The sequence below is a fragment of the Arthrobacter ulcerisalmonis genome (genome assembly GCF_900609065.1).
GTDB classification, from domain to species: domain Bacteria; phylum Actinomycetota; class Actinomycetes; order Actinomycetales; family Micrococcaceae; genus Arthrobacter; species Arthrobacter ulcerisalmonis.
Window position 1 is genome coordinate 225180 of record NZ_UXAU01000009.1, and the last position, 57671, is coordinate 282850.

Below are 57671 nucleotides of genomic sequence, written 5' to 3' on the forward strand. Positions count from 1 at the left end.
CCGTTGCCACCGCTACGCTGACGAAAGTCCTGCACGCTTTGGGCGTCCAGGCGCAGACCGACGAGCAAATCCGGCTGGCACTGGCCGACGCCGAACTGGCGCCGTGGCGGCGGATGCTGCCGCCCGCCGTCGTGCTTCAGGAAGGCCAGCCCGGACAGGTGCCGGTGCACGTGCGGGACGGCTCCGCTGTCACCGTTGAGATCACCCTGGAGTCCGACGGCGGCAGCCTCGCCGCAGGTCAACTCGATGCGTGGGTGCAGCCCCGGCACGTCGACGGGATACTGACAGGGCGGGCGACCTTCGGCATCCCGGCGGACCTGCCCCTGGGGTGGCATACGCTGCGCGCACGCTCCGCCGACGCCACGGCAACCGCAACCCTGGTGGTGGTGCCCGCCCGGCTGGACACCGACAGGATGCTGACCGAACGCCGCGGCTGGGGCCTGGCCACGCAACTGTATTCGGCACGGTCCAGGCGCTCGTGGGGGATCGGCGATTTCGCGGACCTGGCGGATTTGGCCGCACTGAGCGGCGCCCGGGGTGCCGATTACGTGCTGGTGAACCCGCTGCACGCGGCAGAGCCCGTGCCGCCGGTGCAGCCCTCGCCCTACTCGCCGTCCACCCGGCGGTTCTTCAACCCGCTGTACATCCGGGTGGAGGCCGTTCCGGAGTTGGCGTACCTGGAGCCGCGTAAACGGGCCATGGTGGACCGGCTCCGCGAAAGTGTGGCGGGCCTGAACGCCGAGGGCCAGCATTTGGACCGGGACGCCGTGTATACGGCCAAGCTGCAGGCGCTCGAACTGCTGTACGACGCGCCGCGACCACCGGCCAGGCAATCTGCCTTCGATGCGTTTCTGGCGCTGTCCGGGGCTGGGCTCGACGACTTTGCCCTGTGGTCGGCCATCCGTGAGGATGTGGCCCCTGACGACCAGTTCTGGACTGATGCCTCGTCCGAGCTGGGTTCGGCGCAGGCTGAGGCGCTCAAGGTGCAGCTGGCGGGCCGGATTGGCTTCCACCGTTGGCTGCAGTGGATCTGCGATGAGCAACTTGAGGCTGCGCAGCACAGTGCCGTCAAGGCTGGGATGCGGATGGGCGTGGTGCACGACCTCGCCGTGGGCGTGGACCTGGAAAGCGCCGACGCCTGGACCTTGCGGGAGGTGCTGGCGCCAGCTACGAGCGTGGGCGCTCCACCGGACATGTACAACCAGCAGGGCCAGGATTGGGGCCAGCCGCCGTGGCATCCTGGCCGGCTTGCCGAGACGGGGTACGCCCCTTTCCGGAACATGCTGGCCACCATCCTGCGGCACGCTGGCGGGATCCGGGTGGACCACATCCTTGGCCTGTTCCGGCTCTGGTGGGTCCCGGCCGGCAATTCGCCGGGGGACGGCGCCTACGTCCGCTACGACCATGAGGCCCTCATTGGCATCCTCGCCCTGGAAGCGCACCGCGCCAATGCCGTGGTGATCGGCGAGGACCTGGGCACGTTCGAGCCATGGGTCCGGGACTACCTCGCGGCCCGCGGCATCCTGGGCACCTCGATTTTGTGGTTTGAGTACGACGGCGATTTGCCCCTTGCGCCCGAAAAGTATCGGGAGCAGGCGCTTGCCAGCGTCAACACCCACGATCTGCCGCCCACCGCAGGGTACTTGGCCGGCATCCACGTGGCGTTGCGCAGCAAGCTGGGGCTGCTGGAGCGGTCCGAGGCCGAGGAACGGGCTGACCACGAGGCGTCGCTGGGCAAGATGTTCGCCGTGCTCCGCGATCGCGGCCTGCTCTCGGCTGAGGATGCGGCCATGAAAACGCCCGACCCCGAGGCCCGGGTCATTGAGGCGCTGCACGTGCTGCTGTGCCAGGCTCCCTCGGTACTGATGGGCGTCGCCCTGGTGGATGCGGTGGGGGAGCGCCGGGTCCAGAACCAGCCCGGCACCACCGAGGCGCTGTATCCGAACTGGCAGATTCCGTTGGGCGGCCCGGACGGTGCGCCGGTCCTGCTCGATGACCTGCCTGCCAACGCCCGCTTCAACTCGCTGTTGCGTGCGGTGGATCGGGCCCTGCGCTAGGTCACGGGACCGGGATGCAGCAGCTACGGCCGGACGTCGGGGCGCAGATTGTGCTCCGGCTCCGTGCTGCCGGCTGCGTTTTCGCCGAGGACGAGGCCCAACTTCTCGTCGCGGAGTCCGCCGGACCGGAAGAACTGGAAAGCAACGTTCGACGCCGCGTGGCTGGCACTCCGCTGGAGTACATCCTGGGCTGGGCTGCTTTCGCCGGCCAACGCATCGCGGTAGCGCCCGGTGTGTTCGTGCCCCGGCTGCGGACCGAACTGGTGGTGGACTTGGCCGCGGCGGCGCTGACGCGGAAGGCGGCGGTGCCCGGCGTTCTTGAGCCGGGGCCCCGTACGGTGGTGGTGGATCTCTGCTGCGGGTCAGGGGCTGTGGGGGCGGCTTTGGCCCTGCGCTTTACGGGGATCGAGCTCCATGCCGCGGATATCGACCCCGCTGCTGTGGCGTGCGCCCGGCAAAACCTCGGACCCGTGGGCGGACTGGTTCACCAGGGCAATCTGTTCGAGGCGCTACCCCACGAGCTTCGCGGCCGGGTACGCGTCCTTGCAGTCAACGCACCCTACGTCCCCACGGCGGCCATCGAAACCATGCCGCCGGAAGCCAGGCTCCATGAAGCGCGCGCCTGCCTTGACGGCGGCGCCGACGGCCTCGACTTCCACCGGCTGGTGGCCCGCGGCGCCAAGGAATGGCTGGCGCCGGGCGGCCAGGTCATCATCGAAACCAGTGTCAGACAAGCACCCGCCACGGCAGCTATTCTTGCCAGCGCCGGGTTGGCAGTGCAGACCGTGAGGTCCGAGGAGCTCGACGGGACGGCTGTGGTGGGAACGGCCGGGTTGGAAGTGTAGGGGCGGGAACCGGGGCAGTCGGCAGGTGGCCCGTCCGGATCCACCTCCACCGTGATCAGTCCGGGTGGACAGCGATCACCAGCTTGCCAACCGCCAGGTGCTCCTCGAGACGATGCATGGCGGCTGGGGTGTCGGAGAGCGCGAAGGTGGAGTCGATGATTGGCCGCAACGTGCCAGCCTCCACCATGGCCTTCAGGTCCAGCAGGTCGGCTTCCTTGGTAACGGAAATCAGGCCGCGGAATTTCTGCTTGCTGAAGAGTCCTGCCAGCGGAGCCAGGAGGGACCGCTCGAATCCACCGAGGACGCGACCGCCGCCCTCGCCGCCAACAATCACCAGGGTGCCGGTGGGCGTCAGGGCCCGCCGCAGCTGCCGCACAGGCCGCCTGCCACCCATGTCCACAATGACGTCGTAGCGCTCGCTGCCGATCACCCGGTCCACCCGATAGTCAAGAACCTGGTCGGCGCCCAAGGAACGCACCAGATCCCGCTTCGGCTCGCTGCACACGCCCGTGACGTGGGCGCGGAGGGCCTTGGCGATCTGCACGGCGAAAATACCCACGCCGCCTGCCGCCCCCAGCACCAGGACGCGCTGACCTGCCTGGACCTTACCGGCGTCGCGGACTGCGTGCAGTGCTGTGGTGGCTGAGGTGGGAAGGGCAGCGGCCCGCTCTGCGGTGGTTTCGGCCGGCAGCGGGACCACCGCATCCGCCTGCGCCACCGCGAATTCCGCAAAGGCTCCGTTGGCTGTCCCAAAGACGTAGTCGCCCACCAGGTGGCTGGTGACGTTGGCGCCCACCGCGGTGATGCGGCCAGCCACGTCCATGCCCCGCACCCGTTGTTTGGGCGCCCGAATTCCCAGCGCCAGCCGGGCCAGCAGGGGCAGCCCCGTCATCAGGTGCCAGTCACCGATGTGGATCGACGCCGCGCTGACCTGGAGCAATACTTGGCCGGCGGTCGGAACTGGGGTGTCGACGTCGGCGATCCGGAGCGTGGCGGAGGTCCCGTACCTGTCCTGAAGCACTGCTTTCATGGCTTTTCTCCTGCGTAGTGAAAGACCCTGTCGAGCGGGATGTTGAAGACGTGGGCGATCTGGAAGGCAACCTCCAGGGAGGGGGAGTACTTGCCTTGTTCGATGGCGTTGATGGTCTGCCGGGTGACGCCGACCCGGTCCGCGAGCTCGGCCTGGGTCATCTCGCCGTGGCCGAAGCGGAGAGTGCGGATGTCATTGGTGACCCGGGTTGGCTTCACCATCCGACAAACCCGCGGCGGTAAGCGACGATCTTGGACACGGACTCCAGCAGCGCCGACAGCACGAAGCCGAGGTAGATGACGTTGGCGATGTATGCGTGCGGGGCCTCGAGCATGGCAAGGATGAGGGCGCTGATGGCACCCAGCACCACGAACGACTGGCCGATGTATTCGCCGGACCGATTGATTTCCTTGTCCCGCTGGTCCGTTGCCATTGCTGATCGGGGGGCGCCAATGAGAATGGCGAGGTTGAGCACGATTGCCGCAATGATCGCGCCGCCGATGCTCCACAACAGTGGACCGACGTAGTCCATGGTGGCGAGGGAGGTGGCTGCGGCGCGCGGCAGGACCGTTGCCAGGTAGAGGCAATACGCCACCAGCGCCACCGCTCCCATGATCCAGGTGCGTTTCTCTTCGATCGACATGGTCCCGCGCCTTTGTGTAAAGAATTATTGACACGGCCAATGTAAGGCGAAGCAGACATGGTGTCAATGACTTTTGACATCTTCTCACTGCTGTCTAAGTGCTTCGTTTAACGGGAAAAGCACCGACCAGAACGTGAGTTCCAGTCGGTGCTTTTCAGCGTCAGCTCCTCCACCGCGCCTGAGCGCGGGGAGGTGGCGTCTAATTAGCTGTTGACGCTGCGGCGGGTGATCATGCCGTAGACAAGCAGGACGATCAGCGAACCGCCGATAGCCAGCAGCCAGGTGGAGATCGAGAAGAAATCGTTGATTCCGGTCCCGAAGATCATACCGCCAAGCCAGCCGCCGAGCATGGCGCCAACAACACCCAGAATCAGGGTGATGACCCAGCCGCCACCCTGCTTTCCGGGGAGAATGGCCTTGGCGATCGCGCCGGCGATGAGGCCAAGAATTAGAAATGCGATGAATCCCATTTGATGTTCCTCTTCCTTCTGTTAGGAGGCTCCCGGATTCCGAAAGCTCTTATCCTTCGGCCCCAATAGTAAACATACTTACTATTTTACGCCACTTTTCGCTGAAATGCCGGGTTGAACGCCTACGGTCACGAGTGGTGGCGAGGCGGGGAGTGGGCGCGAAACCCAGTGGTTTCACACTCCGGCGACGGGGGAACGCTACTGGTCGTCCAGGCGGAAACCGATCTTGATGGTGACCTGCCAGTCGGCGATCTCGCCGTCGCTGATGTGCCCCCGGATCTCCTTGACCTCGAACCAGTCCAAGTTGCGAAGGGTCTTGGCCGCCTGGGCTACCCCATTGCGAACGGCGTCATCCACGCCCGCATTGGAGGTGCCGACAATTTCAGAAATGCTGTACGTGTGATTGGCCAAGGTGCGCTCCTCGTGATCATCGTTGGTCCCGGTTGAAGGGGGTCCTTGAAGACTAGTGCGACTTCTCGGGGCTGGCCAGAGCCCCGAGAATGAGTTCCTTGAGGTCATTCATGGTCTGTTGCATGTGGTCATCCATGGTTTGGCGCGCGCGGACGGCATCGCCGGATTGCAGGGCCTCGGCAATGTTCTGGTGGTGCCGGATGGCGTGCTGCTGGATGGCAGGAATGGCGGACGTTTCCGCGCGTCGAACTTCAAGCAGACGGCGCAGGGGATCGAAGAGGACGGCCACGAAAATGTTGCCGGAGGCGTGCAGGATGACGTCGTGAAAGGCGAGATCGGCTTCCACGAAAGCGCCGACGTCGTTGATTGCCGAGGCTGCGCGCATCGCCGAGAGGTGCGCAAAAAGGGAGTCCACATCGCCTTTGGAAATCCGGGTCGCCGCCAGTTCGCAGGCGCCCGTCTCCAACATCCGGCGCAGCTCAATCAGGTGCAGTGCCGCTTCCCCAGACGTGGACTCAACAGATGCGGCGCGCAGGACAGCTTCCAACGAGGCCCATAGCTTGAGGGGGTTGACGAACGTCCCCCTGCCGCGTTCAACGCTGAGGATGCGCTGGGCTTCAAGGGTCTTGATGGCTTCCCGGACGGTCATGCGGCTGACGTCGTGCAACGCGCTGAGCTCCAGCTCGCCGGGTACGGCAGAACCGGGCGGGAATTCGCCCTTGATGATCCGGTCCAACAGCTCGTCCGCCACCACGCCAACCAGTGACTTCCTGGCCACACTGCCCCCGCTCGAGTTGTGGGCCCTGTGCCCATCGATTGATCAGCCAAGTCTACTTGCGCGCCTGTATGACGTATGCAACACTAGCACTCGAACGTAAGATGTCAGACATCTTATGGATCGAACGAAAATTAGGATCCGGGTTCCGGATCGATACACAACGGAGTGCATTGTGACGCTTGCAGCAGATGTCCTCGCCGCGTACCCGGCTGAGGTCCAGATCCCCGCAGCGCTGGTGGCCAGCGCTGTTTCCCAGCCCGGCCAGGACCGTCCTCGCGTTCTGGTGGTGCTCGACGACGACCCCACAGGCACGCAGTCCGTGGCAGACCTGCCCGTGCTCACCCGCTGGGACGAGGCCGACTTCGCCTGGGCGTTCGCCCACATCGCGGAGAGCAACTGCGGCCCGGCCGTGTACGTCCTCACGAACACGCGCAGCCTTGACCCGGCAGAGGCTGCCGCCCGGAACGAGGCAGTGGTCCGGAATGCCTTGGCCGCCGCGGCTCAGCACGGCAAGAACGGTGCACCCCTGGAGCTCGGGTTTGTGAGCCGCAGCGACTCCACCCTCCGCGGTCACTACCCGCTGGAACCTGACGTCATCGCGGCCACCGTGAAGACGGTCAGCGGCGAAACCACCGACGGTGTGGTGCTGGTTCCGGCGTTTCCCGACGCTGGCCGCGTCACCATCGGCGGCATCCACTTCATGCGCGACGCAGCCGGCACCCTGACGCCCGTCTCCGAGACAGAATTCGCCCAGGACGCCAGCTTCGGCTTCAGCACCTCGGTGATGAAGGACTACGTCGCCGAAAAATCCTCCGGCCGCTTCCCCGCCAGCTCCGTGATCGTCCTGGACCTCACCATCATCCGCGCCGGCGCAGTTGAGGGTGGCAACGACCCCGCAGCCTCCGCGAAGGCCATCGCGGACGCGATCGACGCCGCCGCCAACTCAACCCCCATCGTGGCGGACATCGTCACCGAAAACGACCTCCGCGCTCTCGCCCTGGGCCTTGAGGAAGCCGAGCGGCGCGGCAAGAAACTGCTGTACCGCGTGGGCCCGCCGTTCGTCAGGGCCCGCCTCGGCCAAGAGATCCGCACCGAACTCAGCGGCGCCGAAGCGTACGCCGGGCACGCACCCTCCCCAGCAGGCGGGCTGATCGTGGTGGGCTCCCACGTTGGCGTCACCACCCGCCAACTCAAAGCCCTCACCGAACAGCACAGCGCCGCCCGGATCGTGGAAATCGACGTCGAAAAGCTCCTGGCCGACCCCGCAGCAGCCGAAACCTACCTCGAAACGGTGGTGACCGACGTCGTCACCGCCCTGCACGACGGTGACGTCATCGTCCACACGAGCCGCCTCCTCATCAAAACGGACGACGCCGCCGCAAGCCTCCGCATTGCCCGCACCGTCTCCGCCGCAGTCGTCGCCGTGGTCAACCGGACGCTGAAAACCTTCCCGCCGCGCTTCGTGATCGCCAAGGGCGGCATCACCTCCTCCGACGTTGCCGCCCACGGCCTGGAAATCCGGCATGCCATTGTCCGTGGCCCCATGCTGCCGGGCATCGTCTCGCTCTGGGAACCAGTCGACGGTCCGGCCCAAGGCATCCCCTACATCGTCTTCGCCGGCAACGTGGGCGACGACGAATCCCTCGCCCAGGTCACCCGCAAACTCAGCAACACCTTTTAGTCCCCGCTGGCTCCCAACCCTCGCAAGCTCGGGCCCAGCCACCGCTCCCAACCGCCCCCCCAATTCGATGGAGAACATCATGACCAGCACTTACACCGTCACCGTCCTGGGCCTGGGCGCCATGGGCCTGCCCATGGCCACCCGCCTCGCCAGCCAGCTCACCGTCCACGGGTTCGACATCGCCGAACCGCGCCTGCAACTTGCCGCTGACGCCGGCATTGCCACGTTCGGCACCGCCCGCGAGGCCGCAAAAGGCGCCGACGCCGTCCTGCTCGCCGTCCGTAACGGCGAACAGCTCAATGACGTCTTGTTCGGCGATCAGGGCGTCGCGGCGGTCCTGGAGCCGGGCGCCGTCGTGATCCTGGGCAGCACGGTGGGAACCGATGCCATCCCCGCCACGGTCGAAAAGCTGGCCGCGTTCGGTGTTGACCTCGTCGATGCGCCGCTCTCCGGCGGACCGAAGCGCGCCGGCGAAGGCGACCTCCTGATCGTGGTGGGCGCCTCGCCCGAGGCCCGCGCCAAGGCCGCCCCCGCGCTGGAACTGCTTGCCTCCACCCTGACGGTGGTGGGTGACAAGCCCGGTGACGGGCAGGCCCTGAAGACGGTAAACCAGCTCCTGTGCGGCGTGCACATCGCCGCCGCCGCCGAGGCATTGGCACTGGCAGACGCACTCGGCCTGGACCAGGCCAAGACCCTGGCAGCGCTCGAAGCCGGCGCTGCAGGATCGTTCATGCTGTCCAACCGCGGCCCGCGCATCCTTGAGGCCTACGACCAGGACGGCGCCGAGGTGCTGTCCCGGCTGGACATCTTCGTCAAGGACATGGGAATCGTGGGCAAGGCGACCCGGGCCGCCGGCCTGGCCGCACCCGTGGCGGCTGCCGCGGAACAGCTCTACCTGCTCGGCCAGGCCCAAGGCCTCGCCGCCTCAGATGACTCAGCTGTCATCAAGGTCGTGGCACCCACCAAACGCACGAAGTAGCCAGCCGCCCGCACTACCTACGACGACGGCGTACCCCCGTTCCGCCGTCGTCGTACCCCAGCAGTACCCCAGCAGTGCCCGAAAATAGCAAACACCTTCTGGAAGACTGGCTGGTCATAGGAGACCCCTCGTGAATGAATTGATGAATCCGCTGATCCTGCGGGCGGCCGACGCCCCCGCCATCAAGCCGGCGGTGGAGCTTGGTACGCCGCTGCTGCTGACCATCGCCGCGCTGGGCATCATTGTTCTGCTGGTGATGATCATCCGCTTCAAGATCCAGGCCTTCGTGGCCCTGCTGACGGTCAGCATCATGGTAGCCATCGCCGCCCAGATCCCGCTCAAGGACGTGTTCACCGTGGTGGCCAACGGTGTGGGCAGCACCATGGGCAAGGTGGCGCTGCTGATTGCCCTCGGTGCCATCCTGGGCCGGATGATCGAAGTGTCGGGCGGCGTGCAGTCACTCGCTGCGCACTTCACCGACAAGCTTGGCGCCAAGCGCGTAGCCGTGGCGCTCACCGCCGTTGGCTTCCTGGTGGCCATTCCGGTGTTCTTCGAGGTGGGCGTGATCGTTCTGGTGCCCATCGTGTACGCCTTCGCCAAGATCGCCAACGTCCACCCGGTCAAGTTCGGCCTGCCCATGGCGGGCATCATGCTGGCCATCCACGTGGCTGTCCCGCCGCACCCCGGAATTGTTGCCGGTGCCGGCGTTTTCGGCGCCGACATTGGCCTGATCACGCTCATCTCACTCATCATCTGCGTCCCGCTCGGTTTCCTGTCCTACTGGGTTGCCAGCATCATGAACCGCAAGGAATACGAACTGCTCCCAGGCGTGAAGGCCCAGGTCGACGAATTTGGCTCGGACACGCTTGCTGACGTTTCCGGGGGTTCCGCTCTCCGCACCCAGACCATCGCCCCGCCGCGGCCCGGCCTGATTATCTTCCTGATCGCCGCCCCCATTGTGCAGATCCTGATTGGCACCGTAGGCACGCTCACCATCCCCAAGGACAACTCCTGGTACGGCCTGGCCGCGTTCATTGGCAACCCCTTCTTCGCGCTCCCGGTTGCTGTGGCGCTCTCCTTCTTCCTGCTGGCGGTCCGCCGCAACTGGTCGCTGAAAGAAACGGGCGAAGTTTTCGAAGGCGCACTGCCTCCCATCGCCTCAATCCTCATGGTGGTTGCTGCAGGTGGCGTGTTTGGTGAAGTCCTCCGCACCTCAGGAATCGGCGCCGCCCTCTCGCAGACCCTTGATCACTTGGGCCTGCCGGTCATTGCGCTCGGCTTCGTCATTTCGTTGGCGTTGCGGGCAGCCCAGGGCTCGGCCACAGTGGCAATCGTGACCACCACCGGCCTGCTTACCTCCGCCGTCATGGAAGGCGGCTACACCCCGGCCCAGATCGCGGTAATCGTGATCGCCATTGGCTTCGGCGCACTCGGCCTCTCCCATGTGACCGACGCCGGCTTCTGGACTGTGGTGCGGTACTACGGCCTCACCGTCTCCGACGGCCTGCGGACCTGGACCGTCCTCACCACCATCCTGGGCCTGGCCGGGTTCGCCCTGACCTTCGTGGCCTGGATCATCGTCGGAGGCCTGAGCGTCTGATGCGCACCCGACTCGACCACCTGGTCACCTCAGCACTGCAGCAACGCTCCGCCGTCCCGGCGTTCACCTGCTACGACTTCACCACCGCGCTCGCCGTGGTGGGCGCAGCCGAGGACGCTGGCCGCGGCGTCATCCTGCTGGTGGCACCCAAAACCGCCGCCACGCCTAACGGCCTCCGGCTCATCGCGGCGCTGCGCACCCTGGCGGACGCGGCCGCTGTGCCCGTGGCTGTGCAACTTGATCACGCAAGCAACCTTGCCGTGATGTCCGACGCCGTCACCGCGGGGGCGGATTCGGTCCTCGCCGACGGTTCGTCCCTGCCGTACGCCGACAACATCGCCTTGGTGGTGGCGGCCCGCGAGCTGTTGGGGCCGGACGTGGTCCTCGAAGCGGAGCTGGGCGGTTTGGCTGGCGATGAGGACCGGGCCTTCGGTGCTTCTGGTGCTGGTGCTGGTGCTGGTGTCGACGTTGCGGGGCTCACGGACTCCGCCCAGGTGGAAGACTTCGTCTCCCGCACGGGCGCGCAACTCCTGGCAGTGGCTGTGGGTAACGTGCATGGCAAGTACAAGGGCGAGCCGCAGCTGCGGTGGGACGTGTTGCAGGACATTGCGGTGCGCACCCACATCCCCCTGGTCCTCCACGGCGCATCCGGGATCCCGGCCGCTGAGCTGGTGAAGGCCGCCGCCATGAACGTGGGCAAGGTCAATTTCAACACCGAGCTCCGGACTGGCGTCTTGGCCACCCTCCAGGAGCATCTCCCGTCCCGCCGGCTCGACGGCGAAAACCTGCAAGCCCTTTTGGTGGACTGGAACCGCTCGGCCGGGACGTTCGCCGCCAGCGCGCTGGGGATGCTGACGCGCTGAGGTGCTTTGGGAGACTAGGATCAAGCCATGATCCTGGTCTCCCTCATCTTTGTCTTCCTCGCCGCGGCGTTGCACGTCTTCATCTTCACCTTGGAGTCAGTCAACTGGACCCAGCCCGCCACCTGGAAACTGTTCGGACTTTCCTCGCAGGCTGAAGCAGAAACCACCAAGTCGTTGGCCTACAACCAGGGGTTCTATAACCTCTTCCTCGCGGTCGGCGCGTTTATCGGCCTGGGGCTGGTGGCTTTTGGTACTTCTGGTTCCGCCCAGCACGTTGCCGGCTGGACCCTGATCTTCACCTGCTGCGGATCCATGCTGCTGGCGGCCCTGGTCTTGGCCTTGAGTGGGCGGAAGAATCTCCGGCCCGCCGTGACGCAGGGCGTTACCCCGCTGATCGCCGTCGTACTCGGCCTGATTGCCGTAGCCGCCTAAGTACTTTCCCTGCGGGGGCCGCGCCGGTTGCCTGCCCTGATCCGTTTCGGTTGAGCATTGCCACCGGCGCCGAGTAGTGCCAGTGTCGAAGCATGACCGAGAACACCATGTCCACAGAAGACACGTACGCGCCGGACGTTACGCTGGGCAGGAACGACGCTGAGCACTGCTACGAACTCCACGTGGGCGACCAGCTTGCCGTCCAGGCCGTCTTCGAGGACCAGCCCGGCCATGTGGATTTTGTCAGGACCGAGACCACGCCCGGTTTCGAGGGTCGCGGCTTAGGGAAGGTGTTGGCGCACTTCGCGCTGGACGATGTGGTGGCCATGGGCAAACGCATCGTGCCGCATTGCCCGTTCATTGCGGGGTACGTCCGCAAACACGAGCTCTACACGCAGTTCGTGGACTGGCCCGAGGCGTAGCTGGGGCGGCTCCTGGTGCCATCTGTATGGAGCAGTTAGCCTTCGTCCACTTCGGTCAAAAACGACCCTTACTGACTTGCACCGAAGCCCACCGATGTCATTTTCCATACTCGCCTGCACTGCGGGCCGCCTGTTTTCGCGGTTGTGCAGGCGAGTATTGAGCACTGGTTTTTCCGTACTCCTCTGCACTAATGTCGTTGTTGCTTACTACTCCTCTGCACACCAAGGGAGGTAGCGGAGTGGATGCAGAATCTACGCACATTCGTGAGCCCGGCACGTTGACCATGTCAGATGCTCTCTGGGGCCGGACGAAGTCAATTTCGGCGGTGATCACGCCCTTGGCAACGCACGCGGTCGTCGGCAGGGCGGCAGTTGATGCGGCCGCCTTGGGGTTGGGCATATCGCGCCGCCAGGTCTACGTGCTGATCAAACGCCATCGCGACGGGTCTGGGTTGCTGACGGATTTGGCCCCGGGCCGCTCCTCCGGAGGGAAAGGAACCGCGCGTCTGTTAGACGATGTCGAGGACCTCGTCCGCGAGATCGTGCGGAAGCAGTTCCTGACCCGGCAGAAGCGGACCTTGGCGGCGGTGTATCGCGACATCGCTGCAGCGTGCCGCGCACGACAGCTCCCGGTCCCGGCCCGAAACACGGTGGAGCGGCGAATCCGGGCGCTGAATCCAGTTGAGGTAGGCCGGCGCAGGGGTGGCCCCAATGCGGTGCGGCCGTTGCAGTCTGCCGGCGACGAGGTGCCGGCGATCAGCACAATTTTGGAACAGGTGCAGATCGATCACACGGTCATCGACGTCATTGTCGTGGACGAACGGGAGCGCCAACCGATCGGCCGCCCGTATCTGACTGTAGCGATCGATGTCTACAGCCGATGCATTATTGGCATGGTCGTGACCCTGGAGGCGCCCTCGGCAGTGTCGGTCGGGCTGTGCCTGGCGCATGCCGGCACTGACAAAAGGCCATGGCTTGAAAGTTTGGGTATTGAGGCGCAGTGGCCCATGAGCGGGAAGCCGAGACAGCTGCACCTGGATGACGCCAGCGAATTCAAGAGCGAGGCGCTCCGGCGAGGATGCGAGCAACATGGTATCAAGCTTGCCTACCGCCCGCCGGGCCGGCCTCACTATGGCGGGATCGTGGAACGGGTGATCGGCACCGCAATGCAGCAAATCCACGAACTTCCCGGAACCACCTTTTCCAATCCCGTCGAACGGGGCCGGTATGACTCGGACCGGAAGTCGGCGCTTACGCTGCGCGAGCTGGAGAAATGGATGGCCCTGGCCGTGACCAGCTACCACGGCACCGTCCACAGCACCTTGGGGCAGACGCCCACCGGTCGGTGGGCAGAAGGAGTGGCGGCCACGGGGCTGCCGGCGGTTGCCTCGAACCCGACAGCGTTCCTGGTCGACTTCCTTCCCGTCGTGCGGCGTACCCTGACGAGGACGGGCTTCGTCATCGACCATGTCCACTACTTCTCCAATGCGCTGAAACCTTGGATCAGCCGGCGCGGAACGCTTGGGCCGTTCCTCATCCGTCGGGACCCCAGGGACATCAGCAGAATCTGGGTGTTGGAACCAAAGGGGGCTCACTATGTAGAGGTCCCTTACCGGACGATGGCTAACCCCTCTGTGAGCCTGTGGGAGCACCGGCACGCCCTGGCGCGACTACACGAGCGCGGCGTAGCGCAAGTGGATGAGGTGGCGTTGTTCCGTACCATCGAGCAAATGCGGGAGATCGCAAACACTGCCTCGAGGACTACCAAGCGCATGCGCCGCGACGCCGAGCGCCGCAATGCAGTGACGACGCGGCATTCGAAGACACCATCCCCATTACTCCCGCCGGAAGCCCCTGCTGAGCAGGCACCGGACACAGCCGCGGATGCGGCCGCGGTGCCGCTATTCGATCAGATTGAGCAGTGGTGACCTTGCCTGAGTACGAGGCAGCGGAGTTGTCCCACCTGCACCCGAGTGTGCGGGACACGGCACGGTTGCCTGCAAACGAGCGGGTTGAATTGATCCGGGCCGACCGGTGGATCGGCTACCCGCGCGCGGTGGAAGCGGTGGCCCGTCTGGAGTCCCTGCTGTGCTGGCCGGACAAACAGCGCATGCCGAACCTGTTGCTGATCGGGCCGACGAACAACGGCAAGTCGATGATCGTGGAAAAGTTCCGCCGGGGACACCCGGCCGTGGCCGAGCCAGAGCGGGAACGCATTCCAGTATTGTGCGTGCAGATGCCGTCGGAGCCTTCCGTGCTGCGTTTCTACATCGCGCTCCTGGCGGCGCTTGGGGCACCTCTTCAACCACGCCGGCGTCTGGCTGACGTGGAGCAGATCTCGCTGAAACTGCTGCGTTTAACGGGAGTGCGCATGCTGGTCATCGACGAGCTGCACAATGTCCTCGCCGGGCAGGGCAATAGCCGTCGGGAGTTCCTCAATCTTCTGCGGTTCCTGGGCAACGAGCTGCGCATCCCGATCGTCGGCGTCGGAACACGGGAGGCGTATCTTGCGGTCAGATCCGATGATCAGTTGGAGAACCGGTTCGAACCGATCGTCCTTCCCTTGTGGATTACGGGTGCGGACACCCTGTCGTTGTTGGCCAGCTTCGCCGCTGCTCTGCCGCTGCAGCGCCCCTCGGAGATCGCTACTCCCGATATGGCGCAGTATTTGCTCGCCCGGAGCGAGGGAACGATTGGCGAACTCGCCCGGCTCTTGACGACCGCGGCGATCGCCGCCGTGGAAAGCGGTGAAGAGTGCATTAATCGCCGCACCCTGGTCATGGCCGACTACGCAGGACCCGCGGAACGGCGGCGCTTGTTCGAACGCGAACTGATGTGAGACCGCCTGAACGCTGGCCCCTGCACCCGGCGCCGGTAGAAACGGAGTCGTTGTCCTCCTGGCTGCGGCGGACGGCCGCCAGCTACGACATGTACTCCTATGAGCTGCTCGAACACGGGCTCGGTCACCGGGAACTCAACGACGCGGAGCTGGATCTGAACCCGCCGCCTCACCTGCTCGACGAGCTCGCCAAACGCACCGGTCTCGACCACCACCACGTACATACCATGACCATGACCGGATGGGTGCCATGGCTCTTCGACAGCCTCGCACCCGCCCCCGACAATTACGAAACCTATGTGCACCAACTCTCGGTGCTCCTGCCACCGAAGCGGCGCCAAATCTACACACCGGGGAAGTGGTTGCCGTGGCTCCCGGAAGCCGGGGCAAAGCGGGCATGCCGCGAATGCCTGGAGTCCGGCCCGAAGATACTGCTGTTCTGGCAATTGCCGCTCATGGCCAGCTGCCCGGTACACGGGCGCCGGCTGGAGTCCTATGAAGGACACCCGGCGGACTACATCCTGTGGGCAACTCCCGCCGATGACCAGCGGGAGCTCCCCAAGTCATCGACCCTGATGGACCGGCGCACCTGGCAGGCGATAACAACAGGATCCGTGGACCTTCCCCGGCGCTCGGTTCATGCCGGGGTCTGGTTCCGGCTGCTGCGGACCCTGCTGGACGAGCTCAGCACGGCCCGGGGGAGATACGGCCGGCAACTGGAGGACGTGCGCCGGGTCTGGGACCGCTGCGGCCATCCGTTCCGTGCAGGCCTGCATTCATGGCAACCGTTCGAGACCCTCGACTGGACCAGACAGCAGCAACTGCTCGAAGCCGCTGCCGCCGCGATGGAAATGATCGAGGACGGCTCGCTGACCGCCCTGGGTACCTCTGCGCACCTTCTGCGTCCCGAACCGAATGCCCCGATCAGCGACGGAACCCCGCCCGGATCCTTGACAGGCACCGCCGGCGCGCAGAAGCAGCCGACACTGGACGAGCTCTGGAACCAGGTGACGGCTACCTTGGACTTATGCATCGCAGCAGCCAAAAAGGATCCCGTGGTCGCGAAGCACCTCTTCGACTTCGCACGCTACGGGTGCCGCAATGAAGAATCTGTGCGCGGTCTTAGGGACACCTTCGCCGAGCTTCAGATACCCCTCGACTTTCTGTCACAAACACAAGGAGATAGACCCTTTGCCTGACGTAGAATAAGTAACGGGATAAGTGACATATTCCGATTTCGAACCGGACTGAAATCCCGATGTCACTTAAACGAACGTATAAATGACAGAGGAGAACTGCCGTGCTCGTCGGATACATGCGTGTCTCCAAAGCCGACGGATCCCAGACCACTAACCTGCAGCGCGACGCACTCCTGGCTGCCGGCGTTGGTACGGAGTCCTTCTATGAGGACAGGGCATCCGGGAAGAAGGACGACCGGCCCCAGCTGGCCGCGTGCCTGAAAGCTCTGCGTCACGGCGATACCTTGGTCGTCTGGAAACTTGACCGACTCGGCCGGGACCTGCGGCACCTGGTCAACATCGTCCACGACCTGACCGAACGCGGCATCGGATTGAAGGTCCTCACCGGCCAGGGCGCCGCCATCGACACCACCACTGCCTCCGGCAAGCTGGTTTTCGGCATCTTCGCTGCCCTCGCCGAGTTCGAACGCGAACTCATCTCAGAACGCACCCTCGCGGGCCTGGCCGCCGCCCGCGCCCGGCCGCAAGGGGGGACGCCCCTACAAAATGACAGCAGCCAAGGTCCGTCTCGCCATGGCATCGATGGGCAAGCCCGGCACTAAAGTCAGCGAACTCTGTGCCGAACTTGGTATCACCCGCCAGACCCTGTATCGGCACGTATCACCCACAGGTGAGCTTCGTCCTGACGGAGAGAGGCTTCTTTCTTCCTAACTGTCTTTTTCAGTTCACTGGCTTGGTGGCAGTGTGCCCAGGGCTCGTCTTAGGTTGGCCACAGCCACGGTCATGTGATCTTTCATGGCCTGTCGTGCTGCGGGTTGGTCCTGAGCTTTGATGGCCTCGAGTATGGGCAAGTGAAGAGCGAGGGAGTCGCAGAGGTTTACATCGCTGCTGAGCACTTTGTCCGTCCATGACTGCATGAGGCTTCGAATGTTCAGGATGACACCTTCGAGTACGGGATTACCGCTTGCTTTGGCGATTGAGAGGTGAAAGGCGATGTCGGCCGCTGCGTACCGGGCGGAGTCGCCTCTTGCGGCCGCGTCTTGCATGAAGGCATAGTGCTGCTCTATCCGAATGAGATCTTCCGGGGTTGCCGTTCCTGCCGCCATTTCAACGAGTGTTGTTTCCAAAACAGAGCGGGCTTCGATCAGGGCCTCAATCGAGTGATCGCCCAGGAATAGACCCCATTCAACGATCTTTGGTAGCAGGTTGGATGTTTTGTTGGTCAGGAAGGTTCCATCGCCTTGTCGGATTTCGAGGAATCCAAGGATATTCAAGAGTTTCAGAGCTTCGCGCAGGACGTTGCGTCCAACTCCAAGTTGCTCTGCGAGTTGGCGTTCTCCGGGTAGTCGTTGGCCAGGCAGGATATCGCTGTGAGCCAGGAATGCCAGCAGTTTTTGGGTCAGGTCGATGCTGGTTCCGCTGCGGCTGGGAGGTTCCGGTTCGACTTCCTGTGACGTGATACGCAGGTGGTTGTAGCTTGATGGGGCGAGCCGGCGGGTCTTGGCGGTCGAGTTAGCCATTTAGTACCCCCCTCCTGTCTGTGTTGTGGCCGCGCTGCTGAGACGGGTGGTTTCTATCCTGTCCTGCGCGGCGTTTCTTAGGAAGGAAACATCGTTTCCCGGCGTGACCAGGTCAAATCCTGCATCAGCTAATTTACGTGCCTCGGTTCCGTTACCGCAAAAGATCCCGGCTGCCAGTCCGTGGTGGTGGGCGCGTTCTGCCACGGTGCAGGCAATGTCGAAGATCTCAGCTGAGATGGGCCCGCCTGCGTGAAGGCCGAGGTCCAGGGCAAGATCGTTGGGTCCCACGTATACCCCGTACAGGCCCTCGGTGGAAAGTATTGCGTCCAGGTTCTTCAGTGCTTGGGAGGACTCGATCATCGCCCACGGCATGATCGTCTCCATAGAGGCTGTCAAGTAGTCCTGGCCTCCATAGAGCAGGCCTCGGGAAGGGCCGAATGACCGGCGGCCGAACGGAGGGTAGAAGCAGGCTGCTACAAGTTCCTGGGCCAGTTCTGCGGTATCCGTTGACGGAGCGATAATGCCGTAAGCGCCGGCGTCAAGGAGCCAGCCGATTTCCGGCGAGTTCAAAGATGAGGGACGGACCATTGGTGTTGCCGGGCCAGCGGAGACTGCCTGGAGCATTTGCACGATGCCTTCGCGTCCCAGCATCCCGTGTTGAGCGTCGATGGTGACGCTGTCGAAGCCAGCATGGGATAGCACCTCGGCTGCGTAGGTGCTATTCAGAGACATCCATGCGTTGACTGCGGTGTTACCGGCGCTGATGTGCTCGCGAAGGGCGTTTTTTCTCATTTTGTGTCTCTTCTGTGGCGGTACAGGGAAGGGGTCCGGCGGCGGCTTACGCGCCGCCGGACCTTGGGGTTGGTTTAGTCGTCCTCTGTCATCATGGCGAGGAGGAATGTTGGTGCTATGTAGCCGTCAGCGTCGCGGGAGAGGCCTTTGTCCTTGACGTCGCGCCATACTTCTTCTGACCAGTGCAGTCGGACTCTGGCGTCACCACCGTTGACGACGACGAGTTCGCCGAATTCTTCCCCGTCACTGGTCTCCTCGACCTGGAAACGCCGCCAGGCGTTCTGAGGGATGGAGAGGGTGTCCTCTGGGTGCAGAGTGACACTGACTTCCTCGGTCCCATCATTCAGTGTCACGGTCCAGATACCGCTCTTGATGATCAGGACCTGTGTTTCTTTGTGCCAGTGCTTGAGCATGCCTTCGCCCTGGCGTGCCCGCAGCCAGGCGACGTTGAAGGAATGCGGGTTGGAGACCCGCGGGGCCAAGTCGCGGTCCTCGGACATGCCGTAGCCGATGACCGAGGCAAGCTGTGCGTTGCCGCCGGGAAGCCCAGTGCAGAGGAAGGGGTGTTCGGAGTAGACGAGGTCTTCCTTAGAAGTGATGCGTTGCCGCATCTCCTCGGGACTGTAGTTCCGCAGGCTTTCGACCATGTCACGCGGCATGGGACGGATGAGTTCGCCTTCTTCGGGGAGGGGATCTCCGGCGACGGTGTCAATGAGCCTGTTATCGGAGGTCAGGTAGAGCCCGTGTCCTTCTGCTTCTTCGAGAACCGAGGGACCCCAGATGATCCCGCCTGTGTCGGATTGGCCAAGAGCGGTGAAGAGCCAGCCGTCATCAACACCTTCGTTGGTGAAACCCCGGAAGATCCAGGTCGGGACGGTGATGATGTCCCCTTCGTGGGACACGTATTCGCCGCCTTTTCCATCGCGTCCCCAGCGGAACCGCCAGGTGCCGCGGAAGTTGAAAAACACTTCAGCCGTGAAGTGCATGTGCAGGGAGTTGGTCACACCGTTAGGCATGGCCGCGGCGCCGATGTTGTATCCGTGGTCTTCCTGGAGGTTGATGACCTGCCCGGAGTTCTGGGAAACGCCGTTGCCGATCAAGGCGTAGTTTTCCTTCTTGTCAGACCCCGGAGTGCGGCAGTCAATGAATGCGGCATTGCAGGAGACAAGTTCTGGCCGGCGGATGGTGCGCCTCTTGAGCTCGTTTGAGCTGATGACTGGGTTCTGAATCATAGTGCTACTTTCTCTGTTCGTGATGGAGATGGGGTCAGTTGGTGGTCGCGGAAACTCTCCTGCAGCCAGCGCGTAAGTTGTGAGGCCACTTTCTCCGGCGTGGTCAGGGGGGCCATGTGTGAGACGCCGTGGATGACTTCGTTCCGTCCTTTGCGGGCGTAGAAGGCTGTTTCCGTCGCGATTGGTAGGGGGATCAGCTGGTCTTCTGCGGCAACGACCGAAAGCACCGGACCTTCAAATTCCCTAAGCCCGGGCCGCTCATCGACCCGGCTTTTTTGAATGCCGAGCTGATTAATCAGCCCTTGTGGGCCCGTCTCGGTAACCATGGCACGGCAGATACCAGTGACCGAAGCGAGCTCGTTCGGTGAAAGGAATCTTTCGCCGCCGACCAAACGCTCAACGATCCCATTGACGCGTTCTTCGACCAATCCGTGGGTCGCTGCTTCGGTTTCCTCGTGCCAAAGCTGCTGTTGATCCAGGCGGGGAGGGTTTGGATTCGAGCACAACAGAGCCATTCCCGCTACCAATTCCGGGTGAGCGCGTGCTGTTGCCATGGCCACGGTTCCTCCCAGGGAGTGGCCTACTAGCACTGCCGGTTCGGTGATCGATCTCGCAAGGGAAGCAACCGCCGCTGTTAGCGAAGATTCCCCTGCCACGTGGGTACTGATCCGGGTTCCGGGCAAAGTCCGCTGCAGTTCCGCCTGAAGAGGGGCGAACATCGCGGCGGTGCACTGCATCCCGGGAATCATGATCAAAGGAGGTGTGGTGCCCGACATCACGCGCCCTGAACCTCGGTGTTCAACTCCGGGTTGTAGTCGTCGTGGGCGAGGTCTTTGCGGAAGGTTTCCTTGTAGTACCGCAGGACCACGATCAGTGAAATCACCGAGATGGCGCACACGTAGAGTGCGACTGACATGATGGTTCCGGTGGCCCCAACGAGCGCGGTGGCAATGAAGGGCGAAGTGCCTGCGAAGATGCAGAAGGCCAGGTTGAAGGCGATGGACCCAGCTGTGTACCGCATCCGGGTGGGAAACATTTCGGCCAAGCATACGGTCACGCTGACAGCAATGAAGAAGATGGGAATCAAGTAGAGAAGCTGACCGATAACCGCGCTTTCGAAGGTCCGCGCACTGATGATCAGGAACGCGACCGGGACCACTGCCAACGGTGTGATGCATCCGGCGACCAACATCTTTTTGCGTCCGATACGGTCCGACAGACGTCCTGAGAAATAAAGCAGGGGAAGAAGCACGAGCAATGCGATGCTGGTTGAGGCCACCGACAAACCCAGGCTTAATGGAGTACCGCCCTGGGTCTTGCTCTGCAGGTACGCCGGAATGTAGGCGGTCCAAGTGTATGAGAGAACGGCATTGGTCATAGCGAAGCCCGAGAAAATCAGGATCGGCTTCCACTGCGTCCGCAGAGTTTGACCGATAGTCGTCGCAGGCATCTCCTCCGACAGAAGCTTCGCTGCCTCCTGGAGTTCCTGCTGGCGCCGGAACTCAGGGGTGTCCTGGACATTCTTGCGGAGATAGAAACCCGCGATCGTTAACGGCAGGGCGATGAGAAAGGGAACACGCCACCCCCAATCCAACATTGCCTGCTGCCCGATAAGCGACGAAAGACCGAATGCCAAACCAGTACCGGTGAGAAGGCCCGCAAAAACGGAAATGGAAACGAAGGACGTGTACCGTGCACGGCGGTCCTTCGGACCATACTCCACCACGAAAGACACAGCCCCGGCGTACTCCCCGCCTGCGGCAAGACCCTGGCCCATACGCAGAGTCAAGAGAAGAATCGGCGCCCACATGCCAATAACTGCATAGGTGGGAAGGAAGCCGATCGCGGCCGTAAGGAATCCCATGATGATGATCGTGAGCGAGAGGATGCTCTTGCGGCCAACCCGGTCACCCAATCGACCGAAAATGAATCCGCCCAGAGGACGGATCAGAAAGCCCAAAGCAAGTCCGGCAAAAACACTCAACTGGCCAACCAAGGGGTTATCTGACGGAAAGAACACCTGGGCGAGCACCGCACTCATCGCCGCGTACGCACCAAACTCATACTGCTCGGTGTAGTTTCCAATCACGCCGGCGAGGACTGCCTTACGCAGCTTCCTCGGGCTCGTCTGCGCCGGCACCGTTGCCACGCCTGCAGGTAAAGCACTCATCATCGAGAATCCTTGAATCGGGAGAAGGGATATGGGCCCCGCTGTTCCCACGGGGCGATGGATCGAATGTATCCCGACTCACGTTGATAGGTCGACCGGTACGCCTATAGCGTTACCAATTCGTTATATACTATTTGAATGCCGGAGTGGGAATGGCGAGGATCCGGCCGGAGTACGCCCCGGCCGACCCTGGGGACTTCCGGTTTATGTTCAGCAGACCTAAAATTTTCCCGGGTTCTGCGAGCAAAGAGCTGGGAAGGTAGTGGATGCCCAGCAAGGGATCACCCAACGGGCTGAGGGGCTGTGCACGCGACTTTGGACATTCTGTGCAGTCGACTTCGAAAACTGACAACCGATGCCTTGGGGGAGTTGGCCGCTCAGGCGCGTCAAAACTTGAGTCCGGTATCAAAGGTGGTCAAGGGGCGTGGGGGAGCGTTATTGAGTGCCTGGTTGGGGTGGTCTCCAGGCTGAAGTTGGGCTCGAGTTTCAACTTGAGTGCTATCTAGTGCTTGGTCAACCTGGTGTCGTATCCGTGTTTTGAATAGCACCCTTGCCGGCTGTATGAGTCAATGGACATGACCTTGCTCAAGGTGCGTTGGCTCCGGATGACCGCACCCATGTGGAGAGGGTGGCAGCCTGTTCGAGTCAGGCCGAGTCCGGGGGCCCTGTCAAAAGCAGGGCCCCAAGCCTCCCCCTCATTCCAGTTGTGCAGAGCGCAAGGAAATGGCCGTGTGAAACGTGTCCGTTAGACGATCCTCTACCGGTGGTCTCAGTTCTGCGGCAACTCGTCAGGAGTCCAGCTCGTGGTGAAACACCGCGCGTCCAGTCACCTTTGCCATCCACGCGCAGCTTTCCTCCTGACCTCCACACCTTCGAGTGCGCAGCCTCGTAGCTTGTTCCGGGACAAAAGGCAGATTTCTTCGGAGAGCAGCTCAGGGCGCCTCAGGTATAGAGCGGATTTACAGGAGACTTAGCTCTCGGATGAGATCATCAGCGCTTATTTCTCCGCCGGCTCACACGCTATTCGGGCACTGAACTAGAGCCACTACGGAGAGTTGCTTATGTCCATCTGTGGTGTACGGCAAGGCACGGATTTCCAACATTGAAGGCCAGCACCTATGTGCCGGCTTTTTTCTTGCTACGCCGGTGCCTGATTTGGTTTGACGTCAAGCTTTCCTACCGCGGAGATGACCTCTAGAACGTTCGCAAAGCGCTGGGATGTGTCATGAGAGGAGCATTTCTGGACGAGCTTTGCCGCTTCGCCGTGGCCAGAGAGGAGTGATTCTCGGCCGGAGAAGATGAACGAGAGTACGAACCCAACGGAGTACATCTCGTTCACGAGATCGTAGCTCCGCTGCGCACCCTCGACTCGCTCCAGCTGCGACTACACGCGCAGCCCCTCACGATCGTTTCCGAGCAGGTGACGATACGGGGTCACGCCTGGCTCCAGTTCGGGGATACGAACGTGCGGTGCGTCGTCCAGGTGAAGCGATGGACGGCCGACGCCGTGGGCGTCCAGGTGACGATCGACGGCGACAAGCTGCGGTGCTGGATATGGCAGGGCGCATGCCAGCGAATCTCGGACCCGACCGACGTCTGGTAGCCCTGCCGCAAACGATCGTCTACGGCGGAGCCGGGCACTATCCCGGCTCGATCGCTACACATTAACTCAAGGCGAGCCCCTTGACACGTGGTTCCTGGGGGCGTTCACTGTCTAGCGATGGGGCCGGCGTCGGAGAGGCCTTGCCAGAAAGACATCGAGCAACACAATCGGATCGGAGTAGACATGAAAGCAGTGGTGTACGAGGGACCCCGTCAGGTCAGCACGAAGGACGTCCCGGACGCGAAGATCGAGCGACCCACCGATGTCCTGGTCAGGGTAACGACGACGAACATCTGCGGCTCCGACCTCCACATGTACGAGGGGCGGACCTCCTTCGAAGTAGGCCGGACGTTCGGTCACGAGAACATGGGGGAGGTCATCGAAGTCGGTAGTGGCGTGGAGAAGGTCAGGGTCGGAGACCGGGTTGTGCTCCCGTTCAACATCTCGTGCGGATTCTGTAAGAACTGCGAACGCGGCCTGACCAACTACTGTCTCACCACCCAGCCCGAACCATCATTCGCCGGAGCGGCCTATGGGTTCGCCGACATGGGTCCCTATGGCGGTGGCCAAGCGGAGCTGCTCCGCGTGCCTTTCGGTGACCACAACGCGCTGCGCCTGGGCGAGGATGCGGAGGAGAGGGAGAACGATTACGTCATGCTCTCTGACATCTTCCCCACCGGCTACCACGCCACCGAGATGGCCGGCGTGATACCCGGCGACAGCGTTGTGATCGCTGGGGCGGGTCCGGTCGGATTGATGGCCGCCCTGTCCGCGATGATCAAGGGCGCAGCAAAGGTGATGGTGGTCGATCGCCACCCTGACCGGCTCGCGCTGGCCGAGCAGATCGGTGCGATTGCCATCGACGACTCCAAGGTCGACCCCGTGCAGGCTGTGCTGGACGAGACGATGGGGCTCGGAGCTGACCGTGGTTGCGAATGCGTGGGCTACCAGGCCCACGATCCCCAGGGCAACGAGGACACCGCCGCCACGCTGAACATGCTCATCAACTCGGTCCGCTTCACCGGAGGAATCGGCACCGTTGGCGTGTTCGTCCCCCAGGACCCGGGGGCCAAGGGCGAATTGGCCAAGCAGGGCAAGGCAGCTATCGACTTCGGCACACATTGGTTCAAGGGGCAGACCATGGGAAGCGGTCAAGCCCCGGTCAAGCGGTACAACCGCCAGCTGCGAGACTTGATCGCGGCCGGCAAGGCGACCCCTTCCTGGATCGTCTCCCACGAAATCTCGCTGGACCAAGCCGCCGATGCCTACAAGAACTTCGACGCCAGGTCCAAGGGTTGGACCAAGGTCCTCATCAAGCCCGGCATGTCAAACGGAAAGAAGGAAAACTGAGATGGCAGCAGGTCTCCAGGGCAAGAGGGTCGCGATCCTCGCCGCCGACGGAGTCGAACGCGTTGAGCTCGAGCAACCCCGCGAAGCACTGGAACGGGCCGGCGCTCAGACCGAGGTCCTCTCGATCCACGACGGCGAGATCAAGGCCCGTAAGAACGACCTGGATGAAGCGGGCACGTTCACCGTCGACGGGTTGGTCGCCGACGCCTCGGTGGGCGACTACGACGCCCTGCTGCTTCCCGGCGGCACGGTGAACCCCGACCAGCTCCGGGTCGACAAGGACGCCGTTTCCTTCGTCCGCGACTTCGTCGAGAGTGGCAAGCCCGTGGCGGCGATCTGTCACGGGCCTTGGACGTTGATCGAGGCTGGCGTGGTCGGAGGTCGCACCTTGACGTCCTTCCCGAGCATCCGCACGGATCTGCGCAATGCCGGTGCGGAGGTCGTTGACCAGGATGTCGTGGTCGACGGGAACCTGATCACCAGCCGCTCACCCGACGACCTGCCTGCGTTCTGCGATACGATCGTGGCGAAATTTGCGAGCAATTCGACCCAGGGAGAGGTGACGTCATGAGCGTGACGAAGGGACTGCTTGTCAGGCTGGAGGCCCTGCCCGGCAAGGAAGACGAGGTCCAGGAATTTCTCGGCATCGGGCGAGGGCTCGTCGAGGAGGAACCGGCCACCATCGCGTGGTTCGCGATCCGTCTCGGCCCATCCTCGTTCGGGATCTTCGACGTGTTCCCCGATGACGCCGGCCGCGACGCGCACCTGTCCGGCGCAGTTGCGATCGCTCTCGGCGAGCAGACGGGCAAACTGTTCAGCGAGCCTACGATCGAGAAATTGGACGTCCTGGCCTCTAAGCTCCCCGCCTGAGACCACGACCTCGTCGAGCGTGCCGCGGTCCGATTCTCACATCGCACAGCGGCACGCTCGTCACGATGGGGTCGCGGTGGTGGCTGCCTGCAGTGCGGCGGTGAGGTAGCCGCGGAAGCACCGACGCCCCTATCCGCGACGTGGGCGGGCGTACCAGCTGCAACCACGGTCCCGCTGGCGTCGCCCGCGCCGGGTTCAAGATCGATCACGTGATCGGCCACCGCGATAACGCGCATGTCCAGCTCCGCGGCGACGACCGTGTTGCCCGCATCGAGCAGCGGTTCGTCCTGGCTAGGGTTCCTCGCAGCGGCGGTCGAACAACGACCACCCACACTTCAATAGTCGGTACGACGCTAGGAACGGTTCCGCGACGTGCTCCAGACTTCCTGGAGCTTTTCCCTCGCCCACACCCGTGCGTCGCTCAGCCGGTCCGAAGGTTGTCCGCTGGAAGAGCGACCAACCAAGAACGTGAGCGTCAGCGCTCATCTCACGCCACAACCGCCGGGCGGCGTCGCGCGACGTCCGGTCCAGGAACGCGTGGTCAGCTGCGGCGCCGATGATCTCAGTGAGGTTGAGCGTCGCCGTTGTAGTCCGGATTGAGGTCACATCACCACGGCGTTCGGTCAGCCACCGTCGCTGATCGACGAGGCTTGCACGGTCCGCGGCGTCGAGTGGCGTGCTCTCGAGAAAGCCGTAGTACTTGTCCATCTGTGCGTACATCTCTGTGAGGACGGTCAGACCTCGCTCGCGCCGCACATTGCGATCCTCGGATTCCAAGATCCACACCGCTTGGGACGCGCCGACCAGGGCTCCTCGCAGCACAGTGAAATGTGACGAGGGATACAGCTGCTGCGCGTTGATCGCATCGAGCGCGAGGCGAAGGTGTTCACCCGCGGCTATGAGAGACAACCGTGCAAGCTGGCTGATCGCCATACGTTCAAAGATCTGGTCGTCGACTCCGAGCTCACTTCCGCGCTGGGGCTCCTCGACGCGATGAGCCCTGAGACGCCAGCGGTTAAGATCGGACGCTGTATCGAGTATCTGGATCAGAGCTGCTCGCTGGGCTGCGGTGAGGACCATGGTGGGCACGTTAGCAACGAGGATGTGCACCCACCGAAAACGAACGATTCCGCTACAACTGTCCGAACCGGCGCTCCGCCAGAGTGCGAGGCGGCGTGTCTTGTGCCGGAACCCAGTCCCGGATTCTACGTGCCCCCACTACTCCAGCTGGTCGAGTTTCGCTACGTTCTCCTCATGGGTCACCTCCTCGGGTACGCGCGCGTGTCCACCACCGCCCAGCGCGTCGCTGCAGATCGACGCGCTGGGCGCCGCTGGCTGCTACCGCGTGTTCGTCGACACCATGTCCGGGTCATTCCAGCACCGGCCCGAGCTCGACAAGCTCCTCGACCAGCTCCGCCCCGGCGACACTCTCGTCGTCTGGCGCCTCGACCGGCTCGGCCGGTCGATCCGGCACATCATTGATCAGCTGCACGCTCTCGCGGAGCGTGGGATCGGGTTCCGGTCCTTGCAGGAGACCATCGACACCACCTCTCCCGGCGGCCGGCTCGTCTTCCACGTCTTCGCCGCGCTGGCGGAGTTCAAACGGGACCTCATCAAGGAACGCACCAACGCCGGCCTCGCCGCCGCCCGAGCCCGAGGCCGCACCGGCGGACGACCATCTCGCCTCTCCGCGGACCAGGTGCGCACCGCACGACGGCTCTACGAGCAGCAGGACATGACCGTCGCGCAGATCGGCGACGTGCTCGGCGTCAGCCGCACCACCATCTACCGTGCACTCGCGAAGCACGCCGAGCCCGTCGCGGCGCGACGAACGGACGCGAGCTCCCTCAGATCCAACGCGTCCTGAAGATCAACTAGCTCGACGTCATCACCAACGACGTCGTCGAAGCCGCCCGCAGCACCCTCGTCATCGGCACCACCTAACCCGACACCGATCGCAGCGAAAACGACGACACAAAGCGAAGCTGCTCACAGGTCAGGTACGCTCCGGTCATGACTTCGTCTGATTCTTCACCCGCCGCCGACGCGCAGGTTCGGGTCTCGGGTGCTCGGGAGCACAACCTGCGGAATGTGGACCTCTCCGTTCCGCGGGACTCGTTAGTGGTGTTCACGGGTGTGTCGGGTTCCGGGAAGTCATCGTTGGCGTTTGGGACGCTGTACGCGGAGTCGCAGCGACGGTATTTGGAGTCGGTGGCGCCGTACGCTCGCCGTCTGATCGACCAGGCGGGCGTTCCCGATGTTGACTCCATCACCGGGATGCCGCCGGCCGTGGCGTTGCAGCAGCAGCGTGGAGGACGCAGTGCCCGGTCCACGGTGGGAAGCATCACCACGGTGTCCAGTCTCGTGCGGATGCTGTACTCCCGCGCCGGGGACTATCCGGATGGGCAGCCGATGCTCTACGCGGAGGATTTTTCTGCGAACACGGTGCAGGGGGCCTGCCCGGAGTGTCACGGCATTGGTCGTGTCTACGCGGTGCCCGAGGAGCGGATGGTGCCGGATCCGTCGCTCACGATCCGGGAGCGCGCGATCGCGTCCTGGCCGACGGCATGGCACGGACACCAGCTCCGCGACGTGTTGGTGGCCCTCGGCTATGACGTTGACGTGCCATGGAAAGATCTGCCACGAAAAGACCGGGACTGGATCCTTTACACGGATGAGACCCCGTTCGTTCCGGTCCACTCCCGGTTGACGCTTGCTGAGGCTCGCGCCGCGACCAAGGCCGGGGTCGAGCCGAGCTACTCGGGCACCTTCGTCGGAGCCCGCCGGTATGTGTTGGACACATTCGCGAACTCGAAGAGCGCGTCGATGAAGCGTCGCGTCGCGCAGTACCTCGACGCTGCCCTATGCCCGGTCTGTCATGGGAAGCGGCTGAAGCCTGAAGCGCTCTCGGTCACGTTCGAGGGCCTGGACATCGCGGAGTTCTCGCAGTTGCCGCTTCGAGAGCTTGCTGACATGCTCTCCGACGTTGTTGCGGGAGCGCAACAGGCCGAGACCGTTCCGAATGGTGCTGTGCTGCATGCCAATTCCCGTCGCGCAGCCACGGAGCAGCGCATCGCCGCCGGAGGGTCCGCGCACGCCGCCGCACCCGATGTGCGCCGCACCGCAAACCGTTCGCCGGAGAAGCGCGCCGCTGCGTCCCGGCTCGCTTCCGGGCTGATCGAGCGACTCCGCCCACTGACCGATCTTGGCCTCGGGTATCTGTCGTTAAGTCGAACCACCCCGACCCTGTCGGGTGGCGAGTTGCAACGAATCAGGCTCGCCACACAGCTCAGCTCCGACCTGTTCGGCGTCGTCTATGTCCTCGATGAACCATCCGCAGGCCTTCACCCACAAGACGTGACAGCGCTCTTGAAGATCCTCGACGGGCTCAAGAGAAGCGGAAACAGCCTGTTCGTCGTCGAACACTCCGTCGATGTCATGCGGCACGCGGACTGGCTCGTGGACATCGGCCCCGGCGCGGGCGAGCATGGCGGCCGCGTTCTCTACAGCGGCCCTACCGATGGGCTTGCCGACGTCAAGGACTCAGTAACACGCGGCTACCTCTTCGGTGGCAGTGGACTGCCCCCGCACACCCCTCGCGACCCGCGCGGGTGGCTCCACTTGAAGGACGTGACTCGTAACAACCTGCACGGCGTCTCCATCGACATTCCTATGGGTGTTTTCACCGCGGTCACCGGAGTCTCGGGTTCCGGCAAGTCGAGCTTGGTCAGCCAGGCCCTCCCGGCTCTCGTCGGTGACCGCCTCGGTCACAGCATTCCGGCGGAGGACGAACCGACCGGCGACGAGCTGCTCCTTGCCGATACCCCAGAGCGGCTCGACGGTGTCCTCGACGGCTCTCTCGAGGGGGCCCGGCGGGTTGTCAACATCGATCAACGACCCATCGGCCGAACCCCCCGATCGAACGTTGCAACATATACGGGCTTGTTCGACCACGTCCGTCGACGCTTCGCTGAGACGCCCGAGGCTCGCTCGCGTGGGTACAAGCCCGGCCGTTTCTCCTTCAATGTCTCCGGCGGCCGCTGCCCCACTTGTGAGGGCGAAGGGTCCGTGATGGTCGAGCTACTCTTCCTCCCATCCGTGTACACCGAATGCCCCGACTGTCACGGGACCCGGTACAAAGCCTCGACCCTCGAGATCACTTGGCGGGAGCGCACCATCGCTGACGTGCTCGCGATGAGCGTTGAGGAAGCCCACCCGTTCTTTGACGGTGAAGACGACATCACCCGCTCACTAGCTGCACTGTCAGACGTGGGTCTCGGATACTTGCGACTCGGACAACCGGCAACCGAGCTATCTGGAGGTGAGGCACAACGCGTGAAGCTCGCAAGCGAGCTACAGCGCGCACAACGAGGGGACACCTTGTATGTTCTCGACGAGCCCACTTCGGGCCTGCACTGCGCTGACGCTGACCGGCTCGTGACGCATCTGCAAACCCTCGTCGACGCAGGAAACACCGTCGTCGCGGTGGAACTTGACATGCGGGTGGTGGCAGCAGCCGACTACGTCATCGACCTCGGACCCGGCGCCGGCGATGATGGCGGCGCAGTCGTCGCCGCTGGAACTCCTGCACAAGTTGCCGAGAACGGCGTCGGCGCGTCCGCGGAATACCTTGCCGCGGAGATCAAACTGATCGGTGCGGCTACCTGAGCAGAAGAGCCGACGCTTGACAACCGATGACCCGGTACGCAGTCACAAGAGCACTGAGCAGCCAAACTTTCCACAGACGAATCAAGTGTGTACACACCTCAGGGATCGGCTACCGGTCGTCTGCGCCGATGAACGCCCAAGGTCAGTGGAGGGCGGCTTTCCACGCCTCGAGCCAGGGGATGACGTCGCGCAGGTCTTCGTGTCAACGGCAGCGGACGCGGCCGCCCGAGCCGCGGCGCCGGCGTTCAGAGCGAGTGATGTCGGCACGGCGGCGAACAGCGGAAGGTCGGACCGACTATCACCGATGGCACAGCAGTGATCGATCGAGACGCCGTGCTCCGCCGCGAACTGGAGGGCGCGATCTCGCTTGTCGTACTCGTTGAAGTGCTCCGCCACGGTGCCGTCGTAGTCGCTCCCGACGACACGCACTCGGGGGCCGCCGTCCGCGGTGAGTCCGTGACGTTTCGCGATCGCATCCGCAACGGGCTGCCAAGCCAGTGACGCTAGGACCGGCTCGACATCGTGCTGGACGCACCAGGCAACGACAGCGTCAATCCCGGCGATCAGTGGAAGCTCCTCGAGCCACGCGGCAACAGTTGACATCGGAGTTCCGCGCCATCCCTCAGCGTCGATGACGCTGACTTCCTCGTTCGTCAGCTCACCCTCGGCGTACCGCTGCTCAGCGGCGTCGAGCACGCGTGCATGTCCAAAGCGCTTGGCGAGGAAGCTACTGCTCGACATGGAGGGAACCAACGTGCCATCGATATCGAAGAAGACGATCCCCCGCGTACTCATGTTCGGATCGTAGTCAGGCGCACACCGCTTCCGCTGTCCCGATAGCCGGTCCCCTACTGCGATAACCCGGCTCTGACGTGCGGCGTTGGGGGTCCCGGTTCAGGGTGTCCCGTACACCCTGCCCGCAAAATTGCCCGGTGAGGATGCCCTAAACGCTACACACTCAACAGTCTCGAAACCCTCGGGATACGAGACGTCTCACTGGCCCTGTCCCGTAAGACGCTGATTCCCTTGAAATCTCACGACTTTCTCTGCGCCCGGCGATTCTCATAACTATGCCTCAAAACCCTCTGCTTAAATTGGTGTACTAATCATTAGTTATGAGACACATTGGAGGCAGGCGTGTCGAAACTCATTGGCTATGCACGGGTGTTAACGCCAGCCGAAAATAGGGCCAGGAACGCCAACTGAAAATAGGGCCACCGACCATTATGGAAGGTGATCAATTTGGATGATTGGGCGGAGATACGCCACCTGTTTTCGACGGGCAAGCACTCGAAGCGTGAGATCGGCAGGATCGTGGGGGTTTCCCGCGGAACGGTGGACCGGGCGCTGGAGTCGGACCGGGCGCCGAAGTATCAGGGGGCGGCCGGAGGGTCGAGTTTTGATGCGTTTGCTCCCAGGGTGCGGGAGCTGTTGGTGAAGACGCCGACGATGCCTGCCGCGACGCTCGCGGAGCGGGTGGGCTGGTCCGGTTCCGCGTCGTTGTTCCGGGCGAAGGTCGCCGTTATCCGGCCTGAATACGCGCCGCCTGACCCGGCTGACCGTTTGGTTCATGAGCCGGGGTTCCAGGTCCAGTGCGATCTCTGGTTCCCGCACGCGCCGCTGCCCGTGGGTGAGGGCCAGTCCGATACGCCGCCGGTGCAGGGGAATCCCTCGGCGTTCTCGGGTTTCATCCAGGCACGGATGCTGCCGTCGCGGACGACGCCGGACCTTCTGGGCGGAATGTGGACGCTGCTGCAGGATGCGCAGGCGGTTCCATCCAGGCTGTTGTGGGATAACGAGTCCGGCATCGGCCGGCGCCGGCCCACCGAGCCGGTGGCCGCGTTCGCCGGCTCCCTGGGACTGGAAATCAAGCTGCTTCCGGCGCGGGATCCGGAGTCCAAGGGCATGGTCGAACGGATGAACAGGTTCTTCCGCCAACGCTTCATGCCGGGCCGGGACTTCCGCTCACCAGCGGACGTCAACGGCCAGCTGGAGGACTGGCTGCCCAAAGCGAATCACCGGTATTCGAGGTCCCGCCACGGCCGCCCGGACGAGCTGATCGTCCTGGACCGGGAGAGGATGCGGGAGCTGCCGCCGGTGAGCCCGGAGGCGGTGTTCCGCAACGCGGTGCGGCTCCCGCGGGATTACTACGTGCGGGTGTTCTCCAACGACTATTCCGTGGACCCGTCGTTCATCGGGCGGATCGTGGATGTCGTCGCTGATCTGGACACCGTCTGGGTCACCCATGACGGTGTCATCATCGCCACCCATGTCCGGGCGTGGGCCCGGCATCTCGTGGTGACTGATCCGGCCCATGTGGCCCGGGCGGCGGTGATGCGCCGGGACTTCCGGACCCAAAGGGTGCACCGCCCTGAACCAGTGGAGTCCGTGGAGGTGCGGGATCTGGCCGCCTACGACGAGATCTTCGGCATCGACCTCGGCCAGCGGCCTGCGCTTCTGGAGGTGGCCTCATGAGCGGGACACCGTCGCAGATCGAGTACTACGCCCGGGCCCTGCGAGCACCGCGGATAAGCGATGGGTTCCGCCGGCTCGGGGACCAGGCCCGGGATGCCGGCTGGTCCCATGAGGAGTACCTGGCCGCTGTCCTCTCCCGTGAAGTCTCCGAACGCGAAGCCTCGGGAGCTGCGACACGGATCAAGGCCGCACGGTTCCCGGCCCATAAGGACCTGGAAGAGTTCAACTTCGACCACCAGCCCTCCGCGGACCGGAACCTCATCGCGCACCTGGGCACCGGGGTGTTCCTCTCCGAAGCCAAAAACGTGGTCCTCCTCGGGCCACCCGGCACCGGCAAAACCCATCTCGCGGTCGGCATCGGCATCAAAGCAGCCAAGGCCGGGCACCGGGTCCTCTTCGACTCCGCCACCGGCTGGGTCGCCCGCCTCCAGGAAGCCCACTCACGCGGGAAACTCGCCCAGGAACTGGTCAAGCTCCGCCGCTACAGCCTCCTGGTGGTCGACGAAGTAGGCTATATCCCGTTCGATCAGGACGCCGCGAACCTGTTCTTCCAGCTCGTCTCCAGCCGCTACGAACACGCGTCCATGATCCTGACGTCGAACCTCCCGTTCGCCCGCTGGGGCGACGTCTTTGGAGACCTGACCATCGCCTCAGCCATGATCGACCGGATCGTCCACCACGCCGAGGTCATCAGCCTCAAAGGCAACAGCTACCGGCTCAAGAAACACCAGCCCGCCGCCAGTACGGCACAATAGAACCACAACCCCGTGGCCCCGTTTTCAATTGGCACTAATGGCCCTATTTTCGGTTGGCGTTAACAACGGGTTTCAACTCGGCAGCAGTCCACGGACCGGCAGCAGACGGATCTACTGGACGCCGGTGTTCGACGTGATGACCTCTACGTCGACCAGGGTGTCTCCGGAGCGCGCGCGTCGCGACCCCAGTTCGATCGAGCACTCGGCGCGCTCATGGAGGGTGACACCCTCGTCATCACGACTTTGGATCGGCTCGGGCGATCCACTCAGAACATGCTTGCCTTCGCCGACGAACTCCGCGGCAGGGGCGCCGGCCTGCGCGTCCTGAACTTGGGCGGAGGCGACGTCGACACAGCAACACCGATGGGCTCTATGTTGTTCACGATCATGGCCGCCCTCGCGCAGATGGAACACGAGATCAAGCGCGAACGCGTCACTGATTCCATTACTAAGCGAAGAGGAGCTGGCAAGGACCTTGGCGGCCGACCCCGCAGGGTCACTGATAGTCAGATCAGAAGTGCTGTTCGCCTGGTCACAGGTGGCGAGCCCGCCGCGCAGGTTGCCCGGGATCTCGGAATGTCCCGAGCGACGTTCTACAGGCGGTCACGAGCGCTAGCCGACTTGCAGGGCGACATTTAGATCCGCAAAAAGACCGCCATTTATCGCCAACATTCACAGCTTTCCAGACCCTATTCTGACGGTCTTTTGATTGCCGCCTGACGTCAGGCTTGGGTGTAGTCCAATCTGACTGCGCGTCTAAAAAACCTCCCGCCCGCGACGAGCACTGTCCGCGCCCCCGCGGCAGAATCCTCCGTGCCAGCGGTTTGAATCTTGCGTTACGGGGTCTGCGATTTGGTGGGAGCACCACCCTCTGGCTGGGGGAGCGCCATGTCCGGATTCAGTACAGTTCATTACCGTCCTCGGAACGGGTGTATGGGCCCGTCGACCTACTTCAAGAGAACACTTCGGCGATCTCATGGGAGGGGACGCCGGTTCAGATTGGCCGAAGGCTCCAAATACGGTCGCCGTCGGAACGGTGGACCATTCGGCGAGTTGAAGCGCCGCCGGGACATACCCAGACGATGGAGCCGTCTTCCATTAGACCATCCACGCTGCCTTCGTCGGCTGGGACATTCCCGCGGCCGATCCACACGATCTCGCCGGGTTCGAGTAGTGTCCAGTCTGCTACTGGATAGACGGGCATGGTCGGGGTTGCAGCCGTCCCGTTCGAGGTTGCCGAGGAAAGGCCAGCGGAGTTGATCCTTCTCGCGGTGAGGTTCATATCAGTTGCCTTCATATCCTGTCGGTTAAGGGTTCCGGCGCGGCCCTCGGGTGTGTCCTATGCCCGCGGGCTGACCCGCCACCGTCTCTTCCAGGGCATGCTTACGTGGGGATGTCCTAGTATCAACCCGCCCGGCCCAGTCGTCCGCCTCGTATGTTCGGCCGCGGGGTACTAGTGAAGAGACCGAAACCCGGAATAGCCCCCACTCGAGTCGGCGTACCAGGACGCCTGTGGAGGCTACTGCCCCATGGCCCTGAGCCTGTGTGATGGCGGCATCGAGTCGCTGCCATAAAGTTTCGGGCGGTTGCGGGAGTACTTCAATGGTATGCAGTTCGTCGGGAGTCAAAATCATGATCTCAGGACCCTTTCTCACGGAACGTTGAGACGAAGATGATCTCGGTCGCGCGTATTCTCCGACCTAGCCCGAGAAATACGGAAGCGGCTATGCGGCTGCACCTCGACTTTGATGAGACCGCACTCTGGAGTCAGGAAATATCGATTGTGACGACAGCAGGAAGTCTGGTGCCTGAGTCCCCGGAATCGGCTTTTGAAGTTACAAGGCGTGAGACGCAGCAGCACATTTTTTCTGCAGCATGTTGTTGGCGCTTGCTGTAGAAAACATCCCGGTGGTCGACGGTTCCTTCAATGCCTAGGATCCTTACCTCACAGAGCCCGCATTCACCTTTGCGGCAATCGAACATCATGTCCACTCCGGCGTTTTCGAGGGCCTCCAGCATGGTCCGGTCAGGGCTCACGCTTGTTTCGATGCCAAGCCTGGGTATTCGGACAATGAAGTCTTCCGGGTCGTGCCAGCCACTGTTTCCGAACGTCTCATACCGCAGATTCGGGGCCTTCAGACCTCGGTCCACCCATCCTCGCCTCACGGCATCCATCAGGCGGATGGGGCCGCACATGTACAACTCGGTGTCGGTGTCGATGCCGGCAAGCAATTGCTCGATGCTGAGGGACGTTCCTTCGTCGTCGACGTGGACGACAAGGTTTTCCCCATGCCGGGCCATCAGGTCGGGCAGGTAAGCCATTGCTTCCCGGTTTCGTCCGGCGTAAACCAGCGTGTAGTCGTAGTTCAGGCGTTTGAGGACTCTTGCCATATTGATGACCGCTGTGATGCCGATGCCGCCTGCCAGCAGGACGTATCGGCGGGCGCCGATTCTGAGCGGAAAGTTTTGGAGCGGCTGGGTGATTTCCAGCTGTTCACCCTCTCGAAGCCCGTGCATAAAGATGGATCCTCCACGAGACTGGGGCGCTCTGAAAACACTGATTGTCAGGAGTCGTCCGTCATCGCTGGACTCGACGACGGAGTATGAACGTTTTTGATGTTCGCCGTCGATTGTGAGGATGAGGTCGATGTGGGAGCCTGGTTCAGCCTTCTTCGGTGCCGAGGGCGCGAGAACGATTCGCCGAATATCTGGGGTTACGTTTTCGGCGTCGACTACAGTGGCTGATTGCCATACCTCGATGTTTGTTGCTGCCATTTTCTTCTTCCAGAATCTCTTTGGAGGCCGTGATGTGAGTGCGGCTTGCCTAGACGGTGGGTACCAGGCGGCCTTCAGCGGCGAGTTGGCGTTCGATGAGGCGCCGCACCCACATGCCACCGGCGTCGATGTTGAGGTTGTAGAACTCGTAGTCAGGGTTTGCATCGATTGCTGCCTGCTGCGCCTCCAACATGTCTTCGTCTTCCTTGAAGACTCCGGAGACCCCGTCCCGCAGTTGCGTGGTGATCAGCTGGCTGTCCAGCCGGTAGTTCCGCATGAAGGCCCAAAAGTAATGGCAGGTCTTGTCGGTCTCAGGTGAAATGGTGTTCATGACGTATCCGTTGACACCCTGGCTGCGGTCGCCCTCCGGCGCTCCGGTGCCTGCTTTGGCGACGCCGACATCGATGCGGATGGTCGAGGGGGATTCGAAGCGGATGATCTGCCAACGGTCGACTTTTCCTTCAAAGTCGGGAAACTTGTCGCGCATGTTCTTTAGCCAGAATGGGGGCGCGTCGATGTTAAGCATCCACCGAGCAACAGTAACCGTGTTCCCCTCGTGGCTCACCTCAAAGTCTGATTCGCTGAGCTCTTCCTGGCCGATGGTTGAGCTGTGCACGAATTCCTCGTGGGTGAGGTCCATCAGGTTGTCGACGACCAGCTGGTAGTTGCAGTTCACGGGGATGGTAAGCCCATCCCCTGCCCACGAGGGGTCATCCATTTGGAACATATCGGGGACCAATTGGGGGTCGGCCAGAGTCGGATCCCCGAGCCATACCCAGATGTAACGGTAGCGCTCCACCACGGGATAGGAGGGGACGGTAGCACTGGGATTGATGGTTTCCTGTGCTGGCATGGATACGCAGCGCCCGGCTGAGTTGTAGACGATCCCGTGATACGGGCACTGGATTTCGTCCCCAGCCATGACCTTGCCCATCGAGAGGGGAGCAAGCCGGTGCCAGCAGGCATCTGCAAGGGCGACGGCGCGGCCGTCTTCCGTGCGGTAAAGCGCCAGGGGCCGGTTCGCGATTCTCCGGGCCATGGGCTTGCGGGTCACCTCGTGGTCCCACGCTGCCACGTACCAAGCGTTCAGAGGGTAGCCCAGCACCTTATTCGTCGTCGAGGTCATCGACTGGGTATCCATAGTCATAGCAGTTCCTTCCGTGCCCGCCACCCCGCAGGACGTCAACGTCGAGGGATGCATGCGTGTGGAGAATCGTGTGGTGAGGCTCAGACGCCAGTCACGATTGCTCTAAAGAGTGGGTCCAATCACAGTTTACCTATATACATAGGTGTTCGCAACATAGCAGCTAATCACCGTCGCACCACCCTAAACCTGCAAGGCACCCAACTGAAAATTTCTAATCCCGGCCGTGCGGATTCACTGTGGAATGCGGACTTCCAGCCCCTGGTGTGACGTGGACATGTAGGCGGGAACGTTTCGGCCACCGGGGTGCCGCGAATCCGGCCGATGGAGCCCTGAAGACCTACAGTGCCCGGTATGCCGGGCACTGTAGGCCGTCTAACCGCCAACCCAGGGCCCAGAGAGGCACCCAGGGCGCCTGAAATCTCCCTTTCTCTTGCTGAGCCTTTTAGCTTAAGCGCTGACAGCATCTTCGCGGGTTGGTGATGGGGTCTATCCGCCCCAATGCCGCCCGGGAACATGCGCTAATGGAATTTTGTCGGCGATATCGGGCAAGGGGTGCTGATCCGGAGGCAAAGATCACGACCGTGGGGTTCAGTTGGCACCTCACGGGCGCGCCCCGACCCTGCTCTGTCTGAATCAGTCTGAGTAGGGGTCGGGGAGGGCCATGTATTGGGTAGTGGTGTACTCCGAGATACCTTCGGCTCCGCCCTCACGGCCCAGCCCGGACTGCTTGACCCCTCCGAACGGCGCAGCAGCATTGGAAAGGGCGCCGGTGTTGTATCCGATCATCCCGAACTCGAGCTTGTCGCTTAGCCTTTGGCCGCGGTTGAAGTCGGCCGTGTAGACGTACGCCGCCAATCCATATTGGGTTGAATTCGCCAGGACAACGGCCTCATCTTCGTTGTGGAATCGTGTCACCGGTGCGATGGGGCCAAATATTTCGGTCTGGAGGATCTGCGATTTCGGTGGGACGTTGGACAGGACGGTGGGTGCGTAGAAGTAGCCTTCGCCCGCGCCGACAGATCCGCCCGTAAGGATTTCCGCTCCATCCCATACAGCCCCTTCGACCAAAGCGTGGACGTCCCTGCGGGCATCTTCGCTAATGAGCGGCCCGACCTTGTTTTCGGGATCGGTACCGCGCCCCGTTTTGAGACCCTGCACCGCGAGGGAAAGCTTCTGGGAGAATTCGCGTTCGACGGATTCGTGGACGAGGAAGCGGTTGGCTGCGGTGCATGCCTGGCCCATGTTGCGCATTTTGGCGATGAGGGCACCCTCCACAGCCTTATCCAGATCTGCATCCTCGAAGACAATGAAGGGGGCGTTGCCGCCAAGTTCCATCGAGGTCCGAAGTACGTTTCCAGAGGCATCTGAGAGCAGTCGCTTCCCGACTTCGGTTGATCCGGTGAAGGATACCTTGCGCAGACGGGGGTCCTTCATGACCGCCCCCGAGATGGAGGCTGCGCTCGTCCCGGCAACGAGATTCAGGACCCCGGCCGGGAGTCCCGCTTCGATCATGACTTCCGTGAACAGTTGGGCGGTCAGTGGTGTCAGCTTTGCCGGCTTGAGGATCATGGTGCAGCCGGCCGCGATGGCTGGAGCAACCTTACGGGTGACCATCGCGAGGGGGAAATTCCAAGGCGTGATCAAAAGGCAGGGGCCAACGGGTTTGCGCTGAACAAGGATTCTGTTCTTGCCCTCCGGGCTGTTGGTAAACCGTCCGTAGTCCCGCACTGCTTCTTCCGAGAACCAGCGCAGGAACTCCGCCCCATAGGCGACCTCTCCTCGGGCTTCCGCAAGGGGCTTCCCCATCTCGAGGGTCATGAGCAGGGCGAAGTCTTCGGTTCGCCGCGTCAGGATTTCGAAGGCCGATCGTAGTATCTCGGCACGAGTCCGCGGAGCCGTCAGCGCCCAGGACGACTGAGCCGCGGCGGCGGCATCCATTGCGGCCATGGCGTCTTCGCTAGTGCCGTCAGCGACGCTGGCAATGGTTTGTCCCGTTGCCGGATCCTGGACGTCGAACGTGCGACCGCCGGCAGCGTCCCGCCACCGACCGCCGATGAAAAGCTGTGTGGGGACACTGGCGAGAAGTTCTCTTTCACGTTCAGGACTCAATCGGAGCCTCTACTTTCTTTCTATTTTTCTTGCGGCAGGAATGCGCCCTGGGCGTTCAGATACTTTTCAATCAAGCCCGGATCAGCACAGACTGATGCTCGCTACCAGCCTTGGGGTGGGTCTTTCCGGTCCTCGTGCCTGCCGGTGGTAGCCGCCGACTTTGCGTCAGTCATCCCGGAATGTCCCCGTTGAGGAACCCTGGACCGGTCGGCCAGAACGAGGGCCGCCGCTCCCTCCCGCTAAGTCTGGGAAGAACCGGCAACGGTTTCAGTGTCCGGACTCCACGTGGCTGAGTCGGACTTTGGATGAGAGGAGCAACGAACTGACGATTCCAATGAGGGAAGCGCAGACCGCGATCAGCAGTCCTGCTTCGTAGTTTGCCGGGGTGGGCGGTTCCATCGGGGCATGCCCGGCAGAGATCGCTGCGGCGTACAGGGAGGTACCCAGGGCGGAGGCAAAAAGTGCCATGCTGACGTAGACGGATGCCGTGCCCGCACCTTGCTCATCGGTGGCCTCTGCCGCGATGACGTTCACGGCAACTGTGACCATGGCGGTGAAACCGAAGGCATAAATCAGCACTCCGACCACCACGGCGGGGATGCTCGCGTAGCCCAGGTAGATGACAATGATTCCAATGGAGCACGCTATGGCGGACACGAGTTGCACCCATTTGGCCGGGTACTTCTGCAGCAGCGGGACTGTGAAACGTGGGGCAATGAAACCGGCCAGGATGTATGGCGAAAACAGGAGGGATGCCAGGAAGAGGCTAAGGCCAAATCCGTAGCCGAGAAGGGTCGGGCTGGTCTGTGCCCAGCCGAGGACGGTACTGAACAGGATCAAGCCGATGATTCCGGTCTGAACGAACACCGCGTACGCAGGCAGCAGCCGGGTGCTGAACGCCTTCTTCACGTCCAGCAGAGGATGGCGCGATTTGGATTCCCAGTAGAAGGACAGGGCGACGAGCGCCAGGCCTGAAAGAACGAAGCCGATGGTGGCACCGGAGAAGACTCCCCAGGTCGTGCTCTCGTTTACTCCGATGCACAAGGAGGTCAGGCCGATGCCCATGAGGATAACTCCGCCGTAGTTGACGGTGCGCGAACTGCCGGCGTTACGGATCTTGGCATCCGATTCGGCTACCCAGACGAGAGTGGCGACGAGTCCTATGACGGTGAGAATTGCCCCGATCCAGAAGCCTGTCCGCCACGATGCTCCCGCATCAATGAGGAGGCCGCCAAGCCCCAGCCCCAGAGGGATTCCGACTGCCTGGAAGGCAGCGATGATTCCGATCGCTTTCCTCCTGTCGGGAGCCGTGAGGCGGTCATTGAGGATGCCGATTGTCAGGGCCTGGCCGGCGACCACCCCGACGAGGGCACGGCCAATCACCAGCGTGATGAAGTTAGGTGCAAGGGCGCTTAGGGCGAAGCCCGCAGTGATGAGGACAAGGCAGATGATGAGCACGCGCCGATGGCCATTCAGATCGCCGATCTTCGAAAGAACGGGTACTGAGGCTCCGCCAGCCAGCAGGGTCGCAGCAACTGCCCAGGAGACCTGTCCGGGGGCAAGCCCGAGATCGACTGCCATGGGGCCGTAGAAGGGGATGGCTATGAGGGCGCCTACTTCATTGAGCAGCTGAAGCAGGGCCAAGGTGAGGGCCATGAGCAGCCCGCGGGATTTCCATGAAACTCGGCCTTGCGCAGTTCTGACCGGAGACCTGTCAGGAATTCCTTCAATGGTGGTCATGTGGGTTTAGTCCTTTCGCCCTTGAAAGTGATGAGGGGTTCAAATCGATCCGGCCAGGCGCCAGCTGCAGCGGTTCTGCATCGGATCGGGGAGTCAGCGCAATCCGCCGATACGACGAATCCTATCCTCTTGTCGGATAGGTTGCTAGGTGTTTGGCAGGTATATCTTTACCGCGCCTGCGGAGGCTTAGATGGTGAGGCCGCCGTCGATCAGCAGTGATGAGCCTGTCGTGAAGCCCGCTTCGTCGGAAACGAGGTGCAGAGCAGCCTTGGCGATTTCGTCTGGTTGACCGATTCGACCCAGGGGTGTGGCTGCAATTCCCATGCGTGCGACGTCTTGGGCTTCCGGGGCGAGGAAGATTTCCGTCTGAACCATGCCGGGCCGGATTTCGTTGACGCGGATGCCGTCGGCCGCGTGCTCCAGGGCGAGGGATTTTGTCAGCTGCCTTACGGCACCCTTGGACATGGAGTACAGGCCCGTTCCGGGTACGGGGCGTTCGGAGGCCACTGAGTTGATGTTGAGGATCGTTCCTCGGGTTGGGGTCCGCAGCATGAGCTTTACGGCGTGGACGGACGCTACGAAGTAGGATCGGAGGTTGACGTTCATGATGTGCTCGAAGTCGGCTGTAGTGCAGTTGACCAGGGGCTTCGTGAGTTCGGTCGCCGCGTTGTTGACCAGGATATCCAGTCTTCCGGTTCTTTCCACGGCGGAATCCAGCAGCCACCGCAGCTCGTCGGGGACTGAGGCGTCTGTTTGGATGAACTCGGCAATGCCGCCGGCACTGCGGATTTTATCGACTACTGCACCCCCGCGTTCACGGCGACGTCCAGAGACAAAGACGTGGGCTCCGTTGGCGGCGAATTCCCGGGCGATTGCTTCGCCGATTCCCGACGTGCTGCCGACGACGACCGCTGTTCTTCCGGAGAGTTTTGGTGTGTGCAAAGGGTTGCTCCTTAAGTATGGGGTCCGTATGTTCCCTACATGACGTATCCGCCGTTTGGGGAGATCGTCTGGCCTGTGATGAACGCCGCTTCGGGGCTGGCAAGGTAGACAATCGTGGCAGCGAGTTCTTCTGCGCTTGCTGCTCTGTTCAGAACTCCCATGCCCACGACAGCAGCCCTCACCGCAGGGTCTTCCGGAAGCATGGGCGTGTCGGTGGCGCCGGGTGCCACAGCATTAACCCGGATGTTCTCCGGTCCCAGCAGCGCCGCGGTGGCTCTCGTGAGGCCCAGGACACCGGCTTTGGCTGCGGGATATGCCGCCGCGAGTGGGAAATTCGCCAGCGCCCCCACGCTGGAGATGTTGATGATGGAGCCTCCGGCTGCGCCATTGTTGCGCATCACGGGAACAGCCGCCCGGGTTACGTAGAAGGTGCCGAGCAGGTTGACGTTGACCACTAGGGAGAAGTCTTCGTCGGTGATCTCACTCAGGTCGTTGCCGAGGCCGCTTTTCATACGTCGGGGTGAATCTGGAATCCCGGCGCTGTTGACCACAACGTCAAGTCTGGAATGGTCCGTATCGATCCGTTCCATAAGGGCGTTGACCTGCGCGCTTTGGGTCACGTCAAGGGCGACCTGAATGAGGCGTGGATTCTGGTCCGCCGCCCCCGACCCGGGGTGCAGGTCTGCGGCGTACACGGTGGCTCCCTCGGCCAGCAGTCGCTCCGCGACCGCCCATCCTATGCCGGAACCGGCTCCCGTAACGAGCGCTACCTGATTGGAGAACCTTCGATAGTTGTCGGCCATGTTCTACTCCTTTTGTATTTCCTGTGAGGCGTCGTTTTGGCCCCGGGTGCCGAATTGCGCGTCGAGCCAGTGAAGAACCGGGAGGCACGTCTCTTCAGAGTTTGCTTCGAACATGAGTCCGTGGCCATTGCCGTGTATTCCGAAATCGGTCAGCGATATGAGCTCGGCTTGCGCCCCGTTCCGCGTGAGAAAATCCACAACCGGGGGCGCGAAACTTCCGGCGGGGGACGTCTCGCCGACAAGGATTGCTACGGGCACGTCGGCGAATCCGGCGATCGTTGCAGGTCCTTCATGGGAAAGCTGGGATGCCTCGGCGTCGGCGGGGAGGGTGGCGACGGGGGTTGCTGTCAGTCCCCAGGTGAGGTTTCCCAGACCGGGAAGCTGCGCAAAAGGCGGTCCCATGGGTTCGATGGCGACAATGCCTGCCACTGACGCCGGTCGAAGATTCAGGGCCAGCCATCCGGCCGACGCCCCGGCCGAGTGCGTGATCACCACGGCGGGGCCCACAAGGTCCAGAAGGTCAGCCATCCGTAGACCGTCGACGCGCTGGCCCTCAGCGAGATCGGCCGGCATGGCGCCCAAGGCAGCCGTTAGCTGCTGCATTTCGGCTCCCTTTGGGTCACGGGCCCACGGCCACGCCGTCTGGGTGTCGCCGGCCTGTTCGGGTGCGAAGAGCATGCTCGCCAGTTCAAAGCTGGTCTGTGGTCCTGTCTCACCCAGGACGTGGGGATGACGGAAGGATCGTCCGTGGCCTGGCCGGTCCACGACGTAGACGGCGTAACCCTCCCGGAGGAAGCGTTCAGCCCAGCCGGGCCGGCCGTCGGGGGTGCCCAGCCAGTCAGTGCCCTGACCTCCGCCGCCGTGGACGAAAATCAGCGGGTAGGGCTGGGTGATCCGGGACGGGGCCATCCACTCGACGTACATCTGTCCGCGCTGAACGGTGCCGAATTCGGTGGCGACGGCGTCGCCAGGGACCCAAAAGAACCCGCGCTTCTGATTGAAGGCGGTTCGATCCTGTGCGTGAGGTGGTTGATCCCGTGCAAGGCCTTCCGTGGCAGGGCGCGTCACTGGAGTGCCCCCACTGCAATGTCCGATAGTCTCTGGAACCGCTCAATGTTGGCAGCCTGGTTGAGGAGTCCCGCTGTCAATGCCACAAATACGAGGTCGAGTTCCGGATCGATCCAATACAAGGTGCTTCCGGCGCCGTAGTTACCGAAGGTTTCGGCAGTGGTGAGCGTCCCGAACTGGTGGCGTACCATGGCTGAGCCGCGAAGGCTGAACCCGAGACCCAAATATGCGGGTGGCGGCGTGTAACCCGCACGCAGGGCGACGGCCTTATAGATCTCGTTGGGCAGATCACCTGTCCAGTTCTGTCGTGCGAGGGCAATCATGCGGGGAGAAATGATGCGGTTTCCATCCAGTTCACCTCCTCGCCTGAGCATTTCGGCGAATCGCAGCAGATCTCCGGAGGTGGATGCCGCACCGACCCAGGTAGCTTCGTTGGCTTCCGCCTCGTAGAGACCGTTGTCTCCCGGGGTAGTGCGGGACAGCGCCTTGACAGGCACCGTTCCCCTCATGTCTGGGATGACGTGGCGATCCTTCATGTGGGGCCTGATTCCCAGGCCTGAATCCTTCATGCCCAGAGGCCCGAAGAGGTCAGCTTCGAGGATCTCGTTGATGGACCTCCGGGCAGGGTCCGTCCGGCGAAGGACTTCGCCCAGCAGGACATGGTTGACCATGGGGGAGTAGTCACATCGATCGCCGGGCTCGCTGTTTCCGGCGGCTGCCTCACAGACGGCGGCGACCATCTCGTCGAGGTTGTCCTGGTACATTCCCGGGCGCACTTCCCACATGCCGGGTATTCCCGTTGTGTGGGTGAGAAAATGGAAGATGGTGGCGCGGTCGCGCGGGGCCCCAGAGAATTCCGGAATGATCTCGGACATTCTCGTGGTCAGGGCGAAACGCCCAAGCTCGACGGCCCTCAGAATCAGGACGTTGATGAAGGCTTTGGTACAGGAGAAAATGGAGAAGACACTGTCCTGCGTGATGGGCGAGGTTTTTGCCTCATCGGCGAAGCCGGCTGCGTGATCGAACAGCAGTTCACCGGCATGCGCTATCTTGATGGACGCCCCAAAATAGTGACCTGAGGACACATCGTGGTCCACAACGTTCTTCAGCTCATCCATCCGGCTCAGAGAAAGCCTCCGGTTTCCGGTCATCGGTTGGTCCGTCCTTGTCCGCTTGAAATGGGTTCGGGTGTCAGCAGCGAGGGGCTGCGGATACCATCGAGGGCCTTGAGGAATCCAAGCTGGGCCTCGGGAGTGGAGGTTCCCTGCCGCATTGGCTCCGTCGCCGCCGCGAGGGACTCCGCATCCAGGCCGCCGTAAACGATGTTCTTCAGATTGCTTGCCATGGGAGATGTCATGGTCGAAAAGGTCTTGACGCGTTCTTCTGCATACCGGTCCAGGATTGACTCATCGGCGGCCCCTCCCAGCAGCGCGCGGAACGCTTCGTGCAGGGCGAAAACGTCGTACAGCCCTGTTGTGAGGCCCAGTCCACCCGTCGGGTTTGTCAGGTGCGCTGCGTCACCGGCCAGAACAACTCGTCCCTGCCGCAGTTTGGAGGAGAGCCGCTGGTGCATCCGGTAGGGCCTGAAGTCGACAAGCTCGTACTCGGCATCTGGCCCGAGAAGCGCGCGAAAGTACTCCTCGATCCGGGACGCGACTGTTTCTTCAGGAAGAGCTGCCGATTCCTGGATGGTGCAGCGCCACAGTCCGTCCCGGTTGATCTGCCCGATGACAGCCGGCAGCGTGGGATGAACGAAGAGGTTTGAACTCTTGAAACCGAGCTGCCGGAAATCGAAGTGCAGATTGGTGGCTATGAAGCGCTCATCCCAGGTAGTCCCGTCCAGAGTCGCGCCGATGAGCGTGCGGATCGAACTTCGGCCGCCGTCGGCGCCTACCACCCAGTTCGACCTGTGAGTGCGTGTACTCCCTGTTTCGTTCGAGAGGGTGAGACTGACACCATGGGCGTCCTGTTCAAGACTGGTCACTTGCGTATCCCAATGAATGGTCACATGCGGCATTCGCGCCAAGTGCTCAAGAACAATGTTGCACAGCTCGCCCTGCCCCATGTGGATGTTAAAGGGCGTTGGATGATGACCTTCCAGGACCGTGTTCGGTGCAGACAGCACTTCACCGGTTCGGACCAGATGCATGTTGAAGCCCTCGTGGTCCACATGGCCCCGCTGCTTCATATCCTCCAGGATCCCGTAACCGTCCAAGTCCGGCAGCAGTGAATTGAGGTAGACCATCGCACGGGGAGACATGTTCGGTTCTGCCTCGGTTTCGATGACCGTAACAGGGACGCCGTCCCGGGCCAAAGCCAACGCCATAACAAGCCCCACTGGGCCTGCGCCCACTACACACACAGATTCCGTGTCCATGAATTCCTCCTCTTTGAGGGTGGTTGATGCCAGCCCTATGCCTTGACGGCTTATTTAGGATAGTGTGTCAGACAGCACATGACAACCTGTATGACAGGTACATGGCTGCCGCTTTGGCTACGCCGAATCAAAGGAGATTAGAAATGACGTATGTAACGGGCTCCCACCACGTCACGCTGTCCGTCGGGCATGCGCAGGAAGACGTCGATTTCCACACAAAGGTGCTGGGAATGCGCTTCATCAAGAAGACGGTCCTCTATGACGGTTCCACCCCGATTTATCACCTCTATTACTCGAACGCGAACGGCGATCCCTCCTCGGTCGTGACCACGTTCCCGTGGGCCCAGGCCGGCGTGTACGGCAAACGGGGCACCAACCAGGCCCGGGAAGTGTTCCTCTCTGTCCCGTCGGATTCTTTGGACTACTGGGACAAGCGACTCGGCCAGCACGATATCGAAACCCAGATGACCGAAGTGTTCGGCGAACGACGCGTAAACTTCCGACACCCCTCAGGACTCGAATACGTCATGGTGGGCAACGAAGCCGATCCCCGCGAGGGCTTTACCGGCAACGGAGTCTCCGCCGAGCATGCTGTCCACGGAATCCATGGCACCGGAGTGCACGTCTATGACCAGGACCGGATGGTCGAGTTTGCCCGCGATGTGTTCCAGGCCAAGGGAAACATCCAGGAAGAAGGAGACCGGGTCCGCTTCCAGGTCGGCGATGACAAGTTCGGCAACTACGTCGAATTGACCGGCAACCGCACCGATGAGCAGGGAACCTGGCATTACGGGGCCGGCACCTACCACCACTTCGCTTGGAATCTGGACACCCTGGAGAACCAGAACGCCATTAAGTTCGAAATTGAAGGGGCCGGTTATACCGACATCTCCGAACTGAAGAATCGCACCTATTTCAAGTCCCACTACGTCCGCACCCCCGGCGGGGCGCTGTTCGAACTCGCGGTGACTCATAACGAGGGTGGTTGGGACTGCGACGAGTCCCCCGAGGAGTTGGGCCAGGCGTTCATGCTCCCCCCGCAGTTCGAGGATCAGCGTCAGTCCATCATGGACCAGCTCGAACCCATTCAGGACTAGATCTGTCAGCTGCCACACGAGGCTGAACAGCGGTGACGCGGAAATTGCCGGTACCCGTCCGCGTCACCGCTTCTGCCCTTGCCGGGGTTACAGAAGATTGAAAAGGAGCGCTCTTGAGTTCAGCAATAAATCAGCGGCAGTCCCTGAGGGAATGGGGCGCGCCTGCGCAGGAGGCGGCTATGGCAATACTTTCCGTCCACGGTAGGGGCCAGAATCCTGAAATCATGAAGGACTTTGCCAGCTTCCTGAACGTCCCGGGGGCCCGGTTCTACGCACCCTCAGCCGAGGGGGCGACGTGGTATCCAGAGCCGTTCCTTGAACCACTGGAGCGGAACCAACCGCAGCTTGATCTCTCTTTGGCGCTCATACCGCAATATCTCACCATAATCGCTTCGGCCGGGTTCGCTCCCGACAAAACGGTGTTGTGGGGCTTCTCCCAAGGCGCCTGCCTCCTGTCACATTTCCTCGCGACCCGCCATTACAGGTGCGGTGGGGCGGTACTCTTCACCGGCGGGCATCTCGGGCCCGGGCCGCTCCCCGAGTACGCAGGCCGGCCCCTGACGGGCATGCCGGTCCTCATGCGCACCATCGCAGAGGACCCTTGGGTCCCCAGATGGCGCGTAGAGGAAACCGCCTCGAACCTCACCCGGCAGGGCGCCGACGTCGACCTCAAGGTCGCCCCCGGCACGGAACACATCATCACGGCGGAAGCCTTCACGGCGGCCTCCGAGCTCATTAACACCCTGGCACCGAAGAAGGGAAGCTCCTCCCGCTCCTTCGTGCCGGAGGTCACGGCGTCGTCGGGCCCGAAAAATCCATGAAGGAAGGTAAATTAATGCCACTCGAGTTCACTCACGAATCACTTGGCCAGCGAGTACTGTTCGGATCAGGACACGCAGCGGAAAACCTTGCCCAGGAGATTCATCGCATCGGCGGCAGCAAGGTGATGGTGATCGCTGCTGAATTCGAACAGCCGCTCGCCGAGATGCTCACCGTCGGCTTGGACATCGCCCTCAACTACAGCGATGTTGTGGCGCATGTTCCCCTCGAAAAGGCCGATAAGGCCAGGCAAGAGGCACGGGAGTACGGGATCGACCTGATCGTGAGTATCGGCGGCGGATCGACCACCGGCCTCGCCAAAGCGATTGCACTGACAGCGCGGATCCCGATCATAGCCATCCCGACCACGTACGCCGGCTCCGAAGCGACCAACGTCTGGGGCCTCACCGAAGCAGCACGCAAAACAACCGGCGTTGACAATGCCGTCCTGCCACGGACGATTATTTATGACGCTGCCCTGACGGCATCCCTTCCGGTGGAGTTGTCAATTGCTTCCGGACTCAACGGCATGGCCCACTGCATCGACTCTATGTGGGCGCCTAGGACCGATCCGATCAATCAGGCCCTCGCAGCGGAAGGCATCCGCGCACTGGCTGCCGGGTTGCCCGCCATCAAGGCAAACCCTGACAATCTGGAAGGTCGGGAACAGGCCCTCTACGGGGCTTATCTCGCCGCGGTTGCTTTCGCTTCGGCGGGGTCCGGGCTGCACCATAAAATTTGCCATGTCCTGGGCGGTACATACAACCTTCCCCACGCCCAGACACATGCGGTTATCCTGCCCCGGGTCCTGGCCCTGAATGCACCCTCCGCGCCGAAGGCGATGCAGCGCATCGGTCAGGCCCTGGGCTCGATGGACCCCATTGGAGCACTGAACAGCCTGTACGAGCAGCTGGACGCTCCGCGGGCGTTGAAGGATTTCGGCTACGCGGAGAAATCCATAGAGGAATCAATAGAACTCATCTTGCCCTTCGTGCCAGCCTCAAATCCGAGACAGATAACAGCCGATCTCATGCGGGAATTGTTGGAGTCAGCATGGTCCGGGAAGTCGACCGCCGAATCCTACCCGTCATCCCGATGACAGTGGAGGGGTGACAATGGGCTTTGTGGATGATGACCTGCGTGGTGCGACCGGGATGCTGTGGTCAGTAAAGGGCAGCTTCCTGGACTACGTCGCGGCTCAACCTGACAGTGACATGACGCAGCCACAAGCTGATTTCTTGGGAAGGCCCGCCTTCTACTTCGCCGTCGCTCCCCGTAACGGCGGGAGTGACGCACCTGAGGCGGGAAGCGTCTGCTTCAGTGGCTGCGCGCGATTCAAAGCTCATGACGGAGCCCTCGAGGCCACTGTCTCGAATCCTTCCATCAGTGTAGGGGAGGGCGGAACTTCGCTCTTTATCGATGCTCCCGGCACAGCAACGGGCCGGATGGCACTAGCGCGCCTGTCAGAGACGGAAAAGGCGACAGTGGACGGACTGCCGGCAACTATATGGAACTCCGTCGTGCTGACCATGGAAGGATCAGACCTGTTCGGCGGCTATTACAACCCGAGAACCCGGCTGGCCCCCTTGGCCGTTCTGCAGGAAGATCGGCTGAAGCCGACGGCCTAGGGCCAACGCACCGAACAATATGAATATTATGCCCGGCAAGCGCCTGCGGCGAAGTTAGGAAAAGGAATGAACACAGTCATGGTCGACTCTCCGACAGTGCCGGAAAACCGTAGTACGGTACTTCACCTCAAAGTCATCGGAAAGAAACCTGCCTCGTCATCGGTCATGGTGCTGGATCTTGCACGAACTGACGGCGGGGATCTCCCTGTCTGGGAGCCGGGGGCTCATGTCGACGTATTGCTCCCGGGGTCCTTGGTGCGTCACTACTCCCTGTGCGGAGAACCCCGTGACCGCACGAGATACCGCATTGGTGTGCTCCTTGATCCCAACAGCCGGGGTGGCTCGAAAGCCCTCCACGAAACCGTCGCCCTCGGGGACGTGCTGGAGATCCGAGAACCCCGAAACAATTTCGCGCTCCAGCCCTCGCCCCGCTATCACTTCATCGCAGGCGGTATCGGAATCACCCCCCTGCTGCCTATGATCCGCCACGCGCAGGAAAATGGCGCCGACTGGCACCTGACATATCTGGGCAGGTCGCTGACCACCATGGGATTCCTCGATGAAGTGAAGGCCTTCGGTGATCGCGCCATCATCCTTCCCGAGGACGAGGTGGGGATGCAGGACATCACTGCCATCATCGGAAGCCCGGCCGAAGAACAACTGGTTTATGCCTGCGGCCCCGGCGGACTCTTGAACGCCATCGAATCCCACATGTCGTCCTGGCCCGCCGGAAGCCTCAAACTCGAAAGGTTCGTTCCCAAAGACGTGGCGATCCCCGCAAGTGGCGACCAGCCCTTCAAGGTCGACCTGACCGTGTCAAAGATTCAACTGACCGTCCCGGCCGACAAGTCGATTCTCGACGTCGTCGAGGCGGCCGGAGTCACCGCGCCGTATTCCTGCCGGGAAGGAACCTGCGGCACCTGCGAAACCCGCATCACCGCAGGACGCGCCGACCATCGCGATTCGCTGCTATCCAAGGAAGAACAGGAAGCGAACGAGTATGTCATGATATGTGTCTCACGCGCCGCCGGAACCACGCTGGGAATAGAACTTTAGAATGTTACCCAAGAAGCACTCTGTCACCCATTTGTCAGATAGGCTGATAGTAACTGAAGGACAGGTCCATCATCTGGCGTGTGCCGGAAGGCAGGTCCCCCGGGCAGGAGGTAACGGTAGTGATTGAGAACTATACCGGCAGGCAGGTGACACGCCATGCCCCTATCCGGGAGCAGGTGGCCGCCATCTTGCGCGACGCCATTGTTAATATGGAGCTTCTTCCAGGCCAGCTGCTAATAGAACGAGAACTGTGCGACATGACGGCGGCCAGCCGCCCCTCCGTCAGGGAGGCGCTCCGGCAGCTGGAGGCCGAGGGCCTGGTCGAGTCGCAGAACGGGCGGGGTACAGTCGTCGCCGTTGCCAGCCTGGAGCTTGCCCGGCACGTCTATGAAGTCAGAGCTGAACTTGAGGGTCTGGCTGCTCAGCGTTTCGTCGAACGGGCCAATGAAGAGCAGCTTGCCGAGCTGCGGGCCGCAGTGCTGGAAGTCAGCCGGGCAGCCGAAGAAGGCGACAACCCGTCCACCATTCTGGCGGCTAAGAACGCCGTATACGAGATCCTGTTCCGTGGCGCCGCCAACCCAATTCTGGACCAAATGCTTGGAACCCTCCAACGCCGGGTTACGCAGCTGAGATCATTGACACTGGCCCAGCCCGGCCGGTCGGAGAAAAGCGCTGCAGAGCTCCGCGCCATACTGTCAGCAGTCGAAGACCGTGATTCTGGCGCTGCGAGGGCCGCAGCGACCTTCCACGTCGAGCAGGCTGCGAAGATCGTGCTGGGAGCCCTCAATCAGGGAAAGCCAGGCGAAGCCAGTTGGCTGCAGCCAGCTCGCGCATAGTCCCATGCCCCCGGGATCCAAAAAACACTGAGGCCCCCGGCTCGGCACGCTGGCCTTTCTCTACCTCAGGTGCACGTCCCGCCGGGTCCCGCTGCCTGTGCCTGACCTGAGCTGCCCCAGGCACGAACCATCTTGCGCGGCTGATAGTACTGCCTCGCCAGAGCGGCATCGGCACCAGGACTGGGAAGACCCGGGTGCCGCCGCCAATGCGACCGCCCCCCGGGTGGAACCCGCTGGAATAGGTAGGTCAACAGCCATACAAACGAGCAGTGCCCGGCTCGGTCAGCTGCTGGGGCCATGAATGATGCAGAAGCTGTGGGTCGTATCTAGAGGGAGCAAGGGACTACGAATGCCGGTGATCCATCAGTGCCCTGGTGTGCTGTGTGCGAGCTCGTACATAGGTGGGCTGACTTCGGTGGTGGACAGTGGACACGGAGGATGAGTAGCTGCATGGCCGCTGCTGAACCCGTTATGTCCCTGTCGGCGCCCACTGGAGGTGAGCCCACCGAACGGTTGGCTGGTCCCCGGTTCCACCGACGCGTCATCGTGGACCGCTTCGCGGGAAAGCTGTGACTGGCGCATCTGTCATGGCGCTGAATTTGGTGTTCGTTGCCACGGTCCTGCTGGGAGCACTGTTTGCGCTATCGCAGTTCTTGTTTTTCATGGCTCTGATGGTTGTAGCGGTTGGCATCCGTGGTGTGGTCTTTTTGGCCGCTGCCGCGGTTGGACAGGTCCGGCACCGGCACGAGTGTCAGCACCCACTTGTCCCGCAGGACCAAACGCCGGCCGCACCGACGGGTTTATCGCAGCCTCCGGCCAGGCGCAGCACCGGAAGGGAGCCATCGGCCTGAGGCCGGTCCAGTGCCAGCACTCTCTTGCCCAAAAATGGCAGCCTTTCTCCATCCGAGGGCCACTGTCATGGCCTGTTCACGTGAGGCGTTGCCGAGCGTGGAATTGCTTCACTCCCTCTGTGATTTCGGTAGAGACCGTTTCTGCTTTCGTGGAACCATGAGGGCGGCCCCGTCACCGACGATGAGCGGCAGGAGGGAGATCGCCGGCATTCCTGGCTACTTGATCCCAACTGCCCGATCCGGTACGTGGAAGTCCGACCAGATCATGAGTGCCTTCAAACCGGCGCCCGCCCTCCGCAGCTCCCAGTGGGTGATTGGACTGCGTTTGTGTCACCAAGGCACTGTGGTGACGGGTTGTGGGAATGCGGTGTTGACTTAGGCGGAGTACTTTTCGAAGGAAGCCTTGGTGACCGCATTTCTTTCTGCGACCATGGGCCACCACTCCGGGTGTGTCAGAGCGAGGAAGTCATTGTTTCTTATGGCCCGGGTCACGATCCGTCCTGCCTCGCGGGGGTTGATCCACCGCAAGGAATCCGCCCCCTCTTCCGCGGTGAGGTCAACGTCCACAAGCGCGCCGGTCTGGCCTTCTGGGCGGTGGCTCAAACTGTTTTTAATGTTGCTGCGGACCGGTCCGGGGGGCAGGACCGTGACTTTGACAGCGGAGCCTTGCTCCTCGAGTTCTTTGGAGAGCACCTCACTCAGGGCGGCAACTCCTGCCTTTGATGCCCCGTAGGCGCCTAAGCCGGAAAGGGGTGAAAAAATGGCCATTGAGGCAGTGTTGACGATATGGCCTCCATTAGGATTGCCCAAGAGGTGGGGAAGGAAGGCATGAACTCCGTTGATCACCCCGAACAGATTCACATCGATGATCCAATGCCAGTCGTCCAGCGTCAGCGCAGAGATCGGGGCAGAGGGGCCGACGCCGGCGTTGTTAACGATTATGTCGACCTTTCCGTATTTTTCTACAGTTGCATCGGCCAAGGCTGATACCGCTGCGGCGTCAGTGACGTCCAGGGAGACTCCCCATGCACCGATTTCCGCAGCCACGGTCTCGACCGTGTCCTTGTTGATGTCGGCGATGACAACCTGGGCTCCTTCTTCAATCAGTTGCTCGGCGATGCCTCTGCCGATTCCTGACGCTCCGCCGGTCACCACGGCCACTTTTCCTGTAATGTCCGTCATTTTCTGGTTCCTTCCTTGAAGATCATGATGCTGCTTCGGGTAGCCCGAGGTTCCATCCTCGGTGGAAAGCGTTCCTAACCCCCTGCTGGCGGGACTCGACCCGTTGCCACTGTTCGGGATGGCTGATGGCATACAGTTCATCCCTCCGAACGGCGTGGCATGCCACACGGGCTACGTCCCTTGGGTCATGCCAGGCGGTACTGGAGTCGGGGGCTTGCGACAGTTCGACGTCTTGGAGCGCTCCTGTATTGGCTGGCCGGTTTCGAAGGCTCTGCCCGATTCGCGTTCGAACCCCTCCCGGGATGAGGAGAGTGGCTTTGACCTGCGAGCCCTCGGCCTGGAGCTCGGCGGCGAGGACTTCCGTCAGGGCACTCACCCCGCATTTGGTTACCGCATATGCGCCCAGTCCGGGGACCGGATCCAATGCGGACATGGAAGAGGTGTTGATTATGTGGCCGCCAGCGGTGTTGGCCTTGAGGAGTGGAAGAAAGACGTGCACCCCATGGATGACCCCGTACAAGTTGACGTCGATCATCCATTTCCAGTCTGCCATGGTCAGATCCGCTATGTTGCCGAACGGTCCTATTCCGGCATTGTTGAACACAAGGTCTACTTTGCCGTGGGTCCGCAGCACTGCGGAGGCAAGATTTCGCATGCTTGCTTCACTGCTCACATCAACCTGGACGAACGGTACACCGAGTTCGGCGCCTGCTTCAGTCAAGGCCAGGGCCTCGATGTCTGCGAGGACGACGCTCGCCCCCTGGCTGATAAGTTCTTCCGCGATACCGCGCCCAATTCCCGACGCTGCGCCTGTTACGACGGCGACCTTTCCCTCAATCGCCGTCATGACGTTTCCCTGAACGTGTGCGGAAGCGGGCCCACAGGCAAGTCTGATTCACTTCTTCTCGGCGCGTTTTTCAATGAACCTGGCAATCTCCGTGTGATCTGCATTCGCGGGCAGACTATGCCCAGCCTCATTCCAGAGGTTGACCACTTCCTCTCCCAGACTGGTCGGCATGCCCAATTCAGACGCGAGGCCGGTGGCAATCCTTGCGTCCTTCAGCATGAGGCGGGCCTCAAATCCTGAGTCAAAAGTGCCCGGCAGTATGAATCGTGGCCACTTCTGCTCGCTCGATCCGCTCCGGCCACTGGAGGAGTTCAGGACAGCCAACATCGTCTGGGCAGGGACGCCGAGCCGTTCCGCAATCACGACAGCTTCACTGGTCAGCCATAGGTGGGCTGCAGAAAGAAGATTATTGAGGGCCTTGACTCCGTGTCCGGCGCCAACGGGGCCAACATGAGTTACGTTGCCCAGGCATTCCAGGAGTGCTCGAACACTCTCGACTATGTGTGCCTCCCCGCCTGCCATGATGGTCAGCGTTCCGGCTTCGGCCCCGCGGACACCCCCTGAGACCGGCGCGTCGATGAATCTGATCCCGGATTCCCCAAGAGAGAGCGCCAGTCGCTGGGAACTGGTCGGCTCAGATGAACTCATGTCGATCACGGTCGAATCAGGGGCGAGGGATCCCGCGTCACACAGTTCCCCGATGACAGCCTCCACGATGGCTGAGTTAGGCAGCATCAGAACACAAAAGGATGCTTGAGACGCGGCGTCCGCCGCTGTCTGGTGAATTTGGCCTCCGGCACTGGCGAACTTTGCCCGCGCTTCCGGGTTTACATCGAATCCATGAACCGAATAGCCGGCCGCGATCCAGCGCGAGGCCATGGGGGTTCCCATGTTGCCGAGGCCGATTAGGGCGACGCTGGTCTTGTTTTCAGTCATTGACGTTCAATTCCTGAAAAACGGATTCGGCAATACGGAATGACTCAAGGGCTGCAGGAACGCCAACGTAAATCGCAGTCTGCAGGAAGACTTCCTGGATTTCCTCACGGGAGACACCGTTATTTAGAGCACCCCGGACGTGCACTCCGAGTTCATGGGAGCGGTTGAGCGCGGTAAGCATGGCCAGGTTGATCAGACTGCGGGAGTGCAGCGGCAGACCTTCACGCGTCCAGATGGTACCCCAGCAGTACTCGGTAACCAGTTCCTGGATGGGACGGCCAAAGTCGGTGGTGTTGTCGAGTGAACGCTCGACATGGGCATCGCCGAGTACCTTTTTCCTTACGGCCAGGCCGGCTTCGAACGTTTCCTCGTGCGTGGCGGGTTTAGTCATTGTTCTTTCTCGCTTCCTTTGTTGCATGTTGGATGGGTTCGCTGGATGCGCCTATGGAGACGGCATGTTCTTCCAGACCCGCTGTACGGGGAAAACGACTCATCACCTCTGGCTCATGGCCGGCGACCATGATGGTGGCGGTCCCGTCAGCCAGAAGATCGTTGATGAGCTGGTAGGTGGCACCGGCTTCTTCGAGGTCACACATGTGTTTGAAGGGCATTGTCCTGCGTAGCTCTTCGTCGAAGTGGACAGCGTCTGATGTGAGCAGCAGGGGGCCTTCTGCTGTTTGAACCAAAACCATGATCTGTCCGGGGGTATGTCCTGATCCCATCAGCGCCCATACACCTGGCGCTATCTGTTCGGTTTTCTCCAAAAGGCGGAGCCGGTTCTCGTCGCGGACGGTGGAGAGGGCATCCAGATCTCGGTCATCTACCAGCGGATCGGTCCGGCGGCCGCCGGGCTGTCGCCCAAGCCAATAGTCAAATTCGGCGAGAGCCATCAGGACGTTTGCACAGTTAAAGTAGTCCAGATTGCCAATATGGTCATAGTGGGCGTGGGTGATTATGAGCGAGCATTCCGTGTCCCGGAAAATACCGAGCCGGGGGAGTGCCTCTCGGGGGTCGATGTGCAGGGTCCTGCCACGCGAGACTGCGCCTTCGACCGAGAATCCAGTGTCCACAACGACGGTGCGGTGCTGGTTGCGGAGGACCCAGAAGTAGTAGTCGAGCCTGAACTCGCCATCCGCTTCGTCGTACTGTTCATAGTCCCGGAACATTTCGGCGCGGGTGGTCAGCAGCTCGCCGCATCGGACGACCACAACTTCATATTCACCATCGTCGTTGCTGTGGCTGATCGCTTGTTCGTGCACCATCCTCGTCACCTCCCAGGTTCGCTCGTGCTTCAAGGCCGCGGCTTTCTCACACCTCTCACGAGGCCAGAAGTCCGCCTTCGACGGCGAGCAGATGCCCATTGACGTAGCCTGCGTCCTTCGAAGCCAGGAAAGACACCGCGGCCGCGATGTCCTCGGCATCGCCTAGCCGCCCCAATGGGTTGGACTTACGGCGCAGCTCGTAACCATCCTCATCAACCACCGACCTGGCACCCTCCGTTGGAACGGCGCCCGGGATAATTCCGTTGACCCTCACCCCTTGCCTGCCCAGTTCCCCTGACGCCTGTCTCGTAAACGACGACACTGCCCCTTTAACCGCTGAATACACGGCGCTGCCCGGGACTCCACGGACTGAGGCCGGCGAGGACATATTGATAACAGTCCCGGTACCATCTTTGGGCATGTGAGGGAACGCGGCCTGCGTGGTCCAAATCAGTGCCTTGAAGCCAACATCGACCATCCTGTCGACTGAATCCTCCGTGATCTCAAGAATC

53 protein-coding genes and 3 pseudogenes (2 of these 56 cut by a window edge) are annotated in these 57671 nt (G+C 62.2%); 27 read left to right on the top strand and 29 right to left on the bottom strand.

Annotation, left to right across the window (positions count from 1 at the left end):
• A protein-coding gene (gene malQ / locus PSET11_RS01440; protein WP_124090031.1) for a 4-alpha-glucanotransferase crosses the window boundary here: on the top strand, positions 1-2057 show its 3' portion. Its footprint begins 247 nt before the window's first position; only the last 2057 of its 2304 coding nucleotides appear in the window; its start codon lies beyond the left edge, outside the window; it ends in the stop codon at positions 2055-2057.
• Positions 2058-2071: 14 nt separating this feature from the next.
• The gene (locus tag PSET11_RS01445) at positions 2072-2902 is read left to right on the top strand and encodes a putative protein N(5)-glutamine methyltransferase (RefSeq protein ID WP_124090032.1); all 831 of its coding nucleotides are present in this window, start codon (positions 2072-2074) and stop codon (positions 2900-2902) included.
• 55 nt (positions 2903-2957) lie between these two features.
• On the opposite strand, the gene PSET11_RS01450 is transcribed toward PSET11_RS01445, so the two are convergent.
• From PSET11_RS01450 to PSET11_RS01475, 6 genes are all read right to left on the bottom strand, one after another.
• Positions 2958-3932 (bottom strand): NAD(P)-dependent alcohol dehydrogenase, encoded by a 975-nt coding sequence (locus PSET11_RS01450; protein WP_124090034.1) that lies wholly within the window; start codon positions 3930-3932, stop codon positions 2958-2960.
• Complete coding sequence (locus PSET11_RS01455; RefSeq protein ID WP_124090036.1) at positions 3929-4153, bottom strand: helix-turn-helix transcriptional regulator; 225 nt, start codon at positions 4151-4153, stop codon at positions 3929-3931. Before PSET11_RS01455 ends, PSET11_RS01450 begins: the two co-directional genes overlap by 4 nt.
• On the bottom strand, positions 4147-4575 hold the full coding sequence (locus tag PSET11_RS01460; protein WP_124090038.1) for a hypothetical protein: 429 nt from the start codon (positions 4573-4575) through the stop codon (positions 4147-4149). The genes PSET11_RS01455 and PSET11_RS01460 overlap by 7 nt, the downstream gene beginning before the upstream one ends.
• Before the next feature lie 203 nt (positions 4576-4778).
• Entirely contained in the window at positions 4779-5045 is a 267-nt protein-coding gene (locus tag PSET11_RS01465) for a GlsB/YeaQ/YmgE family stress response membrane protein (RefSeq protein WP_124090040.1), read from the bottom strand.
• A gap of 198 nt (positions 5046-5243) precedes the next feature.
• Positions 5244-5456 carry a dodecin gene (locus PSET11_RS01470; protein WP_124090042.1) on the bottom strand — a complete coding sequence of 71 codons (213 nt, stop codon included), beginning with the start codon at positions 5454-5456 and terminating at the stop codon, positions 5244-5246.
• Positions 5457-5508: 52 nt separating this feature from the next.
• Positions 5509-6234, bottom strand: coding sequence for a FadR/GntR family transcriptional regulator (locus PSET11_RS01475; RefSeq protein ID WP_124090044.1), 726 nt, complete (start codon positions 6232-6234; stop codon positions 5509-5511).
• 172 nt (positions 6235-6406) lie between these two features.
• Between PSET11_RS01475 and PSET11_RS01480 the strand changes: the two genes are divergently transcribed.
• From PSET11_RS01480 to PSET11_RS01525, 10 genes and pseudogenes are all read left to right on the top strand, one after another.
• Complete coding sequence (locus tag PSET11_RS01480; RefSeq protein ID WP_124090047.1) at positions 6407-7915, top strand: four-carbon acid sugar kinase family protein; 1509 nt, start codon at positions 6407-6409, stop codon at positions 7913-7915.
• Between the two features lie 79 nt (positions 7916-7994).
• Entirely contained in the window at positions 7995-8894 is a 900-nt protein-coding gene (locus PSET11_RS01485) for an NAD(P)-dependent oxidoreductase (RefSeq protein WP_124090049.1), read from the top strand.
• A gap of 130 nt (positions 8895-9024) precedes the next feature.
• The gene (locus PSET11_RS01490; protein WP_124090051.1) at positions 9025-10494 is read left to right on the top strand and encodes a GntP family transporter; all 1470 of its coding nucleotides are present in this window, start codon (positions 9025-9027) and stop codon (positions 10492-10494) included.
• The gene (locus PSET11_RS01495) at positions 10494-11357 is read left to right on the top strand and encodes a class II fructose-bisphosphate aldolase (RefSeq protein ID WP_124090053.1); all 864 of its coding nucleotides are present in this window, start codon (positions 10494-10496) and stop codon (positions 11355-11357) included. The genes PSET11_RS01490 and PSET11_RS01495 overlap by 1 nt, the downstream gene beginning before the upstream one ends.
• Before the next feature lie 27 nt (positions 11358-11384).
• Positions 11385-11789: a DUF1304 domain-containing protein gene (locus PSET11_RS01500; protein WP_124090055.1), complete on the top strand. Its 405-nt coding sequence runs from the start codon at positions 11385-11387 to the stop codon at positions 11787-11789.
• Between the two features lie 92 nt (positions 11790-11881).
• Entirely contained in the window at positions 11882-12211 is a 330-nt protein-coding gene (locus PSET11_RS01505; RefSeq protein WP_124090057.1) for a GNAT family N-acetyltransferase, read from the top strand.
• A 239-nt stretch (positions 12212-12450) separates the two neighbouring features.
• Entirely contained in the window at positions 12451-14139 is a 1689-nt protein-coding gene (locus tag PSET11_RS01510) for a Mu transposase C-terminal domain-containing protein (RefSeq protein WP_160118943.1), read from the top strand.
• Complete coding sequence (locus PSET11_RS01515) at positions 14136-15050, top strand: TniB family NTP-binding protein (protein ID WP_427846144.1); 915 nt, start codon at positions 14136-14138, stop codon at positions 15048-15050. Before PSET11_RS01510 ends, PSET11_RS01515 begins: the two co-directional genes overlap by 4 nt.
• A complete protein-coding gene (locus PSET11_RS01520) occupies positions 15047-16249 on the top strand; it encodes a TniQ family protein (protein WP_124090063.1) in 1203 nt (400 codons plus the stop codon). Before PSET11_RS01515 ends, PSET11_RS01520 begins: the two co-directional genes overlap by 4 nt.
• A 101-nt stretch (positions 16250-16350) precedes the next feature.
• Positions 16351-16960 (top strand): annotated as a pseudogene (locus PSET11_RS01525) (recombinase family protein).
• Positions 16961-16974: 14 nt separating this feature from the next.
• Here the strand turns inward: PSET11_RS01525 and PSET11_RS01530 are convergent.
• The 5 genes from PSET11_RS01530 to PSET11_RS01550 form a co-directional block, all read right to left on the bottom strand.
• Positions 16975-17769, bottom strand: coding sequence for a FadR/GntR family transcriptional regulator (locus PSET11_RS01530; protein WP_124090065.1), 795 nt, complete (start codon positions 17767-17769; stop codon positions 16975-16977).
• Positions 17770-18561, bottom strand: a complete 792-nt coding sequence (locus tag PSET11_RS01535) for an HpcH/HpaI aldolase family protein (protein WP_124090067.1) — start codon at positions 18559-18561, stop codon at positions 17770-17772.
• Between the two features lie 74 nt (positions 18562-18635).
• Positions 18636-19793 (bottom strand): cupin domain-containing protein, encoded by a 1158-nt coding sequence (locus PSET11_RS01540; protein WP_124090069.1) that lies wholly within the window; start codon positions 19791-19793, stop codon positions 18636-18638.
• Positions 19790-20569: an alpha/beta fold hydrolase gene (locus PSET11_RS01545; RefSeq protein ID WP_345788803.1), complete on the bottom strand. Its 780-nt coding sequence runs from the start codon at positions 20567-20569 to the stop codon at positions 19790-19792. Before PSET11_RS01545 ends, PSET11_RS01540 begins: the two co-directional genes overlap by 4 nt.
• On the bottom strand, positions 20569-21966 hold the full coding sequence (locus tag PSET11_RS01550) for an MFS transporter (RefSeq protein WP_124090073.1): 1398 nt from the start codon (positions 21964-21966) through the stop codon (positions 20569-20571). Before PSET11_RS01550 ends, PSET11_RS01545 begins: the two co-directional genes overlap by 1 nt.
• Before the next feature lie 1783 nt (positions 21967-23749).
• Between PSET11_RS01550 and PSET11_RS01555 the strand changes: the two genes are divergently transcribed.
• From PSET11_RS01555 to PSET11_RS01565, 3 genes are read left to right on the top strand one after another with little or no spacing between them, the layout of a single operon-like run.
• Complete coding sequence (locus PSET11_RS01555) at positions 23750-24916, top strand: glutathione-independent formaldehyde dehydrogenase (protein WP_124090075.1); 1167 nt, start codon at positions 23750-23752, stop codon at positions 24914-24916.
• A gap of 1 nt (position 24917) precedes the next feature.
• A complete protein-coding gene (locus tag PSET11_RS01560) occupies positions 24918-25487 on the top strand; it encodes a type 1 glutamine amidotransferase domain-containing protein (RefSeq protein WP_124090077.1) in 570 nt (189 codons plus the stop codon).
• Positions 25484-25786: a putative quinol monooxygenase gene (locus tag PSET11_RS01565; protein WP_124090079.1), complete on the top strand. Its 303-nt coding sequence runs from the start codon at positions 25484-25486 to the stop codon at positions 25784-25786. The genes PSET11_RS01560 and PSET11_RS01565 overlap by 4 nt, the downstream gene beginning before the upstream one ends.
• Positions 25787-25846: 60 nt before the next feature.
• Here the strand turns inward: PSET11_RS01565 and PSET11_RS16800 are convergent.
• Both PSET11_RS16800 and PSET11_RS01575 read right to left on the bottom strand, forming a co-directional pair.
• Positions 25847-26070: pseudogene (locus PSET11_RS16800) on the bottom strand (ethanolamine utilization protein); the annotation flags it as partial.
• A 7-nt stretch (positions 26071-26077) separates the two neighbouring features.
• A complete protein-coding gene (locus tag PSET11_RS01575) occupies positions 26078-26866 on the bottom strand; it encodes a hypothetical protein (protein WP_124090081.1) in 789 nt (262 codons plus the stop codon).
• 265 nt (positions 26867-27131) lie between these two features.
• Between PSET11_RS01575 and PSET11_RS01580 the strand changes: the two genes are divergently transcribed.
• Together PSET11_RS01580 and PSET11_RS01590 are read left to right on the top strand one after the other, a co-directional pair.
• Positions 27132-27653: a recombinase family protein gene (locus PSET11_RS01580; protein ID WP_345788800.1), complete on the top strand. Its 522-nt coding sequence runs from the start codon at positions 27132-27134 to the stop codon at positions 27651-27653.
• A 146-nt stretch (positions 27654-27799) separates the two neighbouring features.
• Complete coding sequence (locus PSET11_RS01590) at positions 27800-30454, top strand: excinuclease ABC subunit UvrA (RefSeq protein ID WP_124090083.1); 2655 nt, start codon at positions 27800-27802, stop codon at positions 30452-30454.
• 81 nt (positions 30455-30535) lie between these two features.
• On the opposite strand, the gene PSET11_RS01595 is transcribed toward PSET11_RS01590, so the two are convergent.
• The gene (locus tag PSET11_RS01595) at positions 30536-31249 is read right to left on the bottom strand and encodes an HAD family hydrolase (RefSeq protein ID WP_203415866.1); all 714 of its coding nucleotides are present in this window, start codon (positions 31247-31249) and stop codon (positions 30536-30538) included.
• A gap of 438 nt (positions 31250-31687) precedes the next feature.
• Here PSET11_RS01595 and PSET11_RS01600 point away from each other — a divergent pair, with 438 nt between their 5' ends.
• The 3 genes and pseudogenes from PSET11_RS01600 to PSET11_RS01610 all read left to right on the top strand — a co-directional run.
• Positions 31688-32929 (top strand): Mu transposase domain-containing protein, encoded by a 1242-nt coding sequence (locus PSET11_RS01600; RefSeq protein WP_203415867.1) that lies wholly within the window; start codon positions 31688-31690, stop codon positions 32927-32929.
• Positions 32926-33684: an IS21-like element helper ATPase IstB gene (gene istB / locus PSET11_RS01605; protein ID WP_124090085.1), complete on the top strand. Its 759-nt coding sequence runs from the start codon at positions 32926-32928 to the stop codon at positions 33682-33684. Before PSET11_RS01600 ends, istB begins: the two co-directional genes overlap by 4 nt.
• Before the next feature lie 66 nt (positions 33685-33750).
• Positions 33751-34323 (top strand): annotated as a pseudogene (locus PSET11_RS01610) (recombinase family protein); the annotation flags it as partial.
• Between the two features lie 1128 nt (positions 34324-35451).
• Here the strand turns inward: PSET11_RS01610 and PSET11_RS01620 are convergent.
• The 9 genes from PSET11_RS01620 to PSET11_RS01660 all read right to left on the bottom strand — a co-directional run bounded on the left by PSET11_RS01620 (position 35452) and on the right by PSET11_RS01660 (position 46645).
• Entirely contained in the window at positions 35452-36459 is a 1008-nt protein-coding gene (locus PSET11_RS01620; protein ID WP_124090090.1) for a PDR/VanB family oxidoreductase, read from the bottom strand.
• Between the two features lie 49 nt (positions 36460-36508).
• Positions 36509-37600 carry an aromatic ring-hydroxylating dioxygenase subunit alpha gene (locus PSET11_RS01625; protein ID WP_377946715.1) on the bottom strand — a complete coding sequence of 364 codons (1092 nt, stop codon included), beginning with the start codon at positions 37598-37600 and terminating at the stop codon, positions 36509-36511.
• Between the two features lie 639 nt (positions 37601-38239).
• Positions 38240-39715, bottom strand: coding sequence for an NAD-dependent succinate-semialdehyde dehydrogenase (locus tag PSET11_RS01630; RefSeq protein ID WP_124090094.1), 1476 nt, complete (start codon positions 39713-39715; stop codon positions 38240-38242).
• Positions 39716-39982: 267 nt separating this feature from the next.
• A complete protein-coding gene (locus PSET11_RS01635; protein WP_203415868.1) occupies positions 39983-41455 on the bottom strand; it encodes an MFS transporter in 1473 nt (490 codons plus the stop codon).
• 186 nt (positions 41456-41641) lie between these two features.
• The gene (locus PSET11_RS01640) at positions 41642-42397 is read right to left on the bottom strand and encodes an SDR family NAD(P)-dependent oxidoreductase (RefSeq protein WP_160118944.1); all 756 of its coding nucleotides are present in this window, start codon (positions 42395-42397) and stop codon (positions 41642-41644) included.
• Positions 42398-42432: 35 nt separating this feature from the next.
• Positions 42433-43200, bottom strand: coding sequence for an SDR family NAD(P)-dependent oxidoreductase (locus PSET11_RS01645; protein ID WP_124090098.1), 768 nt, complete (start codon positions 43198-43200; stop codon positions 42433-42435).
• 3 nt (positions 43201-43203) lie between these two features.
• The gene (locus PSET11_RS01650; protein ID WP_124090100.1) at positions 43204-44124 is read right to left on the bottom strand and encodes an alpha/beta fold hydrolase; all 921 of its coding nucleotides are present in this window, start codon (positions 44122-44124) and stop codon (positions 43204-43206) included.
• Positions 44125-44264: 140 nt separating this feature from the next.
• Positions 44265-45386 carry a serine hydrolase domain-containing protein gene (locus PSET11_RS01655; RefSeq protein ID WP_160118945.1) on the bottom strand — a complete coding sequence of 374 codons (1122 nt, stop codon included), beginning with the start codon at positions 45384-45386 and terminating at the stop codon, positions 44265-44267.
• A 29-nt stretch (positions 45387-45415) separates the two neighbouring features.
• The gene (locus tag PSET11_RS01660) at positions 45416-46645 is read right to left on the bottom strand and encodes an FAD-dependent oxidoreductase (RefSeq protein ID WP_124090104.1); all 1230 of its coding nucleotides are present in this window, start codon (positions 46643-46645) and stop codon (positions 45416-45418) included.
• Positions 46646-46788: 143 nt separating this feature from the next.
• Here PSET11_RS01660 and PSET11_RS01665 point away from each other — a divergent pair, with 143 nt between their 5' ends.
• The 7 genes from PSET11_RS01665 to PSET11_RS16990 all read left to right on the top strand — a co-directional run bounded on the left by PSET11_RS01665 (position 46789) and on the right by PSET11_RS16990 (position 52654).
• The gene (locus PSET11_RS01665; protein WP_124090106.1) at positions 46789-47742 is read left to right on the top strand and encodes a VOC family protein; all 954 of its coding nucleotides are present in this window, start codon (positions 46789-46791) and stop codon (positions 47740-47742) included.
• A gap of 179 nt (positions 47743-47921) precedes the next feature.
• Positions 47922-48563, top strand: coding sequence for an alpha/beta hydrolase (locus tag PSET11_RS01670; protein ID WP_124090108.1), 642 nt, complete (start codon positions 47922-47924; stop codon positions 48561-48563).
• Positions 48564-48577: 14 nt separating this feature from the next.
• Positions 48578-49660: a maleylacetate reductase gene (locus PSET11_RS01675; RefSeq protein WP_124090416.1), complete on the top strand. Its 1083-nt coding sequence runs from the start codon at positions 48578-48580 to the stop codon at positions 49658-49660.
• Positions 49661-49676: 16 nt separating this feature from the next.
• On the top strand, positions 49677-50189 hold the full coding sequence (locus PSET11_RS01680; protein WP_238988992.1) for an HtaA domain-containing protein: 513 nt from the start codon (positions 49677-49679) through the stop codon (positions 50187-50189).
• A gap of 66 nt (positions 50190-50255) precedes the next feature.
• Positions 50256-51245: a PDR/VanB family oxidoreductase gene (locus PSET11_RS16985; protein ID WP_282432638.1), complete on the top strand. Its 990-nt coding sequence runs from the start codon at positions 50256-50258 to the stop codon at positions 51243-51245.
• A 119-nt stretch (positions 51246-51364) separates the two neighbouring features.
• Positions 51365-52081 (top strand): GntR family transcriptional regulator, encoded by a 717-nt coding sequence (locus PSET11_RS01690; RefSeq protein ID WP_124090113.1) that lies wholly within the window; start codon positions 51365-51367, stop codon positions 52079-52081.
• A 450-nt stretch (positions 52082-52531) separates the two neighbouring features.
• The gene (locus tag PSET11_RS16990) at positions 52532-52654 is read left to right on the top strand and encodes a hypothetical protein (protein WP_282432639.1); all 123 of its coding nucleotides are present in this window, start codon (positions 52532-52534) and stop codon (positions 52652-52654) included.
• A gap of 653 nt (positions 52655-53307) precedes the next feature.
• Here the strand turns inward: PSET11_RS16990 and PSET11_RS01695 are convergent.
• The 6 genes in view from PSET11_RS01695 to PSET11_RS01720 are tightly spaced (at most 55 nt apart) and all read right to left on the bottom strand, a layout consistent with a single transcriptional unit that may run on beyond the window.
• On the bottom strand, positions 53308-54114 hold the full coding sequence (locus tag PSET11_RS01695; protein WP_160118946.1) for an SDR family oxidoreductase: 807 nt from the start codon (positions 54112-54114) through the stop codon (positions 53308-53310).
• Positions 54115-54136: 22 nt separating this feature from the next.
• Positions 54137-54961 (bottom strand): SDR family NAD(P)-dependent oxidoreductase, encoded by an 825-nt coding sequence (locus PSET11_RS01700; protein WP_124090117.1) that lies wholly within the window; start codon positions 54959-54961, stop codon positions 54137-54139.
• Between the two features lie 48 nt (positions 54962-55009).
• Entirely contained in the window at positions 55010-55897 is an 888-nt protein-coding gene (locus tag PSET11_RS01705; protein WP_124090119.1) for an NAD(P)-dependent oxidoreductase, read from the bottom strand.
• The gene (gene pcaC, locus PSET11_RS01710) at positions 55890-56288 is read right to left on the bottom strand and encodes a 4-carboxymuconolactone decarboxylase (protein WP_124090121.1); all 399 of its coding nucleotides are present in this window, start codon (positions 56286-56288) and stop codon (positions 55890-55892) included. Before pcaC ends, PSET11_RS01705 begins: the two co-directional genes overlap by 8 nt.
• Positions 56281-57159 (bottom strand): N-acyl homoserine lactonase family protein, encoded by an 879-nt coding sequence (locus PSET11_RS01715; RefSeq protein WP_160118947.1) that lies wholly within the window; start codon positions 57157-57159, stop codon positions 56281-56283. The genes pcaC and PSET11_RS01715 overlap by 8 nt, the downstream gene beginning before the upstream one ends.
• 55 nt (positions 57160-57214) lie before the next feature.
• Positions 57215-57671: the 3' portion of an SDR family NAD(P)-dependent oxidoreductase gene (locus PSET11_RS01720; RefSeq protein WP_160118948.1), read on the bottom strand. Its footprint extends 299 nt past the window's final position; the window shows 457 of its 756 coding nt (coding positions 300-756); the start codon falls outside the window, past its right edge; its stop codon occupies positions 57215-57217.

Bases quoted from the DNA above. Each gene is read 5' to 3' on its own strand.
- PSET11_RS01445 (WP_124090032.1), top strand. From the start codon at position 2,072: ATGCAGCAGCTACGGCCGGACGTCGGGGCGCAGATTGTGCTCCGGCTC.
- PSET11_RS01450 (WP_124090034.1), bottom strand. From the start codon at position 3,932: ATGAAAGCAGTGCTTCAGGACAGGTACGGGACCTCCGCCACGCTCCGG.
- PSET11_RS01455 (WP_124090036.1), bottom strand. From the start codon at position 4,153: ATGGTGAAGCCAACCCGGGTCACCAATGACATCCGCACTCTCCGCTTC.
- PSET11_RS01460 (WP_124090038.1), bottom strand. From the start codon at position 4,575: ATGTCGATCGAAGAGAAACGCACCTGGATCATGGGAGCGGTGGCGCTG.
- PSET11_RS01465 (WP_124090040.1), bottom strand. From the start codon at position 5,045: ATGGGATTCATCGCATTTCTAATTCTTGGCCTCATCGCCGGCGCGATC.
- PSET11_RS01485 (WP_124090049.1), top strand. From the start codon at position 7,995: ATGACCAGCACTTACACCGTCACCGTCCTGGGCCTGGGCGCCATGGGC.
- PSET11_RS01495 (WP_124090053.1), top strand. From the start codon at position 10,494: ATGCGCACCCGACTCGACCACCTGGTCACCTCAGCACTGCAGCAACGC.
- PSET11_RS01500 (WP_124090055.1), top strand. From the start codon at position 11,385: ATGATCCTGGTCTCCCTCATCTTTGTCTTCCTCGCCGCGGCGTTGCAC.
- PSET11_RS01505 (WP_124090057.1), top strand. From the start codon at position 11,882: ATGACCGAGAACACCATGTCCACAGAAGACACGTACGCGCCGGACGTT.
- PSET11_RS01530 (WP_124090065.1), bottom strand. From the start codon at position 17,769: ATGGCTAACTCGACCGCCAAGACCCGCCGGCTCGCCCCATCAAGCTAC.
- PSET11_RS01535 (WP_124090067.1), bottom strand. From the start codon at position 18,561: ATGAGAAAAAACGCCCTTCGCGAGCACATCAGCGCCGGTAACACCGCA.
- PSET11_RS01540 (WP_124090069.1), bottom strand. From the start codon at position 19,793: ATGATTCAGAACCCAGTCATCAGCTCAAACGAGCTCAAGAGGCGCACC.
- PSET11_RS01545 (WP_345788803.1), bottom strand. From the start codon at position 20,569: ATGTCGGGCACCACACCTCCTTTGATCATGATTCCCGGGATGCAGTGC.
- PSET11_RS01550 (WP_124090073.1), bottom strand. From the start codon at position 21,966: ATGATGAGTGCTTTACCTGCAGGCGTGGCAACGGTGCCGGCGCAGACG.
- PSET11_RS01555 (WP_124090075.1), top strand. From the start codon at position 23,750: ATGAAAGCAGTGGTGTACGAGGGACCCCGTCAGGTCAGCACGAAGGAC.
- PSET11_RS01560 (WP_124090077.1), top strand. From the start codon at position 24,918: ATGGCAGCAGGTCTCCAGGGCAAGAGGGTCGCGATCCTCGCCGCCGAC.
- PSET11_RS01565 (WP_124090079.1), top strand. From the start codon at position 25,484: ATGAGCGTGACGAAGGGACTGCTTGTCAGGCTGGAGGCCCTGCCCGGC.
- PSET11_RS01575 (WP_124090081.1), bottom strand. From the start codon at position 26,866: ATGGTCCTCACCGCAGCCCAGCGAGCAGCTCTGATCCAGATACTCGAT.
- PSET11_RS01590 (WP_124090083.1), top strand. From the start codon at position 27,800: ATGACTTCGTCTGATTCTTCACCCGCCGCCGACGCGCAGGTTCGGGTC.
- PSET11_RS01595 (WP_203415866.1), bottom strand. From the start codon at position 31,249: ATGAGTACGCGGGGGATCGTCTTCTTCGATATCGATGGCACGTTGGTT.
- istB (WP_124090085.1), top strand. From the start codon at position 32,926: ATGAGCGGGACACCGTCGCAGATCGAGTACTACGCCCGGGCCCTGCGA.
- PSET11_RS01620 (WP_124090090.1), bottom strand. From the start codon at position 36,459: ATGGCAGCAACAAACATCGAGGTATGGCAATCAGCCACTGTAGTCGAC.
- PSET11_RS01625 (WP_377946715.1), bottom strand. From the start codon at position 37,600: ATGGATACCCAGTCGATGACCTCGACGACGAATAAGGTGCTGGGCTAC.
- PSET11_RS01635 (WP_203415868.1), bottom strand. From the start codon at position 41,455: ATGACCACCATTGAAGGAATTCCTGACAGGTCTCCGGTCAGAACTGCG.
- PSET11_RS01645 (WP_124090098.1), bottom strand. From the start codon at position 43,200: ATGGCCGACAACTATCGAAGGTTCTCCAATCAGGTAGCGCTCGTTACG.
- PSET11_RS01650 (WP_124090100.1), bottom strand. From the start codon at position 44,124: ATGTACGTCGAGTGGATGGCCCCGTCCCGGATCACCCAGCCCTACCCG.
- PSET11_RS01655 (WP_160118945.1), bottom strand. From the start codon at position 45,386: ATGGATGAGCTGAAGAACGTTGTGGACCACGATGTGTCCTCAGGTCAC.
- PSET11_RS01660 (WP_124090104.1), bottom strand. From the start codon at position 46,645: ATGGACACGGAATCTGTGTGTGTAGTGGGCGCAGGCCCAGTGGGGCTT.
- PSET11_RS01665 (WP_124090106.1), top strand. From the start codon at position 46,789: ATGACGTATGTAACGGGCTCCCACCACGTCACGCTGTCCGTCGGGCAT.
- PSET11_RS01670 (WP_124090108.1), top strand. From the start codon at position 47,922: ATGGCAATACTTTCCGTCCACGGTAGGGGCCAGAATCCTGAAATCATG.
- PSET11_RS01675 (WP_124090416.1), top strand. From the start codon at position 48,578: ATGCCACTCGAGTTCACTCACGAATCACTTGGCCAGCGAGTACTGTTC.
- PSET11_RS01680 (WP_238988992.1), top strand. From the start codon at position 49,677: ATGGGCTTTGTGGATGATGACCTGCGTGGTGCGACCGGGATGCTGTGG.
- PSET11_RS16985 (WP_282432638.1), top strand. From the start codon at position 50,256: ATGAACACAGTCATGGTCGACTCTCCGACAGTGCCGGAAAACCGTAGT.
- PSET11_RS16990 (WP_282432639.1), top strand. From the start codon at position 52,532: ATGGCCGCTGCTGAACCCGTTATGTCCCTGTCGGCGCCCACTGGAGGT.
- PSET11_RS01695 (WP_160118946.1), bottom strand. From the start codon at position 54,114: ATGACGGACATTACAGGAAAAGTGGCCGTGGTGACCGGCGGAGCGTCA.
- PSET11_RS01700 (WP_124090117.1), bottom strand. From the start codon at position 54,961: ATGACGGCGATTGAGGGAAAGGTCGCCGTCGTAACAGGCGCAGCGTCG.
- PSET11_RS01705 (WP_124090119.1), bottom strand. From the start codon at position 55,897: ATGACTGAAAACAAGACCAGCGTCGCCCTAATCGGCCTCGGCAACATG.
- pcaC (WP_124090121.1), bottom strand. From the start codon at position 56,288: ATGACTAAACCCGCCACGCACGAGGAAACGTTCGAAGCCGGCCTGGCC.
- PSET11_RS01715 (WP_160118947.1), bottom strand. From the start codon at position 57,159: ATGGTGCACGAACAAGCGATCAGCCACAGCAACGACGATGGTGAATAT.